Origin of the sequence: Lysinibacillus sp. NPDC059133, from assembly GCF_042755925.1 — a bacterium.
In the GTDB taxonomy this organism is placed as follows: domain Bacteria; phylum Bacillota; class Bacilli; order Bacillales_A; family Planococcaceae; genus Lysinibacillus.
Window position 1 is genome coordinate 67,201 of sequence record NZ_JBHZDH010000011.1, and the last position, 51,940, is coordinate 119,140.

40 protein-coding genes and 1 riboswitch are annotated in these 51,940 nt (G+C 38.1%); of the genes, 5 read left to right on the forward strand and 35 right to left on the reverse strand.

What is annotated here, in order from left to right; genetic code table 11:
* The coding region (locus ACFXN8_RS08490; RefSeq protein WP_386844293.1) for an alpha-amylase family glycosyl hydrolase at nt 1-795 on the reverse strand (795 nt) is incomplete at its 3' end.
* Nucleotides 796-889: 94 nt separating this feature from the next.
* On the opposite strand from ACFXN8_RS08490, the gene ACFXN8_RS08495 reads away from it, so the two are divergent.
* Entirely contained in the window at nt 890-1,168 is a 279-nt protein-coding gene (locus tag ACFXN8_RS08495; protein WP_386844295.1) for a hypothetical protein, read from the forward strand.
* Here the strand turns inward: ACFXN8_RS08495 and ACFXN8_RS08500 are convergent, their stop codons facing one another.
* The 7 genes from ACFXN8_RS08500 to ACFXN8_RS08530 all read right to left on the reverse strand — a co-directional run bounded on the left by ACFXN8_RS08500 (nt 1,169) and on the right by ACFXN8_RS08530 (nt 13,192).
* A complete protein-coding gene (locus ACFXN8_RS08500) occupies nt 1,169-1,534 on the reverse strand; it encodes a YisL family protein (protein ID WP_386844297.1) in 366 nt (121 codons plus the stop codon).
* Nucleotides 1,535-1,840: 306 nt separating this feature from the next.
* Nucleotides 1,841-2,743: a fumarylacetoacetate hydrolase family protein gene (locus tag ACFXN8_RS08505; RefSeq protein ID WP_386844299.1), complete on the reverse strand. Its 903-nt coding sequence runs from the start codon at nt 2,741-2,743 to the stop codon at nt 1,841-1,843.
* Nucleotides 2,744-3,227: 484 nt separating this feature from the next.
* Nucleotides 3,228-4,394, reverse strand: a complete 1,167-nt coding sequence (locus tag ACFXN8_RS08510; protein WP_386844301.1) for a DUF418 domain-containing protein — start codon at nt 4,392-4,394, stop codon at nt 3,228-3,230.
* A 98-nt stretch (nt 4,395-4,492) separates the two neighbouring features.
* A complete protein-coding gene (addA, locus tag ACFXN8_RS08515) occupies nt 4,493-8,209 on the reverse strand; it encodes a helicase-exonuclease AddAB subunit AddA (protein WP_386844303.1) in 3,717 nt (1,238 codons plus the stop codon).
* A gap of 1 nt (nt 8,210) precedes the next feature.
* Entirely contained in the window at nt 8,211-11,720 is a 3,510-nt protein-coding gene (addB, locus tag ACFXN8_RS08520; RefSeq protein ID WP_386844305.1) for a helicase-exonuclease AddAB subunit AddB, read from the reverse strand.
* 285 nt (nt 11,721-12,005) lie between these two features.
* Entirely contained in the window at nt 12,006-12,629 is a 624-nt protein-coding gene (locus ACFXN8_RS08525) for a TVP38/TMEM64 family protein (protein WP_376071340.1), read from the reverse strand.
* A gap of 11 nt (nt 12,630-12,640) precedes the next feature.
* Nucleotides 12,641-13,192, reverse strand: coding sequence for a helix-turn-helix domain-containing protein (locus ACFXN8_RS08530; protein ID WP_386844307.1), 552 nt, complete (start codon nt 13,190-13,192; stop codon nt 12,641-12,643).
* Nucleotides 13,193-13,317: 125 nt separating this feature from the next.
* On the opposite strand from ACFXN8_RS08530, the gene ACFXN8_RS08535 reads away from it, so the two are divergent.
* Both ACFXN8_RS08535 and ACFXN8_RS08540 read left to right on the forward strand, forming a co-directional pair.
* Nucleotides 13,318-14,049 carry an AzlC family ABC transporter permease gene (locus ACFXN8_RS08535; protein ID WP_386844309.1) on the forward strand — a complete coding sequence of 244 codons (732 nt, stop codon included), beginning with the start codon at nt 13,318-13,320 and terminating at the stop codon, nt 14,047-14,049.
* Nucleotides 14,046-14,372 (forward strand): AzlD domain-containing protein, encoded by a 327-nt coding sequence (locus ACFXN8_RS08540; protein ID WP_376071331.1) that lies wholly within the window; start codon nt 14,046-14,048, stop codon nt 14,370-14,372. The genes ACFXN8_RS08535 and ACFXN8_RS08540 overlap by 4 nt, the downstream gene beginning before the upstream one ends.
* Before the next feature lie 70 nt (nt 14,373-14,442).
* On the opposite strand, the gene ACFXN8_RS08545 is transcribed toward ACFXN8_RS08540, so the two are convergent.
* Both ACFXN8_RS08545 and ACFXN8_RS08550 read right to left on the reverse strand, forming a co-directional pair.
* A complete protein-coding gene (locus ACFXN8_RS08545) occupies nt 14,443-14,664 on the reverse strand; it encodes a DUF2198 family protein (protein WP_376071663.1) in 222 nt (73 codons plus the stop codon).
* Nucleotides 14,664-15,845, reverse strand: a complete 1,182-nt coding sequence (locus ACFXN8_RS08550) for a PDZ domain-containing protein (protein ID WP_386844312.1) — start codon at nt 15,843-15,845, stop codon at nt 14,664-14,666. The genes ACFXN8_RS08545 and ACFXN8_RS08550 overlap by 1 nt, the downstream gene beginning before the upstream one ends.
* Before the next feature lie 375 nt (nt 15,846-16,220).
* On the opposite strand from ACFXN8_RS08550, the gene ACFXN8_RS08555 reads away from it, so the two are divergent.
* Nucleotides 16,221-17,684, forward strand: coding sequence for an alpha/beta hydrolase family protein (locus ACFXN8_RS08555; RefSeq protein ID WP_386844314.1), 1,464 nt, complete (start codon nt 16,221-16,223; stop codon nt 17,682-17,684).
* 124 nt (nt 17,685-17,808) lie between these two features.
* Here the strand turns inward: ACFXN8_RS08555 and ACFXN8_RS08560 are convergent, their stop codons facing one another.
* The 20 genes from ACFXN8_RS08560 to ACFXN8_RS08655 form a co-directional block, all read right to left on the reverse strand.
* On the reverse strand, nt 17,809-18,255 hold the full coding sequence (locus ACFXN8_RS08560) for a MarR family winged helix-turn-helix transcriptional regulator (RefSeq protein ID WP_376071323.1): 447 nt from the start codon (nt 18,253-18,255) through the stop codon (nt 17,809-17,811).
* Nucleotides 18,256-18,780: 525 nt separating this feature from the next.
* A complete protein-coding gene (locus tag ACFXN8_RS08565) occupies nt 18,781-20,226 on the reverse strand; it encodes a S41 family peptidase (RefSeq protein ID WP_376071321.1) in 1,446 nt (481 codons plus the stop codon).
* A gap of 117 nt (nt 20,227-20,343) precedes the next feature.
* Complete coding sequence (locus ACFXN8_RS08570; protein ID WP_386844317.1) at nt 20,344-20,544, reverse strand: hypothetical protein; 201 nt, start codon at nt 20,542-20,544, stop codon at nt 20,344-20,346.
* A 62-nt stretch (nt 20,545-20,606) separates the two neighbouring features.
* On the reverse strand, nt 20,607-21,194 hold the full coding sequence (locus tag ACFXN8_RS08575) for a peroxiredoxin family protein (protein WP_386844319.1): 588 nt from the start codon (nt 21,192-21,194) through the stop codon (nt 20,607-20,609).
* Nucleotides 21,191-21,832 carry a hypothetical protein gene (locus ACFXN8_RS08580; RefSeq protein ID WP_386844321.1) on the reverse strand — a complete coding sequence of 214 codons (642 nt, stop codon included), beginning with the start codon at nt 21,830-21,832 and terminating at the stop codon, nt 21,191-21,193. The genes ACFXN8_RS08575 and ACFXN8_RS08580 overlap by 4 nt, the downstream gene beginning before the upstream one ends.
* Before the next feature lie 319 nt (nt 21,833-22,151).
* Nucleotides 22,152-23,516, reverse strand: a complete 1,365-nt coding sequence (locus ACFXN8_RS08585) for a murein hydrolase activator EnvC family protein (protein ID WP_386844323.1) — start codon at nt 23,514-23,516, stop codon at nt 22,152-22,154.
* A gap of 80 nt (nt 23,517-23,596) precedes the next feature.
* Nucleotides 23,597-24,481 (reverse strand): permease-like cell division protein FtsX, encoded by an 885-nt coding sequence (gene ftsX, locus ACFXN8_RS08590; protein WP_376071307.1) that lies wholly within the window; start codon nt 24,479-24,481, stop codon nt 23,597-23,599.
* On the reverse strand, nt 24,471-25,157 hold the full coding sequence (gene ftsE, locus ACFXN8_RS08595; RefSeq protein ID WP_376071304.1) for a cell division ATP-binding protein FtsE: 687 nt from the start codon (nt 25,155-25,157) through the stop codon (nt 24,471-24,473). The genes ftsX and ftsE overlap by 11 nt, the downstream gene beginning before the upstream one ends.
* Before the next feature lie 274 nt (nt 25,158-25,431).
* Nucleotides 25,432-26,625 carry a DUF4097 family beta strand repeat-containing protein gene (locus ACFXN8_RS08600; RefSeq protein WP_376071302.1) on the reverse strand — a complete coding sequence of 398 codons (1,194 nt, stop codon included), beginning with the start codon at nt 26,623-26,625 and terminating at the stop codon, nt 25,432-25,434.
* A gap of 360 nt (nt 26,626-26,985) precedes the next feature.
* On the reverse strand, nt 26,986-29,850 hold the full coding sequence (gene uvrA / locus ACFXN8_RS08605) for an excinuclease ABC subunit UvrA (RefSeq protein WP_386844326.1): 2,865 nt from the start codon (nt 29,848-29,850) through the stop codon (nt 26,986-26,988).
* Between the two features lie 7 nt (nt 29,851-29,857).
* A complete protein-coding gene (gene uvrB / locus ACFXN8_RS08610; RefSeq protein WP_386844328.1) occupies nt 29,858-31,837 on the reverse strand; it encodes an excinuclease ABC subunit UvrB in 1,980 nt (659 codons plus the stop codon).
* 809 nt (nt 31,838-32,646) lie between these two features.
* Nucleotides 32,647-33,342, reverse strand: a complete 696-nt coding sequence (locus ACFXN8_RS08615) for an ECF transporter S component (protein WP_386844330.1) — start codon at nt 33,340-33,342, stop codon at nt 32,647-32,649.
* Nucleotides 33,321-34,973, reverse strand: a complete 1,653-nt coding sequence (locus ACFXN8_RS08620) for an ABC transporter ATP-binding protein (RefSeq protein WP_386844332.1) — start codon at nt 34,971-34,973, stop codon at nt 33,321-33,323. The genes ACFXN8_RS08615 and ACFXN8_RS08620 overlap by 22 nt, the downstream gene beginning before the upstream one ends.
* Nucleotides 34,946-35,827: an energy-coupling factor transporter transmembrane component T gene (locus tag ACFXN8_RS08625; protein WP_386844334.1), complete on the reverse strand. Its 882-nt coding sequence runs from the start codon at nt 35,825-35,827 to the stop codon at nt 34,946-34,948. Before ACFXN8_RS08625 ends, ACFXN8_RS08620 begins: the two co-directional genes overlap by 28 nt.
* Nucleotides 35,827-36,711, reverse strand: coding sequence for a DUF4430 domain-containing protein (locus ACFXN8_RS08630; protein ID WP_386844336.1), 885 nt, complete (start codon nt 36,709-36,711; stop codon nt 35,827-35,829). The genes ACFXN8_RS08625 and ACFXN8_RS08630 overlap by 1 nt, the downstream gene beginning before the upstream one ends.
* Before the next feature lies 1 nt (nt 36,712).
* The gene (locus ACFXN8_RS08635) at nt 36,713-38,233 is read right to left on the reverse strand and encodes an S-layer homology domain-containing protein (protein ID WP_386844338.1); all 1,521 of its coding nucleotides are present in this window, start codon (nt 38,231-38,233) and stop codon (nt 36,713-36,715) included.
* A 68-nt stretch (nt 38,234-38,301) separates the two neighbouring features.
* The gene (locus ACFXN8_RS08640) at nt 38,302-41,211 is read right to left on the reverse strand and encodes an S-layer homology domain-containing protein (RefSeq protein ID WP_386844340.1); all 2,910 of its coding nucleotides are present in this window, start codon (nt 41,209-41,211) and stop codon (nt 38,302-38,304) included.
* 172 nt (nt 41,212-41,383) lie between these two features.
* A riboswitch (cobalamin riboswitch) is annotated at nt 41,384-41,580 on the reverse strand.
* Between the two features lie 336 nt (nt 41,581-41,916).
* Nucleotides 41,917-43,044 carry a DUF4179 domain-containing protein gene (locus ACFXN8_RS08645; RefSeq protein ID WP_386844342.1) on the reverse strand — a complete coding sequence of 376 codons (1,128 nt, stop codon included), beginning with the start codon at nt 43,042-43,044 and terminating at the stop codon, nt 41,917-41,919.
* Nucleotides 43,016-43,609 (reverse strand): RNA polymerase sigma factor, encoded by a 594-nt coding sequence (locus ACFXN8_RS08650; protein ID WP_386844344.1) that lies wholly within the window; start codon nt 43,607-43,609, stop codon nt 43,016-43,018. Before ACFXN8_RS08650 ends, ACFXN8_RS08645 begins: the two co-directional genes overlap by 29 nt.
* A gap of 623 nt (nt 43,610-44,232) precedes the next feature.
* The gene (locus ACFXN8_RS08655; protein WP_376071660.1) at nt 44,233-44,475 is read right to left on the reverse strand and encodes an IDEAL domain-containing protein; all 243 of its coding nucleotides are present in this window, start codon (nt 44,473-44,475) and stop codon (nt 44,233-44,235) included.
* Nucleotides 44,476-44,699: 224 nt separating this feature from the next.
* Here ACFXN8_RS08655 and ACFXN8_RS08660 point away from each other — a divergent pair, with 224 nt between their 5' ends.
* On the forward strand, nt 44,700-45,209 hold the full coding sequence (locus ACFXN8_RS08660) for a competence protein ComK (protein WP_376071286.1): 510 nt from the start codon (nt 44,700-44,702) through the stop codon (nt 45,207-45,209).
* Between the two features lie 241 nt (nt 45,210-45,450).
* On the opposite strand, the gene prfB is transcribed toward ACFXN8_RS08660, so the two are convergent.
* From prfB to ACFXN8_RS08685, 5 genes are all read right to left on the reverse strand, one after another.
* Nucleotides 45,451-46,552, reverse strand: a protein-coding gene (gene prfB, locus ACFXN8_RS08665) for a peptide chain release factor 2 (RefSeq protein WP_386844360.1) whose coding sequence is annotated in 2 segments (ribosomal slippage) — nt 45,451-46,479 and nt 46,481-46,552 — 1,101 coding nt in all. Because the reading frame shifts where the segments join, the coding sequence is not laid out codon by codon here.
* Nucleotides 46,553-46,734: 182 nt separating this feature from the next.
* Nucleotides 46,735-47,277 (reverse strand): competence protein ComK, encoded by a 543-nt coding sequence (locus ACFXN8_RS08670; RefSeq protein ID WP_386844347.1) that lies wholly within the window; start codon nt 47,275-47,277, stop codon nt 46,735-46,737.
* A 501-nt stretch (nt 47,278-47,778) separates the two neighbouring features.
* Nucleotides 47,779-50,289, reverse strand: a complete 2,511-nt coding sequence (secA, locus tag ACFXN8_RS08675; RefSeq protein WP_386844349.1) for a preprotein translocase subunit SecA — start codon at nt 50,287-50,289, stop codon at nt 47,779-47,781.
* 309 nt (nt 50,290-50,598) lie between these two features.
* Nucleotides 50,599-51,150 carry a ribosome hibernation-promoting factor, HPF/YfiA family gene (hpf, locus tag ACFXN8_RS08680; RefSeq protein WP_386844351.1) on the reverse strand — a complete coding sequence of 184 codons (552 nt, stop codon included), beginning with the start codon at nt 51,148-51,150 and terminating at the stop codon, nt 50,599-50,601.
* 173 nt (nt 51,151-51,323) lie between these two features.
* Nucleotides 51,324-51,707: a PilZ domain-containing protein gene (locus ACFXN8_RS08685; RefSeq protein ID WP_386844353.1), complete on the reverse strand. Its 384-nt coding sequence runs from the start codon at nt 51,705-51,707 to the stop codon at nt 51,324-51,326.
* Nucleotides 51,708-51,940 lie beyond the last annotated feature (233 nt).

Genomic DNA, 51,940 nt, shown 5'->3' on the forward strand with positions numbered 1-51,940 from the left:
CAACTTAGTAGAATCCATATCAACATTTTTAAAGATATTACGGTAAATATCAGCTGAAGCTTTAGAAAAGCTTGCATCAAAGTTTGCATTACTTTCTTCATTTGAAATCACATAGAGTGATTTTTTCGTATCTTTTAATGCCTTAATCACTGTATTGATAAATTCTGTATCAGCACCAGCAATATTTGTTAAACGCAACCCACCAACATCATATGTAGAGACAAAGTCTGTTGCTGATTTAATAAGTGCTTCTTGTACCTCTTTGTTTGTTAAGTCCCACTGTACTTGTCCATCATTTGTTGAGGCAATCCAGTCCTTTTTCGCTGGATCTTTTGCCCACTCATGATTCGGACTTACATTGTTTAGTGGAAAATCAACCATGATCGATACATTTTTAGCTTTATAAGCCTCAATCACACTTTGAAACTCCTCAGATGTCCCAAAATGACGCTCTATTGTAGAGTAGCTCGTCGGCATCGATCCATCATATTTCTCAGTGGCAAAAATCGGGCCAATAGAAGCGATTGTAAAGCCCATTTCTCCGATAAATTTTAGTTTATCCTGTAAACCTGCAAAATCGCCTCCTGCAAATTTAGTAGGGTCTTGCGTATTTGTATCAAAATCGTTAGTGCCCGAACCATTAAAGAAACGGTCAACGAGTAAATCATAGATGCTTTCTTCTGCAATCGTTCTTGTCGACGCTTCATCAGCATGTGCAACTGGTGTAGCACTCATTAATGAAGTTGCTAGTAAAAGCGATGCAGCTGTTGCACTTATCCACTTCTTGAATTTCACTTTTATTCCCTCTCTTTCAAACCAATCCATCGTCATTTTACCAAATAAAATAGTCACGCCGCTATGATTTCAAAATATTTTCCGAAAATGCAAAATGAATTACGACAAAAAGGTGTCAACTTCTCCTTCAAATACAATTCATCAGCTTGGACCGGGACCCGAGCAGTTCTTCGGCATACCTGATCACTTCTCCGGCTTACCTGATCAGTTTTTTGCCCTACCCGATCACTTCTCTGGCTTACCTGATCAGTTTTTTGCCCTACCCGATCACTTCTCTGGCTTACCTGAGCAGTTTCTCAAGCTGTCTGAACGGATTTACCTTCCCGCAAAAATAAAAGCCGTGAAGCGAAATCTTCACGACTTTTCTAAATAATTATGCCAAGAAATCTAGTCCTATTGGCAGTTTGAAGCCTAAGAATAATGTAATGAATAAGAATACCGCAAATAAAATCCAAAACAGACCAGTTGGTTTATTTTTCTTCTGACGAACTAATACCATTTCCATCATACCAATGACTAAAATACCGCCTAAGAATTTCAAGCCATAAAGCATTGGATCATTAGTTTGATATTGGAAGAATAGTGCCCCGCCAGTAATAATAATTAAAATGTAGAATAAACGTAATGTCATATGTAAGCCTTTTGACTGCTTGCCCATTAATGCCGCAATTAAAAAGATTACGATTGCAACTACCCAAGTAGCAATATGCGCATGTGTTGAGTCAGTTAAAAATCCCATTATTGTCCCACCTCATATTCTTTTTTCTATCAAACTCTATCCTACCATGTGATGGAAAGGGTTTCAAACATTACAATAGTGTTCATATAATTTACATCAATTATGCCTCGGCATAATTGCGTCGGAGGCTTTAGGCCAACAAATGTTTTTTGCGCGAAAGCGTAGCGACAGCGGCACCGATGTTGGTTACTCAGTCATTACCACAGGACATGGCAATAACTGAGTTCCTCTATTTCGCGGATGCTTAGACACCTGCTGAAAGAAGTTAAAAATCCGCGGAGATAAACTCACGCGGATTTGAAAAAATTATTCAAAATGATTCACTAAAGTACCGATGCCTTGAATGGACACTTTCACTGTATCACCAGCTTTTAAGAATTGTGGCGGATTCATGCCTTTACCAACACCCGCTGGAGTACCCGTTAAAATAACATCGCCCGGCTCTAATGTTACATGCTGAGATAAAATCGATACTAATGATTCTACAGTGAACATCATATCTTTTGTTGAGCCGTTTTGACGCACTTCGTCGTTCACTTTTGTTACGACTGTTAAATCTTGTGGATTCGGAATTTCATCTTTTGTTACAAGGTAAGGTCCAAGTGGACAAGTTCCATCCAAGCTTTTTCCTAAGAAGAATTGCTTATGTTTTTCTTGTAAATCACGAGCTGTTAGATCATTGGCAATCGTGTAGCCAAATACATAATCATATGCTAAGTTTTTCGGAATATTTTTACCACGTTTACCAATGACAATCGCTAATTCGCCTTCATAATCCATTTTAGATGAAAGATCAGCATGGATAGAAATTGTTTGGCCATCAGCAGCAATAGCAGTCGGAGATTTTGTAAATACCATTACGTCTGTTGGAGCTGCCTCTGCACCCATTTCTTTAGCATGTTCATCATAGTTTTTCCCAATACACATAATGTTTTTTGGTGTGCGTGGAATCGGTGATAACCACTCGATCACTGTAAATTCGCGTTTGAAGCTATTAGCACGGTCTGATTTTTCAGCGGCTTCTACTAATTTACGAATCTGTTCAACAAAATCAAAGCCTAAAGCAATGCCATCTACAATTGAACTTGAAAAAGAAGGGAGAACTTGAAGTTCATTTTGAATAGCGAGTACATCCCATACTGCTTCTTCTTTTTTTACTTTTGGTCCAAAGCTTACATGTCCACCTAATTTAAATGATAAAATTTTCATGATTTTCAGAGCTCCTTCTTTTTTCTACATGATACAACAATATTATAGGAATTGCCTTACTTTTGCGACAACTATTTTTATTCCTATTAAGTCGTGGGCTCATCACCATAACGTGGGTTGATTTCCGTTCCGGCTGGGCGCTTTCCTGGGGGCGTCCGATGAGCCGCTTCACTCGCTTTGCTCGCTCCAGGGTCTCGGGCCAACACGATGTTGGTCACGAAGGCGTTATCACAGGACGTGATGGTTTTAGCCTTCGTTCCTCTATCGCTGATCCCCAAGGAGTCGCCCATCCTCCACTACAATCAACTAACATACGTTTTAACAAATGCTATCCCAACTTTTGATAATGAGCCAATCGCAATAAATTATTCTTATTATACAAGACGCATTCATTCACTTTATGTTGCCATCACATTAAAAATGAAGGCTGATTTCCATCGCAGATTGCTCGTTTCTTGCAAGAGAGTCAAGCACCTCCACACAATTAGTCTGCTTTCGTTTTCGCCTTATAAGTTAATTTGCGCCATAAAGCCTCTAACGGACCTTGTTGCCATTTCGCTAACCATATTTCTGCCACAACCATTTGTACAATAATAATGCTGACAGCAATTAGCACGCCTGTTGCTACACTTACTTTGCCATACCAACCAAATCCAAATTGATAAAATAGACATGTTCCAATAATCGATTGAAGGATGTACATCGTTAGCGACATGCGCCCTATTTTCGCAAAAGGACTAAGCAATTTTGGTACAACTGGAAGTAAACAAAGTAAAACAATGAGCCCCACATAGCCTACTGCTAAAATTGGACCACCTATGTATACTTTCAAGTAGTCTAATAAATACGTACGCGTAAACATGATCGGTGAGCTTTTAATAAAAATACCAATTGCTAACCCAGCTATTGCTAGTGCCAGCCATAGCCATTTGAATTCCTTCGCTCGTTCTACTAAACGCCATTTAGACGCTGCGGCACCGATTAACATAAATGGTAGAATTGTAAATAATGCTACAAACCACATGCCGATCCCTGCCTGAACAGATAGATCGGTTAAGCGTTGCATAAATGCATCAATCCAACTCCCTGTTCCATAAGCAGTTATCGCCTGCTCTACCGAAGTAATATTTAAATACTCATCAATGGTTGTATTAAAATTAATAAATCCTACTATAAATAACATAAAAGCTTGCATGACACCACTAATCATAATGCCGATTGACAATAACCAAATTGGATGTAAACGTAGTAATAGCACTAAAAAAATGCCACAAAATGCATACATCATCAAAATGTCGCCCCACCAAATGAGCACAGCATGTATCAAACCAAATACAAATAATACAGAAAGTCTTCGCAGTCCTATCGCATAAAAATTTTGTTCACGACTTTGTGCTTTCTGCCATTGCATAGCGAGTCCATAGCCAAATAACATGGCAAACAGTGGATAAAAGCTACTTTGTACATAAATATCTAAATTTTGATGCCACACTATATCTGACGGTGTTGTAAACCATGATGCCAAATCAATATAGGGCATTGGCAAATAAAAGGCAAACATATTAACGAGTAAAATGCCTAGTAAGCTAATACCACGTAAAATATCTAATGTTGCGATGCGTTCCTGCAACATTGTCGGTTTTAACTCCACAAAATAGCCTCCTCTATGTATATGGGAAAACAGGACTCTCTAACATTCATTCCCTTATCTGAAACTATATCAGATAGCCCTGTTTTCACCGCGTTCACTTATGCTTGTAAAGCCCGTTCAATATCAAATAAATATAGAACCTTATCACTCACTTTAATTTGAAGGATCGATTCAATCGCCTCACTATAAACTCTAAGCTGGACACCATATCGGTTTAAGAGTTCCTTCGTTAGCGCTGGCTCCTCAGCAAAATGTGATTGGATACGATCTGTCTTATAATCAAGCAAGATCCATTCACCATTTTCATCCTCAAATAAGCAATCAATAATACCTTGAACAATTTGAGCGTCACCATCTTCATCTACTCTACTAATCGTAAATGGCAGCTCTCTTCGAATTGTTTTTGCTTTTTTAAAGCGTTGTCCAATGTCTGTTGTAAAGAAATTATATATTTTTTTCCACGGAACAACTTTTCCCTCAGCCTCGGTCAGAAGCTGTCTTGCCACTAAATTAGCGACAAACTCCTGAACTTCCTGTACATCCGTAAAGCCGTTTTGAGGGACATGTTGCATGACTGTATGAACCGCTGTCCCTATTTCTGCACCTGTCATCTGTTTGTCCTGTAAAAAGGTTGGACGGGGTGCAACGGTAGTCGTTTTTTGCTTCGAAGGTGCTGAGAAGTAATATTCAGGCTCTTCCTGTCGCTGTAGATTTTCTAAACGCTTGATTTCACTTACAGATGTTTTAGAGCGTTTTTGTGTTGATTTCTGAAACGCATACTGTGCTTGAAAGCGCATCGTAATTTCCGCCTGCAAAGCTTCGTCCTCTGGCGTTTCTAGTAATTGCTGTACCTCATCCTCTAACGCCTGTATATCATACGCATAATGGCTTGTTTCAATAGCTCGTACCCACCAATGCGATACATCCTCTGATGCCTTATAGGAGGAAGTAGCAATGGCTGAAAAATCTGCATGTCTTGCAACTGCAGGCCCAAGCCAATCAAAGTAACTATTAGCTCTAGCGCGTAAATACTCCTGCAGTGGGGCATCTACCGGCAAACTTTGTGCATCCAGCCAATTGTCGCGGGTTTTATCCCAATTTTTTACCGAGCCTACTAAAATAAGTCGCTCCTTTGCACGGGTCATCGCTACGTATAATACACGCATTTCCTCAGCACGCATTTCAAGCTCCTTCTTCTCCTTCAAAGCTAAAAATGGTAGAGACGTATACGTAATACGATTTTCTGGATCAATCGCCTTCACCGCAAGGCCAAAATCTTGATCGAATAAATAAGGGTTGTGGAAATCCATTTTATTAAACGGTCTCCCCATGCCTGCAACAAAGACAACGGGGTACTCTAACCCTTTGGAAGAGTGAATGGTCACAAGACGGACGACGTCATCCTTTTCTCCAATCGATTTCGCCGTTCCTAAATCATCGCCACGTGTACGCATACGATCAATAAAACGTAAGAAGCGAAATAGTCCTCGAAAGGCTGTTTTCTCATACATTAAAGCACGGTCATGTAAAATACGTAAGTTGGCCTGACGCTGCTTACCATTTGGCATCGCCCCTACCATCTCATAATAATGCGTGTCTAAATAAATTTTCCAAATTAAATCTGACAGTGAACCTCGTCGTGCTAAATCTCGCCAGCTTTCAAATGCTAGCATAAATCGTTGAAGCTTCACAAAAGTGTCAGATTGCACACCATGTCCATCACTTCGAATAAATTGCCTTAATGCATCATAGAATGGCGCTTTTGTATCTGCTAGCCGGATTTTCGCTAGCTCATTTTCTGTTAAGCCAACAAATGGAGCGCGTAGCACCGAGGCTAAAGGAATATCCTGATATGGATTATCGACAACCTTTAATACATTCAGCATAATCATCACTTCAAGCGCATCAAAATACCCTTTGGAGGACTCCGCATAGAGCGGGATTCCTGCAAGCTTAAATTCCTCTACTAAATCTGTTGACCATGTCATTGAACGCATTAAAATGACAATATCACTATATTTTAACGGACGTTCTGTCTTCGTTTTTGTATCGAATACGGTTGTCCCGTCCTCCATCATTTGTCGAATACGCTCAATGATAAAACGTGCCTCATACTGTGATTTTTTTAATTCCTCTAATTCAGAGGCATCGCTTACAGTATCTTCTGCCTCTTCGTCCTGCTCCTCTTCCCCGGGAGGATGCATGATGACTAGCTCTACCGGAACTTCTTTGTCATCATAGGGTGCTGCTGGCTTTAGTGAAGCATTTTCATCGTAAAGAATTTCTCCAACTCGCTCACCCATAATTTGAGCAAATACATAGTTTGTAGCGTTCAACACTTCTTGTCGACTACGGAAATTAGCGTTTAAATCTATACACATTCCCGTTAAATCTGGGGCCTCTAGAAACTCACTGTACTTGCGCATAAAAAGCTTTGGTTCTGCTAATCGGAAACGGTAAATACTTTGCTTTACGTCCCCAACCATAAACAGATTTCCCTCTTGCTCACTACCTGTTTTCACAAGCTGTAATATGGTTTCTTGTAACATATTTGTATCTTGGTATTCGTCCACAAGCACTTCTTTAAAACGTTGCTTTAAATCTAGAGCAACAGGTGAAGGCTGTAATTCACCATCGACTTCTACAGTTAAAATTTGCAAGGCGAAATGTTCTAAATCTGAGAAATCAATAATTCCTCGTTCTAATTTTGCCATGCGGAACTGTTCACTAAAAACATTTGTCAATTCGACTAATGTTCCAATCGTCGGACCCATTAATCGTATCTCTTCCAGCAAGCGTGCAGGAGTCCGAACGAAAAAAGTTTCTTTAAGCTTGTTCACAATTTTTTTTGCTGCCTCACGTTTTTTCTTAGCAAGATCTTGTAGCTCCACATCCACTAAAGCATCCTTTGATACACGCTTTAAAGTGGACCATTTCACCGTGCCAAAATAATCAAAGAGCTCTTGCCACGTTCCTTCACGACTAATGCGAATGCCTTCCTGAATCATGGCAAAATCCATTTCTGCAGTTTCAGCATATGGTGCAGGTCCCTCGGGCTGTAGCGTAATGGCACGCATTTCAGAAATTAACACAAATGCCTCCTCAAGACTATGCTTGACTGTTAACTTCACATATTTCGACAGCTCTAAATCATCAATAGTCACGTCTGCTGCTAAGTCATATGTCTCTGGTAGACTACGAAGCCATTTTAGGGGCTCCGCATGAACACGAGACGTATCATAAAGCTTGCTTATTAAGGTTTCTATCGCCTGATCATCGCGATCCGATGTAAAACTATCAACAAGACGGTAGATTGCTTGAACCTGAGCCTCATCCTCAGAATCGTAAGCATCTTCTAATACCTCTGCTAATATATCATCCCTTAACAACGCAACCTCTGCCTCATTCGCTATACGAAAGCCTGGATCAATATCTAGCATATAGGCGTACTGCTTCACAATAGCTAAGCAGAAAGAATGCAGCGTTGAAATTTGTGCTTTATTGACAAGGCTTAGCTGGCGTCGCAAATGGTTGGAAGTTGGATTTTCTGCAATAGCCTTTTCAAGCGCCTCCGCCATACGGTGACGCATCTCAGCAGCGGATGCATTTGTAAATGTTACGACAAGTAACTCGTCGACATTGATGGGATTCTCTGTCGCCACTACCTTTTCAATCATACGATTAATGAGAACTGCCGTTTTACCAGAGCCTGCCGCAGCCGATACAAGTGTATCCTGGCCGCTTGCATAGATGGCCTTCCACTGGTCATCAGTCCATGTCACTTCCGCTGGCTTTTCAGGTATTTTTTGTACCAACTTACTTCATCTCCTTCCGAATTATCTCAACGATATCATTCGGTTTTGCTTGCTGTAACTGACGGTAGCTTTGCTTGCCATCAGATGGGTCAAATTGACAAACAGCTGTAAATTGACAGTAGTCACAGGCTGTTTTTGATTTCAGTTTATACGGACTAATAGAGGTATCCCCTGCTAAAATTCCGTTACCAGCCTCTTGATGCTTGCGCCGTACAAAATGCTGTAGATTTTTCATATCATTTACAGGTACAACCCGTGACTGAGATTCTGATGGTGTCCCATCTTTCTTCATATAGACAGGAATAATTTTTGAATGCCCACTCGATTCCTCTAATTGCTCGTCCATCGATAAAATGGCCTCTGCATTTTCCGACAAAAGACCTTTCATTTTGTATTGTTTTAAACGGTCTTCCTCAATTTCACTGTCGCTTAAATCCTTATCAAGCTTTAGCATTGGATTGTGGACATGTACATAAAGAACACCAGCTGGCTCCGCTTCACCTGGTAACCAGTAAGAGGAATTTTCCATCGCTACATCTAGATACGTTAGTACCTGAAGAGACAATCCGTAGTAAACCTCATTCAAATCTAAATCACGAGCTGATGATTTATAATCGACGATCCGTAAATAAGAGCGGTCATCAATAGACGCACTATCTACCCTATCAATACGACCTCGCATTAACATTTTCTTACCACCTGTTAAATCAATTTCAAGCGGTGGAAGCTGTTCATTTTGTCCCGGTCCAAATGATGCCTCAATAGCGATTGGCTTAAAGTGAGATACATTTGCATGCTGTGTAAGTGCTGTCATTGTTCGCTCGACAATCCGAATAAGCTTTCGTTGAATGTAGCGATAACGCGCGCTTGACAGTAAGATTTGATGTGAAAATACCGGTACAATTTGTTCAACGGCTTGTCGTGCTAATTGTTTAATTTGCTGCTTTGTTAAACGTATCCATGATAGCTGCAGACGGTGTGTCTCCTCAGTAATCCATTTCAATGCCTCATGGAATAAATCGCCCATTGCAAATGTTTCAAGTCTATACTCAGCCCGTTCTTCTAGACGAAGCCCATACGTTGTAAAATGCGAAAATGGGCAACGGAAGTATTTCTCAACACGAGACACACTAGAAGTTAGCTTTTGACCATATAATTCTTGCGTAATGTAGTTTTCTAAAGGCTCTGCCTCATTTTTATGAGTGATTGGATGTAAAACTCGATCATAAACAAGTGCCCAATAAGGGTCCTGTTTATAAATTTTTTGTAACGCTACCCACTCTGGCGCAAGCTCGCGGCTGTGTTCAGCTTGGCGTTTTTGCACCATTAAATGTGCTAAAGCCGTACGTGGATGACGTATATACGGTAAACCACTTTCATCCAGTAATTCAATTGGATCAATAACCACTCGTTCGACCTTGACACCACTCAAAAGGCCAGCCGTTCTATCATTGCCGATAATTTTCTTTATATAGAGCGAAGACAATAGTGCCTTGCCTTCTTCATCTGCCGTTGAATAGGACATATATAATTTATCGGATGGCGTCGTTAAAGCACGATATAGCAAGAAATTTTCCTGCATCAAACGATTCTTAGATGTTGGCGCAAGCTCATAACCAATTTGACTAAACCATTCACGTTCAGTATCTGACAGCAATCCCTCGTACTCCATACGAGTAGGATAGACCCCATCATTCATCCCTAAGACAAAAGCGACTTTTATATTCGATAAACGTGCTAAATCAACGGTCGCTACCATGACCTCATCTAATGTAGGTGGGATACGCGAAAATTCTAATGTATCAAAGCCCTCATCTAAAATTTTTGCCGCTTCCTCTACAGACATCTCCTGCTCACCAAACATATAAACAAACTGATCGAGCACTGCAATCCATTCTTTCCAAGCTTGATCATGCTCACTTGCAGCTAATGCATCACCTCGATCAAGTTCACGGTCCTTCATTGCTTGAAGCTTTTCATAAACATGTAAACGCTCAATCAGCTCAAATAAAGCTGTCGCAACATCTCTACCTGTTGTCGCTACTTTTAGCTTGTCCTGTAATAATTGGAGCGGCTGACGAACTTCATCTCGAACGGCCTCGATTTCTGCTTGCATAGCACGTTCTTCGTCCGTTTGTACGCGTGAATGGAATTCAAGCCCACGATACTTTTTGAAAAACCATCGAGCTTCCTCAAACCAGCGCTCACCAAAGATACCCTGTGCTAAACAGTAGTTTTCTAAACGATCCGCACGCTCTCGCCAAACATTTAACTCAGCATGTAATGGGAAAAACAGATCTGTTTTCACACTACGAAAAACTGGTTCATATTTCCAACCAGAAGTAATAACCTCTAAAGCCGACCGACTAAGCTCAATTAAAGGGTGATGAAGCATCGTCTTTTTCGAATTTGTAAAAATAGGAATATCATATTGCTGAAAAATAGTTGTAATAAGCGGATCATAGACTTCTGCTTGTCTATAAAGAAGTACTATATCTTGATAACGATACCCCGTCTCTCTTGTCAGCTTTGTTATTTCCCGGGCAATGGCATGTATCTCCGCACGTCGATTAGAAGCTTCAAGTACCATTACATCACCTGAAGCTTCTTTCGTTTGAGGCACCAAATCAGCAAACCTAGCTTCCATATGCTGTAAATCAGCAGATTGAAAACGATGCGTATGATAGAAGTGCAATGGTGCTTCAACGTCAATGCCCTCTTCATAGGCAATGTCGTGTAAACGTTGGTTAGTAGAAGCAGCTTCATGGAATAAAGATTGCTCATCATACACTTCTTCAATATGGTCAAAGGGAAGAACTACCGTCACCTGTTTTGTCACCTTTAATAACTCTTTTACAAGTTCTAGTTCCCTTACAGTAAATGCAGTAAAACCATCTATATAAATGGACGCCTGCTTCATCGTCTCAGAGTATTTCAGATGCTCGGTTAAAATCGGATAATATCCCTCACTATCGACATACGTCGTGCCCAATCGTTCCTCCAAAGCTTGTAAAACGACTTGTAAATCATTAGCCTTCGCTTGCAATGTATTAGGCGCATCAATGACCTTCAAAGATGCTGTTACTTCAGCTAACACTGAACTATTTACACTATAACGACTAAACTCTCGTAATAGCGTTTCAATTTCTTCTGTAAAGCCTCGTTTCCCAGCTGCTTGTCGAAATAACGAAAACTCACTTTTTTGTTCCTCTAAAAGTTTACGGATAAGCATTCGATAACCATAGCCATTTACTTCTTTTCGAGCAATACCACCCGTTTCCTGTAACACTAGCCATGCCAATCGTTTAAATGTCATGACCTGCGCACGAATTAAGCCTTGCAAGCCATGCTTATTCGTTAGCTCATACTCCGTTGAGTACGACATTTGGTCGGGAACAATTACAAAAATTGGATGACCTAACGGATCCGATTTTAGTTGTTCGACAATCTCTTGATGAATAAACGTTGATTTACCTGTTCCAGAACGTCCTGATACGATACGCAATGTCATGTACTTTTCCCCTCCTGTTAATTATCTATTTTAAAAAGTGATAGTTGTTGTGGAACACCTGGGCTTTGCTGGTCTACCTGAGCGGTTTTTGCACTGACCCGATCACTTTGCGGTTCTACCTAATCACTTTGCTACTCTACCTATGCATTTTAAAATATTTTATCTAAGCGCTACTCAATGTTTTTCGAGCATTGCATTGCCTTACCTTTATTAATGAAGATAAAAAACCCCTTCTCTCATTTTACATGATAAAAGGGGTAAGATGTGCATATTCAACTTTCAACGTTAATGATTTTTCGTCAATTTTCGCGCATGCTTTAAATCTTTCTCTACACGCGCGTTTAATCGTTTCTCTATAAACTTGCCGATCCACCAAAGCACGACAATCGCAACAGCCGCAATAATTAGTCTTACAGGGCTTGTTAGAAGCGCTTTTAAATCGTAACCGAGCACGCTCATTCCTAAAATCATAACGAACTTCCCAGCCAATAACACCACAAAATAAAACTTTTTATGAATATGAGATAGCCCCGCTACAATGTTTACAACAACTGAGGGTGTGAAAGGAAAACAAAGTAACACGAACAGAGGACTAATACCATTCATATCTACCCATTTTATTAGCTGCTGTACTTTTTTACTGCCTGTGACAAATCGGAGCTTTGGATGCTTGCCAAAATGTCGGACAAGCAAAAATACTGCATATGAACCAGCTGCAGAACCTATCCAGGATAATAAAAAACCTAACCATAAACCAAATGCGCTCGCATTGGCGACAACGAACACGACCAAAGGTAAAAATGGAAAAAACGCCTCTATAAACGTTAAAAATAATCCAATGACTGGGCCAAGCGTTCGATATTGTGCCGCAATATTCTCGATATTATCTACAGTAAACCATTCACTCAAAATCGACACCTCTACTTATATTGCAAAATTAAATGTAAAATCGTTAACTTTTCCGAAGTATTTTTATACTCATGGGGTTGATGTCCTGAGAATACTAGTGTATCCCCTTCTTCCAGTAATTCATGCATCTCTCCAGCAGAAATAATGGCTTGTCCTTGGATAACAGTTACAGTTTCTTCTACCCCTTCTGTGTGAGCCTCACTCCTGCTAAGGGCTCCGGGCTCCATTTCAATCTTATATAGCTCCCAGCCACGTTCTGGATTATAAGGAATAATGGAATACACACGATATCGACCTTCATCTTCATCTACATGTGGCGCATCCTTACTACTATATTTCATGAAGTGTGCGGTGGGTGCTTGTAATAACGAAGAAAATGAAGTGCGCATTCCCGCAGCAATTTTCCAAATCGTTGATACTGTAGGATTGGCCTCTCCTTTTTCAATTTGTGCAAGTTGCGCTTTACTTACACCTGTAGCCTTGGCAACATCGTCTAAGCTTAAATGACGCTGTTGTCGAATCTTCTTTAATTGAAATGCTAAATTTCGACTCATTTGTTCCATTTTAATTCACCTATTCCTATTGTTTATTTTATAAGACATATGTATACTTTAATAAACATTACGAACTATCAAACTATTCCATCATTAGTATACATGGAAATTTTTTAGAAAGGATGATCTATTTTATGACAAGTACAACTGATTTTCAGAATGAAACGGTAAACACGCCAGACGATAGCTTTTTACAAGGCGTGAAAGATTGCATCCCCACTTTACTCGGTTATATTAGTATTGGACTTGCTTTCGGTGTTGTAGGTTCCGCTTCTGGGTTATCTGTACTCGAAATTGCACTTTTAACTATACTCGTCTATGCAGGCTCTGCACAATTTATCTTTTGTGCACTACTTTTAACAAATAGCCCTGCCTCTGCTATTATTGTAACCATTTTTGTTGTAAATTTACGCCATTTACTAATGAGTTTAACATTAGCTCCTCATTTTACGCGTTATTCTATGCTAAGAAATGTTGGTTTCGGCACATTATTAACGGACGAAACATTTGGTGTAGCAGTTACGAAGCAAATGCAAACCGGTAAGCTACATGGAAAATGGATGGATGGGCTGAATATAACTGCCTACTCCTTTTGGATTCTTTCTTGTGTAACTGGCGCCTACTTGGGACAGTGGGTAGCAAATCCTGAAAAATGGGGTTTAGATTTCGCTTTGATTGCTATGTTTGTGGCACTCCTTGTTCTTCAGCTTAGTAGTGTAGGCAAAAGTAAAATCATGCATTATCTTATATTAATCGGCTATATGGTTGTCATTATGTATGGTCTTTCTTATATTGTGCCTTCGCATGTGGCTGTTCTTCTTTCAACAATGATTGTGGCAACTATAGGGGTGGTGACAGATAAATGACGACAACTGCTACTATGGTATGGCTCATCATTGGCTGTGCACTTGTAACCTGGCTACCACGTATTATCCCTTTTATGTTCGTCCGGAGTGTGAAGCTACCAGAGGTCGTATTAAAATGGTTAAGCTTTATCCCCGTTTGTATTTTGAGTGCTCTTGTCATCGAAAACTTATTGGATACCGAAAACGGAAAAATGGTTACACTTGATTGGCCTGTATTTATTACATTTGTGCCAACACTTATTATTGCACTTGTTACCAAAAGCTTATCTATTACAGTTGTAGCAGGGGTTATCATTATGGCAGCCGTAAGATTTTTCATGTAAAAAGGTCAGTCTTAAAAGTGAGGAAGCTATCACTTTAGACTGACCTTTTCTATTAACCTAAACGGTACTTTTATTTTTTCATTTTACTTGCTAGCCAAAAGCCTACTGTTAACGAAAATGCATCGATTACGAAAATAATAGGCGGCGAAGTATAACCTGCATATACAGATGCCCCAATAAGAGCAATTGCCAATATTAAAGCGACATACCGATTAAACGTAATTCTAGTAAACAATAATACGAGTAAAGCTGGTAAAAATAACGCTAACATCATTTTCCCGAAAACATCCATCATATATCCCTCGGCTCAGCTAGTAATAATCCAATACGATAATGATCATTGTTATAGATAACATGCTGGGTTAAGCGTATTTCATTGTTGCGATCTACTACTTCTAGACGACAATGGGCAGCATTTAATTGCAAAGCCTCGTATAAATCATTTTCAGTAAAAATGGCCTGACCGTTTACTTTACGAATACATTCCCCTGCCAATAAGCCCATTTTTTCAGCTGGTGAATCAGGTAAAACTGCCGCAATAATAGCGCCCTTTGAACTTGGCGCAACCGCATAAATGTCCGTTTTATCCTGCAGCGCGTAGAAGATTGAAATGATGATACGAATCACTACACCAATTGCTAGCGTTATAAAGCCGATGAATGGCTCCAAGGCTGCTGCGAGACCACCTATTAAAATTAATTGTCCAAGCATTAGCACGGATCGGCCAATTTTAGGCAATTGCAAAGCCGGTAATTCTTTTCTAGTAAGCTTTGAAAAGCCTATAACAATTGGGAAAAGTACAAGTGCAAAGGTACTCTCTCCTAATGTAAATTGTGGCCAATATGGGAAATCTACCGGAATAATATCACCAGGTATTACAAAAAAGATTGGTAGTACCCATACATTTTTTGAACGATAGACAATTGCCTGCATGCCTCGCTTCGTCTTTTCAACTTGCGGCGTCGTGACCATTATTGCTGTTCGACGAATTAACATGCCTTCCGCAATCACACATAGACCTGCTAAAATCGTAATCGTTACAATGGAGCCATCTAATAAATTTACACCTTCTAAAGAGATATTCCACCAAGAAAATGTCCAATTGTATTGATACATCCACCATATCGCTAACGTCGCAAAACCCATCGTATAGATAGGTGAAAGGGCATTAATGAAGTACAATAATAGCGCCAATGCAGAAATAGCGATTAAAATCATTATAAAAACTTTTGGCACCGTTAAACCTAAACCAACACTTACTAGTGAAATAAGGAGGGCAGATAACCAACCATATCTCCATTGCCCCATTAGCTCTGTCCAACCCCAAATAATACGTCTATTAAAAAATTTACGCTCCTGCTTTACACGACTATAACCTAATAAAATCGCAAATAAAATGGCGATATACATTAATGGGTTGATTAAAAAGCGGCCAATCGCTGTTACAATTTCTATTAATATATCACTAACCATACGAACACCCGCCGTTTCTATCTAGAATACTATGAATTTATTGTATCAAACGACTACACTCTTGCGTAGTACAAACTAGTAGAAAGCTTGCTATTCTTATTTTTTTATCGTATTTCAACCAGAGTCACAGATTTTAACTAACGTTGCAGGTGTGTTAGTAACAATTTTTATACAATTAGAAGACGCTATTTCCGATACAGATGTATGTTTTGTAAAATGAATTTTGTTTAAATTTTACAACTTTCCGAATTTTTGGAGTTGATCACTATTCATAGATTAGAATGTTTCTGAAAAAATTGACATTTAGATTCTCGCTATATATAGTTAAGTAGAGTTAACTAAACTAAACGATTTTTAGAATTGGAGTTGAGATTAATGAGGCTGTTTGAAGGGATTTTAATTGTATTTCATATTTTGTGGCTTTTTTCTTTTCTGTTTGAATTTTGTAAAAAAATAAAAATTATTACTAATATCACTGCACTTATCCTTTTGATTATTCATTTGGGGCTTGAGGGTTATCGATGGCAAATGGGTTTAACCTATATTTTATTTATTCTTTTAACTGTATTCACAATAAAGCCATTCATACAAAGGAACACAGAAAAAACCATAGTTGTAAGCTCGAAAAATAAAAGGAAGGGCAAAAAGCTTTTTTATATTTTGTTTATTACCATTTATTCGATTAGCAGCTTTGGTTTAGTCACTGTCATGCCTGTATTTCAACTCCCAAAGCCTGCAGGTCCTTTTGAAGTTGGTATGAACTCAAGGCATTTAATAGATGAATCCAGACATGACTCGGAACAAAAAGCTCGGGAATTGATGATACAAATATGGTATCCAGCAGAGGTGAAAGGTGATGCGAAGGATATTCATTATGAATCCTTTCCTTACGAAGAATGGTCGGGAACGATGGAATTCATTTTTTCTGCTCCGCGCTTTATTTTTGAGTATTTGAAGTATGGACAAACTAACAGCATAAAAGATATAGCCGTATCCAATCAAGAAGATAAATTTCCGGTTCTTTTATTTTCTCACGGATATGGCAGTACCAGAATGCAAAGTTTTTCCCAAATGGAGGAGCTAGCAAGTCATGGTTACGTTGTTGTCAGCGTTGACCATACTAATGATGCAGCCTATACTAAGTTTCCAGATGGACGGGAAATCATGAATCAGACAGACGCCTATTCTTATTCTTTTGATATTGAAGATGAGAAAGATGTCAAAAGGCGATCAAAAGATATGAGCTATGTGCTAGATCAATTAACAACAATAAATGATAAGGATCCTCAAGGTTTATTTACTGGAAAGATGAACATGGACAGAATCGGGATATTCGGGCATTCATATGGGGGGTCAACAGCCGCTCAAGCATTGTTGGATGATAGTAGGATTTCTGCAGGAATCAATATAGATGGGCCTTTGCATGAACCAGTAGCTGGCTCAGGATTTGAACAATCTTTTATGTTTATTTTAGATGAAGATTATCTTTATATACCTGATGAAGAAATTCAATATACAAATATCACTTCAGAAGAGTTTCAAAAGTATCATGATAAAATTACAGAGCTTGCTGATTTTCACTATAAAGAGGGAATAAAGGGCGATACTTTTATGCTTACTTTTACAGCAGGAGATCATTATTCTTTTACAGATTTCCCCTTTCTCTCTCCTCTGTTGTCATGGAATATTGATATAAGTCATTTCCATTCAATTATGAATCGGTATATTTTGGCTTTCTTTGATCACTATGTGAAAGGTGAAGAGCTTGATCCATTGCTTAGGAAAGAAAAAAAAGAAGATCAGTTCTACTATTTTAAAGCCAATATTAAAAATGATTGATAGATTAAAATAACATAGTCGTATGAAAAAATACGCAGCATAATATTTTTTCATACACTATTCAGTTTATCCTAAATTCAGGAATTGATTAGGTAACATTTTTCTAAAGTTATTCTTTTTTAACTTAATCACTTAGTTTTTTAGTTCCGACAATCTTATTTAATGTATCCAAAACATTTTTTAACTCTGTTAAGCTTGCTTTTGAGTAATATTTTTCTACAAGAATGTCGTCAATTTTTTTAAGAAGCTGATGAAACTCTTGACCCTTATCCCCAAGATAAATAAAGGTTTCTCTACGATTTGTTAAATTTTCTTGACGATATATCATTTTCATCTCTTCTAGCTTTGAAATTACTTGGCTAACCGCGCTTTTTGAAATATCAAAATGACTTGCAATATCTTTCGCAATTACCGGCTCGCTACGAATGATATAGCACATAATAATTTCTTGTTGAGGAGTTAAGTGAAAGTTCTCTAATTCTTCTACCTCTTTTGTTTCTTGTAAAACTAACAATTTGAACTGCTCAAATTGTTGATTGATTTTGTCTATAATTATTAGATAATCATGCATAGATTTATCATCCCTAATTCATTTATTTTTAGTTAAGTTAATTTTGCTTAACCATAATAAATTTGTCAATTATTAAAGGGATTTGAGGGGTATTGGCTACCACTTAATTAAGCAATACTTAGCCAACAGTAACAAGAATATTGCCGAAGCGGCATTGTCTCCTATTGAAGAAATAATTAAAGTCTCTAAATTTTCCGACTAATCATATTACAACTGATAAACTTAATTGTTAACTAACAGAGGGCTTAGCAACAATTTTTAAAAAATAACCAAGCTTATGTATAACTTAATCTGTCAAATTAAATAAGAGCATGTTTGATCAATCTTTTTTCAAAACATGCTCTTTCGATATGTCCCCATATCAAGGTTAATATCGTAAATTTAATTACAAAGCTACAACGGGCTACTCCTTTACTCTATGACAGGAGTACTAAGTGGCCCTACAATCAGCTAAAAATGGTGATACAAAAGCAAAATAATCCTATTACCGACCCATATTCCCCAAATCAACACATCTTATATTATTTATTCTTCAATATTATGCAATAAAAAGCTTGTCGCCATTTGGAACTGTAAATCATTTTGACGATCCTCTTTATATTTTTTCAACGTTTCGTTTAAGCTGTTAAAGAAGGTAGTGTCTATACTACTATTCTCTTCTGCTTTTTTCAATTTCTTATCGTCTCGATAAAGCTTAACAGCCTCCTCCGTCGATTCATCCAAGTAACCGTCTAAACGAGCAATTTTATAACCTAGCTTTTTTAAAGCATTTTGCGTATAAGCAATTTCCTCACTCATATCTCCCACTTTAAACTTGCCTGATAGTGGATGCATTTGGAAAGCGAATAATTCATTTTGTTCAATCAATAAATTAGCCTCAATCCCTTGCCCATGAATCCATTCGCGCTTTGGTGTCAGCCATTTATTTGTGGACAATTTAAGCTCCCCACCATTTTTCAGAGACCAAGACTCCTGTACCGTCCCCTTTCCAAAGCTCTTGACGCCAACAAGGGAAGCACGTCCCCAGCCTTTTAAAGCACCACTAAGTACTTCACTAGCAGATGCACTGCCCGCATTCTGTAAAACAACAATCGGTATTTTGTACATTGTCTGTAAATACTTTTCATCAAAGCTTTTTGATTCCGTTTTTAATGGTTCCATAGCACCTTCAGCATTTTGCATATAGGCAAACACTTTGCCATTCTCCAATACTGTGCTCAGTAGCGCTGCGACGCTATGTAAATAACCACCTGGATTATCCCGCACATCAATTACTAACCCTTTTATATCTTTTCGAAGCAATTTACTTGTTTCGGCAACCCACTCATTTGCCGTTTTCTCACCAAAAATTGAAATTTCCACATAACCTATCGGCGTATTTTCCACGTTCACAACTTCGCTCGTTACTGTTTTATTGGAAATTGCTGCTCGTTCCATCGTCATTTTAATATGTTTATCCTCACTTGGACGATAGACGACAATCGTTACTTTCGTCCCCTTCTCACCTTGAATTAATTGCATTAATTCACTCATCTTTTTACCTTCCACTCGAGCGCCATCAACTTGTACAATTTCATCAAGAGAGCGCATTCCTGCTTTATCTGCTGGAGACGAACGGACTGGAGAAACAACAATAAATTTCCCGTTATTTTCAGTTAGCTCAATCCCAATACCCACTCTTTCCTCAGCTAACATTTGTCGGTGTTGCTCCGCCTCTTCCTTCGAATAATAGGTACTATAAGGGTCCTTAATAGCATCTGCCATACCACGAAGTGCCCCCTCCACCAATGCACCTTTTTTCGTATTGTATACAGATTTTTCCTCAATTAAATTTATCGCTTCATTAATCGAATCAACCTCTGTAACGACTGGTTCCTTTTTATCCCCTAAATTAAACCAGTCAAAATAAATACCACTCCCTAACAATAGACTACTAGCAAGTACGCCAACACCCGCCATTATTTTGCGCAAACCTTCCCTCCTCCGTCTCTTTACTGTATGAATTTTATTTTTCAAACATACAAGATTAAGCTTCAAAATACTTTGTTGAATCCTATGATTTTTGTTTCGCTAGTATTCTATTATGTATCACGGGTATTTATCTCCCCTGCTCGGGTATTCTATTGCGGACAACTGGTATTTGCCTTTCTTGCTCGGGTATTCTATCCACATTCGCGGGTATTTTTCTTCCTTCCGCGGGTATTTACCTTCCTTCCGCGGGTATTCACTCCACATTCGCGGGTATTCACCTTTCTTCCGCGGGTATTTGATAAACAAGGGAATATTCACATAAAAAAATCTGCTTCGTTTCTTCCGGAAAACGAGCAGATTCTTTGAAATTTATTATTTGCTTAGTCCATTGCATCTACATAGCTTTTTAACATTTCCGTATTCATCGGCCCTGTAATAGCACGTCGAATATATCCATTTGAATCAATAAAATAGGTTGTAGGAATCGTTATTACTTGGTAGGCTAAGCCGGCTGAGTTTTTCTGGTCGAGTAAAATGGGAAATGTTAAATTGAAACTTTCTTTAAATGTCATGACAGAATCTATTTTTGCGTCCTCTGTAACATCTCGTTCAGCCTTTGTTAAATTGACAGCTATTATTTCTACATTATCTTTTTTAGCATTTTGTTCGTAATAATTTTGCATATGTGGCATTTCTGCCTTACATGGTGGACACCATGTTGCCCAAAAGTTTAACACGACTTTTTTTCCACGAAGCTCACTCAATGTCACATTTTTGCCATCCAAACTTGTTAAAGTAAAATCCGGTGGCGTATCTCCATTGTTTAAACCAATCTTTCGTTCATCCATTTCTTTCCCAAGAGAAGCTGTTTCAATTTCACGATCCTTATCAATCTGCTGTTTAACATATGTACCAATCATCGCGACTATTAATAACACGACGATAAGTAGTCCAATATTTTTTTTCATTCCTTACCCCCAAATAATTTAGTTACGCCAGCAAAACGCTGAATCCCTATACCTACTATAAGTAATATGACGCTCACCCCTACAGCCGGTTGCCATAAACCATGCGGCTGAAAGAAGGCCACCATCATAAGACCAATCGTATATAAAAGTAGTGCACGATTGATAGCAGTTATTTTCCATAGTATGAGGACTGTTAGTGCGCTTAGCACGATTAAAGTAATCACTTCGCTATTGGTTGGATTATCATTTAGTAACACCACAAGCCATTGATAGCCCGATTGCGTTAAAATGATTGCCCAGCTACAAGCAGCGATTCCAGTTTCGTCAAAATGAATTTTTTGGCGCTTCCACCAAAGCTGTAATGATGCTGCCATTACCCCTAAAAAGACACCAATTGTTCCACCATTGAAATAAAGGAGCGCAAACGGTTGCGCAATAACAGCTTTAAAATCAGTGACAATTATGCTAAATTTCCAAACGAGAATAAAGGTAAAAATCGCGTCACCATATACCCCCGCCCATTTCTTCGGAAATTGTACCCGTAAAACGAGCCACACAATAAAAAATGCCACAAGCAGAGCGATAGCTGTTGCTGGAAATGTTAGTGCCCGAACAGAGAACCATTCTGTATTATTCACCTAATAAATCCTCCACAAAAAAAGATAGTTTTAGCATAGCATATATTCTTTATATGAATTGTCATTTCACACTGTGTTCAAAAAATCTCCCTGAAACATGCAAAAAATAGACTCTTGATGAGCAATTTTATTGAAATACCCACCGAGGTATTAATACGATAAATATAAAATAGTGCCATACTAAGAAATAGGCTTCCACATAACGCTAGGTCCACCTTAAACCTGGCCTATATTTTTAATAATAAAGACTGAAGAGAAATGAACGGCAAACAAAAAAGCTATACATTAGAAGAACCCTAATGTATAGCTTTCAATATGTTTATACCGGAATATATTTTAATGGATTCACACTTCCGGCTTTTTGTCCTTGCCAAGGGCCGATGTGCACTTCAAAGTGTAAGTGAGGTCCTGTTACACGTCCAGTCATACCCATTGTTGCTATTTGCTGACCTTGGGATACCTCTGTACCAACACTAACATTGAAAGAATTTAAGTGTGCATACACAGTCGTGTAAATTTGACCGTCGATAGAATGTGTAACGATGACAACATTACCATACGTGCTAAGTGGTGCAGCGTAAGAAACAACACCGTCTGCAGCTGCCCAAATTGGAGTACCTGTACTATTCGCAAGATCGACTCCATAGTGGAATTCTGGACCTGCGCCAATATTACGCCAGCCATAAGGTGATGTTAAACGACCATTTGTTGGCTTAATCCATGTACCATTCGATTGTGGAGCATCGACTGTTGAAGACCCACCACCACTATTATTGCTTGAATTACTAGAATTACTTGAATTACTTGAATTACTTGAATTACTTGAATTAGATGCTTTTGCTGCGGCTGCGGCTGCAGCAGCGGCTGCCTTACGTTTCTCTTCTTGTTTACGAGCAATTTCAGCTAATCGATTTTGTTCATTAATGATTTTTTGCTGTAAATCCGCACTAATCTCAAGAGCCTCAGAATATTCTTTCTCAAGCAATACTTTTTCAGACTTCAGCTTTTCTTGTTCTTTTTCTAATTGATCAATTAATTTGTTTTTCTCAGCTTTTTGTCCATTCAATGATGCTTTTAAACGATCAAGCTCAGCTTTTTTATCTTCGAGCTTTTGACGTTTACTTTCTAAGACTTGCTTTTGTTCCTCTAATTTTTGCTTGTCATCTTTTTGATCCTGGATAATTTGTCGATCCGCTTCAAGCAATGCGTTAACAGCAGAGAATCGGTCGATAAAATCTACGAAGCTATTAGAACCAAGTAATACGTCTAAATAGCTAACGGAACCGCCCGCCTGGAGGGCACGAGCACGATCCTCTAACAGTACATCACGCTCTTCAATTTTGCGTAGAAGCTCTGCTATGTCATCTTCTAAAGACTTTATTTCTTTATTTGTAGATTGAATTTCTGCTAATACAGTTTTAATATTACTATTCGTTTTATCAATTTCAGCATTTAATGTTTGAATTTGATCTAATATTTTTTGCTGCTTGTCTTCATTTACTGTAATAGCATTTGATTTATTTTTGATGGATGAATTTATGCCATCTTTTTTTGATTCAATTTGTTTCTTTTCATCTTTTAAATCCGATAAACTATTTGCATAAGCTGATGGAGTTTGGATAAAAAGAAATAGTGCAGATGCTGCAGCAAGTGATTTCATTAAGTTTTTCGCCATACTTTTCACCGGTTGAACTCCTTTTCGACTATTAATTTTGGTTGATGTTCGTTCTGCCTAACGTAACTTAGTGTGAAGCCTAACGAAAGTTAAATTTTTAAAAACTTACGTACTGACATGAAACTTCCCCAAATACCGATTAGCACACCAATCAGTAATAGTAGACCGCTTACTTGGTACACAAGAGGTGAGAAATCAAGTACTTGAATAAGTTCGCCTTTTAATCGAGGCGCAATAATTTTATATACATTGTGGTAAAGGGTTGCGATGACCGCAATCGGAATAATAGAACCTAAAATTCCGAGCCACATTCCTTCTAATAAAAATGGGATACGTACGAATGAATTCGTTGCTCCGACAAGTTTCATAATCTCTATTTCATCACGACGTGCAATGATGGTAATTCGAATCGTATTAGAAATTAAGAAAATCGCTGTAAATAATAATCCTAAAATAAGCACGATCCCTACGTTACGGCTAATATTTAAGAAGTTAAACAGCTTTTCTACTTTGCCTTCACCATACATAACGTCATATGAATAATTAAATTTTTCAATTGTTTTAGCAACAGTAGCTGTTTGCTGAGGATCTGAAGCCTTCACATAAATAACATTACGTAATGGATTACTTTGCTCAAATAGTTTAAAATCGTCCCCAAAATCTTTTACTAATTTGCTTAATTCATTTTCCCTTGTCGAATAGGTCATCTCTTCGACATCTGGTAATTTCTTTATTTTTGCCATGAGCGCTTTTTCATCAGCTTTATCTGCTGTTTCATCAATTAACACTTTTATTTCAACATCGTTTTCTAAATCAGATGCTACTTTATTTAAATTCATCATAATAAGCGCAAAGACGCCTACTAATATTAATGTAACTGTTACTGCACTTACGGAGGCAATAGTCATCCAGCTATTACGGCCAAGAGACTTTACACTTTCTCTGAAGTGACGTTTTAACGTATTAAATGTCATAGCCGTAGTCACCTCCGTGCTCATCACGGACAATCAATCCGCCTTCTATTGCAATTACTCGACGACGAATCTTATTTACGATTTCACGGTTATGTGTTGCCATTACTATAGTTGTACCTCTCGCATTAATTTCTTCAAACAAATTCATAATTTCCCAAGATGTCTCAGGGTCAAGATTCCCAGTAGGTTCATCCGCAATAACGACCTTCGGCACATTTACAATCGATCGTGCAATCGAAACACGCTGTTGTTCGCCACCTGACAGTTCATTAGGGAACATTCTTACCTTTTGCTTCAGCCCCACGAGCTCTAGAACCTCCATCACCCGACGGCGAATTTCCACTGGGTCCTCCTCGATTACTTCTAATGCAAACGCTACGTTTTCATAAACATTCAAACGAGGTAGAAGTTTAAAATCTTGGAAAACCACTCCGATTTGACGTCGTAAAAAAGGTACCTTTTTATTTTTCAATGAAGCTAAATCTATTCCATTAACAGTGATTTCTCCCGAAGTAGCTTTTTCTTCGCGATACATTAGTTTAATGAATGTAGATTTACCTGCTCCACTTGGACCTACAACGTAGACAAATTCACCTTGCTTTATATTAACGGAAATCCCATTTGTCGCAACAACACCATTTGGGTACTTCTTTGTCACATTTTTCATTTCTATCATATTTAAACCACCTAAATCTCTTACCGTGTAAGAGGTATTTCGCTACCTATTATAACACTCTATTTCTACCTTTTTTATTACAGTTTCATTTCATTCCGTGGTAGTTCCTGCTATTTCGTTATCTGATTGCCATAAAAGTATTATAAACTCGACATACAAAAAAACAGCAATCGAGCCCATTAGAGGAAAGTCGATTTCTGCTTTGCTAAAGTTTTTAAGCAGTAAAAAAGCATTCAAGCTATGTTGGTTTACATAGCCTGAATGCTTGAGTTACTTAAACATGCTGCTCGTCAGTCGTTGTATAGCGTACTAAAACTGCACCTGTTTTAGACTCACCTTCGATAAATAGACGATTAGCATTCTCTACTTCTTTATCAAAACGTACTACTTTTGATAAAAATTGATCTTGTGATTCAATTTTCGAGGCATCTTGAATGCCCACATCTATTTTACCAAAATTCGTAACAATTTTACCGCTTAACGAGATTGTACGTGGTACATACAATTCAACAGCTCCTGCGACTGTTTGTGCTTTGATTTTCGATGAATTAGTAGAGCAAGTTGTGACTACAACATGTCCATTAACCGATTTTGCTTCAACTTCATCCAATGCGCCATCTAAATAGACACGGCCATTTAATGTTTCAGCCTCTAAATCTTTACCACGAACATTTGTTAATTCAATTGAACCATTAGAAGAATCTACTTCTGCCTTGCCAAAGTTAAACTTAGAGCCTTTAATCGCACCGTTTAATGTCTTTACTTTTAAATGTTCGAAATCCGTATCCTGTAAAGTAACGCTTCCGTTCATTAAACGTACTGATAATTTTTCTAATTTATCCTTTGGAACAAGTACTTTAACATTTACTTGCACAAGCTTAAGTTGACTTAAAATTCGTAGTGAATCGCCATCTTCCTTGACAACAAATTGCTCTAGGAAATTAGCACGTGTTTCCTCTTCACTATCATTAACAAGAGGTGCCTTTACCTTGCAAATGACTTGGAAGCTATCCCCTTCAGCAGTTTCTATTGAAAAATTGCCATTCGGTAATTCAGCAATTATTTTTTCTACATGTTCAGCTGCTACTTCTTCCGTATGTGTAAATTCGAATTTATCACCGAATGGAGAAGTTACATCAAATTCTTTGACCTTTTTTACTGCCGTATTCATCATATCCATAAAGAGTGAACCTATTTGTGATAAATCTTTACGGAAATCTCGCATTTCTTCTTGGAAATATTTAGAGAAATCTTCATCTTTTTGTGTTTGTTGATCCTTTTGACTTTCATCTTTAAATACTGACTCTTTTTCTGTTGAGGAATGCTGGTCCTCATTTGACACATCATTCATAACATGTTGAGTGGACTTGCTAGGTTGCTCTAATGCTTCTAATAATGTAATCGCCTCTTGCGCTGAAATTGTACCTTTTTCCACAAGTTCTAAAATTCGTTGACGTTCATTTTGCATAATTAAAATAGCCTCCCTCAGTTCGTTATATTATTTATACGAAACGTATTGTGAAAAGTTTCACCAAAAAATGAAAAATTGGGAATATATCTTTTTTTAGGCTCATTACCATAACGTGGGGTTGATTTCCGTTTTAATATAATATCATCTAACTTTTGATTTTTATCACCCAACTTTTGATCTTTATCGACTAACTTTTACGTTTTATCACCCAACTTTTGATTTTTATCGACTAACTTCCACGTTTTATCACCCAACTTTTGATTTTTATCGACATCCACCTGCGTAGTATGCCCCTATCGTAAAAAAGTTCGCAAATCCCCTTAGGAAATATGCGAACTTTTTTAGAGTCTATGGACTTTATTGAGAAGCCTTGGCTAAAACAGCTTCCATACGCGCACGATCTCTTGTTAATATTGGCTTTAAATATTTACCTGTATAAGAGCCACTGACTTCAGCTACTTCTTCTGGTGTACCTGTCGCCACAATCGTACCACCTTTGTCTCCACCTTCAGGTCCTAAATCGATAATGTAGTCTGCTGTTTTGATGACATCTAAATTATGTTCGATGACTAGCACTGAATCGCCATTTTCTACAAGGCGCTGTAAAACAACGAGTAAACGTGCAATATCATGTGCATGTAAGCCCGTTGTCGGCTCATCTAAAATATAGAATGATTTACCCGTTGAACGACGGTGTAATTCAGAGGCTAATTTTACACGCTGTGCCTCACCACCAGATAACGTTGTGGCAGGTTGTCCTAATTTCATATAGCCTAACCCTACATCCACAATTGTTTGTAGCTTACGCTGTATTTTCGGAATATTTTCGAAGAATACGACTGCGTTTTCAATCGTCATATCTAAAATATCCGCAATGCTCTTATCTTTATATTTCACTTCAAGTGTTTCACGGTTATAACGCTTCCCATGACAGATTTCACATGGCACATAAACATCTGGTAGGAAATGCATTTCAATTTTTATAATACCGTCACCACGACAAGCCTCGCAGCGACCTCCCTTAACGTTGAAGCTAAAGCGACCTTTTTTATAGCCACGTACCTTCGCTTCATTTGTTGTTGCAAAAACATCTCGAATATCATCGAAAACGCCTGTATACGTAGCAGGGTTAGAGCGAGGTGTACGACCGATTGGTGATTGGTCAATATCAATAACCTTTTCGAGCTCTTCCATCCCCGTTACCTCTTTATGTTCTCCTGGCTTCACCTTTGAACGATTTAGCTTTTGAGCTAACGATTTATATAAAATTTCATTTATAAGTGTTGATTTACCTGATCCAGAAACCCCTGTTACGGCAACGAATAAGCCAAGTGGTATATCCGCTTTCACATTTCGAAGATTATTTTCCTTGGCACCTTTAATCGATAATTTGCGTCCATTCGGTTTGCGTCGCTCAATTGGTAGTGGAATAAACTTCTTGCCACTTAAATATTGCCCCGTCAATGACTTTTCATTTTCCATTACTTCCTGCGGTGTTCCTGCCGCTACAATTTGACCACCATGTACACCTGCACCAGGACCAACATCAATGAGATAATCCGCCGCTAACATTGTATCTTCATCGTGCTCGACAACAATAAGCGTATTGCCAATATCACGCATATTTTGCAGTGTACTAATAAGACGATCATTATCACGTTGATGTAAGCCGATTGATGGCTCGTCTAAAATATAGAGCACACCTGTTAAACGTGAGCCGATTTGTGTCGCAAGGCGAATTCGTTGCGCTTCTCCGCCTGAAAGTGTTCCTGCCGCTCGACTTAACGTTAAATAATCTAACCCTACATTGACAAGGAAGCCAAGTCGCTCTTCAATTTCGCGTAAAACAAGTCGAGCAATTTTCATATCCTTTTCTGATAAATCCAGCTCTTTGAAAAATGTATCAGCTTCCTGAATGGAATACTGTGTAACTTCACCAATATGCTTATCTGCTAGTTTTACAGCTAATGTTTCAGTCTTTAAGCGATATCCTTTACAAGATGGACATGCTTGCTGCGCCATATATTTTTCCATTTGTTCACGCACGTAATCAGACGTTGTCTCCTTAAAACGGCGCTCCACATTACGTACAACACCTTCGAATTCAATCATTTGATCTCGCACATTGCCAAATTCATTTTCATAATGGAAGTGGATTTTATCTTTACCAGAACCATATAAAACTTTATCCATCTTTTCTTTCGGAAGATCCTTTACGGGTACATCCATTGAGATAGAATAATGATCGCACACAGCCTTTAATAACTGTGGATAATATTGAGAGCTTGTCGGTTCCCACGGTGCTATCGCATGCTCTAATAAACTTCGATCCCAATCGGGTACTACTAAATCAAGATCTACCTCTTGTGTCGAGCCTAAACCATCACAACTTGGACAAGCTCCAAATGGACTATTAAATGAAAACATACGAGGCTCTAACTCCCCGATTGAAAATCCACATAATGGACAAGCATGATGCTCACTAAATAATAATTCCTCATGTTCCATCACATCGACAAGTACTCGCCCATCTGCCAAACGTAATGCTGTCTCTAAGGAATCACTAAGACGTGCCGCGACACCTTCCTTCATCACAACACGATCGATGACAACTTCTATTGAATGCTTTTTGTTTTTATCAAGTTCAATCGAATCATCTAAATCACGTAGCTCCCCGTTGATACGTACTCGAACAAAGCCTTGCTTTTTTAAATCCTCAAGTAGCTTTACGTGCGTTCCCTTACGCCCTGCTACCATTGGGGCAAGCAACTGCATTTTCGTTCTTTCTGGATAAGTTAATAAACGATCGACCATTTGCTCAATCGTTTGGGAAGTAATTTCAATGCCATGATTTGGACAAATAGGTTTACCGATGCGCGCATATAGCAAACGTAAATAATCATAGATTTCTGTTACTGTCCCAACTGTCGAACGTGGATTACGGCTCGTCGTTTTTTGATCGATTGAAATAGCAGGGGATAATCCCTCTATCGCATCGACGTCTGGTTTATCCATTTGACCAAGGAATTGACGGGCATAGGCTGAAAGTGATTCTACATAACGGCGTTGTCCCTCGGCATAAATCGTATCAAACGCTAATGATGATTTCCCTGAGCCTGATAAACCTGTTAGCACGACTAGTTGATCACGTGGAATTGTGACATTAATATTTTTTAAATTATGTGCTCGTGCGCCTTGCACGACTATTTCAGTATTTTTCACAAGCCATTCACCCTTCTGCCTTCAATTCAAATATTGTATCGCGCAGCTCAGCAGCACGTTCGAAATCGAGTGCTTTTGCTGCTTCCTTCATTTCTACTTCTAGCGAAGCAAGTAACTGCTCTTTTTCCGCCTTCGTCAGCTTCTTACCTTTTGTTGCCTTCGCTACATAAGTCTCTTCTTCCTCTGCTACCTGTGTCGCACGAATAACATCAGGAATTTTCTTAACAATCGTTTTCGGTGTAATGCCATGCTCTTCGTTATACGCCATTTGTAGTGTTCGACGACGTTTCGTCTCCTCAATTGCCTTTTTCATCGAATCCGTCATATTATCTGCGTACATAATGACATGACCATTAGCATTACGTGCGGCACGTCCAATCGTTTGAATTAATGAACGCTCTGAACGTAAAAATCCTTCCTTGTCAGCATCTAAAATCGCCACAAGAGAAACCTCTGGAATATCTAGCCCTTCTCGCAATAAGTTAATGCCGATTAGAACATCATAAGTACCTTTACGTAGCTCGCGAATAATTTCAATTCGCTCTAGCGTCTTAATCTCTGAATGCAAGTACTCTACCTTTAAGCCCATTTCTTTCAAATAAGCTGATAAATCCTCTGACATTTTTTTCGTCAATGTCGTCACGAGCACTCGTTCATTACGAGCAATACGACCTTGAATCTCATCGATTAAATCATCAATTTGCCCTTCAATAGGACGTACCTCAATTTGTGGATCAAGCAACCCAGTTGGGCGAATAATTTGCTGCACCATTTCCGGAGTATGCTCAAGCTCATACGGGCCAGGTGTTGCCGATACATAAATAGCTTGATGTATATGTTTCTCATATTCTTCAAAACGTAAAGGGCGGTTATCTAGTGCTGATGGCAGACGGAAGCCATGCTCAACTAGCACACCTTTACGTGCTTGGTCACCGTTATACATCCCTCGAACTTGTGGCAAAGTAACGTGACTTTCATCGACAACAAGTAAAAAATCATCAGGGAAATAGTCAAGTAGCGTATATGGGGTTGCCCCCGCTTCACGCAATGTTAAATGACGCGAGTAGTTTTCGATACCTGAGCAAAAGCCCATTTCACCCATCATTTCTAAATCATAACGAGTACGTTGCTCTAAACGCTGTGCCTCCAATAATCTATCCTCTGCACGTAAAAGAGCTAGACGCTCCTCCAACTCTTTTTCAATATTTTCAATGGCTTTTCGCATTTTTTCTTCTCGCGTAACGAAGTGGGATGCTGGGAAAATAGCTACATGATCACGATCCGCTAATATTTCACCAGTTAACGCATCCACCTCGCGAATTCGATCGATCTCGTCCCCAAAAAATTCCACGCGGATACATTGTTCGTCTCGGGATGCAGGAAATATTTCCACTACATCACCACGTACCCGAAACGTACCACGTGTAAAACTCACATCATTACGCTCATACTGTACATCGACCAATTTTCGAAGCAACTGATTACGTTCAATTTCCATTCCAGTCCGCACCGATAGGACCATTTCACGATATTCTTCTGGAGAACCTAGACCATAAATACAGGACACGGATGCAATAATAATGACATCATCACGCTCGAATAATGAAGATGTTGCAGAGTGACGCAACTTATCAATTTCATCATTAATGCTTGAATCTTTCTCGATATAAGTATCTGTCTGCGGTACATAGGCCTCTGGCTGAAAGTAATCATAGTAGCTGACAAAGTATTCAACTGCATTATTAGGGAAGAACTCTTTAAATTCACTATATAATTGACCCGCTAGTGTTTTATTATGTGCCATAATAAGTGTCGGTTTTTTTACCTGTTTAATGACATTAGAGATCGTAAACGTTTTTCCTGTTCCTGTTGCACCGAGTAATGTTTGATGACGTTTACCTGCACGTACACCCTCCACTAATTCCACAATTGCCTGTGGCTGATCTCCATTAGGCGTATATGGCGCTTGTAAATCAAATGTTTGCACGCATGTCCCCGTCCTTTCCTACCAATTTGATACATATATTTTAGCATAGCATTATTAAAATTTCGAACATTTAACGAACGAATGTTTGTAAATATTTTTTCATTTTCTATATTTGTGATGAATCCTATAGAACGTATGTACCAAAATAGTTAATTGCAACCTACCTATAAATAGATTACCCTTTCCAAATGTTAACTAATCGGGATGGGATGGGATGATATAAGCAGGAATTTCACTGTTTGGTGATGAATTGCTCGTCAGGTTCAGGTCTATTAAAGGGTTATGCAGGCGGAGTCTAGGGAGATTGAATCTAAGGGGGAGAAATGTGCTCAGGTAGACCGAAGAATTGATCGGGTTGCTTGGAGATATGATCAGCTTGAATGAAAAACTGCTCGGGTTACCAGTAGAACTGATCAGCTAGCTTGAATAACAGCTCGGGTTACCGGTAGAACTGATCAGCTTGGATCTCACCACTTATAGGGATGGGAGACTTTTGTAACTGACGTTTCACTTACGTTACATAAAACATCTGTAGCTGACGCCTTGCTTTCGCTACACAAAACATTTGTAGCTGACGCCTTGCTTTCGCTACACAAAACATTTGTAGCTGACGCTTTGCTTTCACTACACAGAAAGATTTGCTAAAAGAAGTTAAAAAATGAGTCCGGTATATTACCGAACTCACATTTACAAGTTGCCTGTTGATATAATTGTTTCTAACAATGAGGATCTGTTTCACTTACTGGGCTCTCATCTTCACTCCTTTGTAGCTAGTGACTATGAAATAATCAATTTTTGACTACAAAGATCTATTGTAAAATCCCATATTTATTTTTTATTCTCTCTAGTTTTTCTCTAAATGGTTTAGCTAACAATAGTAAAAAAATCACATTAGACACAGCATAGATTATCATAAAAGGTACGGCAGAAGTTAGTGCCAGCGCGTAAGCTTTCCAGCTGAAAACACCGTACATTGAAATTGTTCCCCAAATATCCATGCCAAATGAAAAGAATACACCTGCAAAGATTCCAAATAATACAAGCGATATTTTTTTATGCATCATACCAGTTTTACCTAGCAAACCAGCAATAAAACCAATCATTCCCCACATAAACATTTGGAATGGTGTCCAAGGACCTTGTCCAAAAAACATATTCGATACTAATGCAGAAATTGCTCCTGTTAAAAAGCCAGCTTCCGCACCAAGTGAAAACCCTGTAATAGCTGTAATAGCTGCCACAGGCTTAAAACCAGGTGTAACAACAAATAAAGCACGTCCTGCCACTGATATAGCAGACATCACTGCTATGATTAAAATTTCCCGTGGCTGGGGCTTTCTACGCTCAAATGATAGGAAGAACGGCACACATGCTAAAATCATAATGACAATCGAAATAAAATAATATTTTCGGTCAGCAAATATTGTAATGCCCGCATATAAAGTAAGTGGAATTAACACAAGGATGACAATGCGTGAAATAATTAAACGAATGTTTCTTGGCATAAGGTAACTACATCCTCACAAGTAATGGCATTGCTCAATATATCTCTTGATATTCGATGTGCTGCAGTTGTATAAAAATTATTTCCACTATAAAATGCTCGTGGCTCACCTTCAGATACAATACTTCCGTCGAAAAATAGCGCACATCTACTGCTGTGTTGTGCAGAAAATTCAATGTCATGTGTCACCAGAATGATGGTCATACCTTTAGTTTGTAAATCTTTTAATATGTCTGCGAGTTCTTCCTTTGCATGTGCGTCAAGACCCTTTGTTGGCTCATCTAATAGCAAAATTTTAGGTTCTATTAACAAAAGCTTTGCGAGTGCTAGCTTCTGCTGTTCACCCCCACTTAAATCATACGGATGCCGATTTAATAAATGAGTCAATGTAAACAATTGAATCGTTTCTTGAACCTTTCCATCTGTTACTTTATGTAAATGGGCAATATCCTCTAACTCTTGAAGCACCGTTTTTTGTACAAATAATGTTTTTGGATCCTGCGGTAATAAGGTTATATATTGTTGGTACAATTGTTTATTACTATAGCTTTTTAACGCCTTATTGAATAAGAGTATTTTGCCATGGTAAGGTTTTTGTAGCCCCGTTAAAATAGAAAGAACTGTAGATTTTCCAGTACCGTTTCCACCTATTATCGTTAAAAATTCCTGCTCCCTCACCTGCAAATTAAAATGATGAACAATATCCGTACCCTTTTTTTCATATCGAAAAGCAATATCTTTTGCCTCTAATACAATATCTGTTTTAACCGAGGATATTGTAAGAAGTGTATTCAAGGGAGCAAAACTGTATGGTTGGTTACTTAGCCAATGTTGTCCCTCACGAATAGTAAGAGGGATCGGTCCCGTACCGTTCAGTAGGTGGAAAATCTTCGTTGCCGCAGGTAATGCTGTAATCATGGCATGATTTTCTGGTAAACCCTTTAAAATTTCCTTAGGTGAACCGTCCAATAAGATCCTACCTTCATCCATAATAAGTACGCGATCAGCTAGAGGTAACACTTCTTCCAGTCGATGCTCAATTAAAATTATGGTAATACCTAATTCTTTGTTTAGTCGATGCAATGTTTGAATAAACTCTAAAGCAGCAATTGGATCTAATTGCGATGTTGGCTCATCAAGCAGTAGCAGTTTTGGCTGCATCACCATAACGGATGCTAAGTTTAATAACTGCTTTTGACCACCAGAAAGCTCGGTTGTTTTATGATGAAACCATTTTTGGATGCCAAAGAAATTGGCCATTTCAGCTACTCTACGGCGAATGGTTGGTGAATCTATCCCTAAGTTCTCCAGTCCAAAAGCAAGCTCATGCCATACTTTATCTGTTACAATTTGGTTGTCAGGGTTTTGAAACACATATCCGATGTCCGCCGCAGCGACTTCAGCATTTAGCTGCTCCAAATCACAGTCTTTGTAGAAAATAGCACCTGTCATCGTTCCATGAGGATGCAATTCTCGTTTAAAATGGCGCAGCAAGGTACTTTTCCCACAGCCTGATTGTCCTATTAGCACGATAAATTCGCCTTGCTGAATTTCTAAATTAATATTTTTTAATACAAGATTTTCTTCGTTCGGATAAGTAAAGCTTACATTGTCGATTTTAACGATCGCCACTTTAATGCCCCCCTGATTTCGATAGCTACTGGAATAGTGAGTAGAATAAAATAGCTACTATAAAATAGAATGCTTACAGAATCCCATTTAATCTCTCCGAAAGTTGGATAAAAATAAAATGTCGTTGTGCCAATAAAACTTGCCACTAAATTGCTAAGAAAAAGCAATATAATCATTGCCAAAACGACGCCATCTCGACGCTCAAAAATAAAAAGAGAAAAGGCAGTTCGCTTTTTGACACCATAGCCACGAGCTTTCATAGAATCCGCCGTTTCAATGGCATTATCCAATGCCCAAGTAATCAAAATAGATAAAATACGCACTGTACATTTGATACGATGCCATAGGGAGCCAGCTGTATAATCCATCCCAATCACTTTTTGTGCTTGTACAATTTGAGCGAGTTGACGCCTAAAGCGTGGAACTAATCGCAATGAAATCGACAATGTTAGTGATAATGCTGGCGACACTTTTCCAAACAAATAAATAAACTTATCTGATGTCATCAGGTCATTATAGCAGCTAAACCATAGCATAATGGCTATAATCATTGTGGCTATTGCGATACCATACATAATTGCCTCTACAGTAAGTGCATTGCCATTTATATAAAGCAATACGAGCTGACCATTATGGCTAATCATTGGATTAATAATCGCCATTAAGAAAAACAGAGGTACATATAGCTTCCAGTCCTTAAAAAAAAGCTGTCTGCGTAAAGCTATATTTAAACTTATAGCTGAGAAAATTGTAATAGCTAAATAGACTGGATGCACAAAAAACATAGACAAGCCGATAGAAGCGACAAAAAAAGAAAAAAGTACGATAGGGTGAAATGTTTCAAATGCCTTCATTAGTTACCATCCCAATAATGTCCTAAGTCACGCCCTAAATCGACTGTATAGTTCCATTCAATAACATCGCCATCTTTTAATACGTATTGGCTACAGCCATAATTCGGATAAACACCGTTTACTTTATACATCCAGCCACTTAATTCACCAGCACTAAATTCATATAAATGATTAATACCCTCTACATAGACACTGTTATAAATATTTTCGTTGGCTCCTTGATATTCCATTTGAATTTTATGCTCCTTCGTTGCACGCTGTAGCACGTCCCAAACAGTATCCTTCTCTGAAAGCAACTCGTATGTTGTTGTCTTTAAAATGATGCCGTTCTTGGGTACGTATTTCTCGCTTTGTAGAGAGGCGTCTAACTTATCCCAATGCTTTAGTAATGTATCAACACGAATTGCAATTGTAACAGTTCGTTTTTTAGGTGCTGGCTGTCGCTGCTTTTCTGTTGTTGGAGTAACTGTATTTGCTTTTTGTTTATCATCAGCTTGTTTTGTTGTAGACTGATTCGTTTTTGTACTTGGTGATTTTGCGACTTCTTGACTTTTCTCAGCTTCTTGTTTTGGTTGTTGCTTTACTTCTTTCGTTTCTTGCTGTGCTTTTTGCCCTTCTACTTTTTGATGAGATGCTCTCTCCTCTCCCTCGAGCGAAGCCTTCTCATCTGACTCAGGCTCCTCTACTTTCTGCTTTTCCTCAGCGGTCTCATCTTCTACTGAGGGCGTTTGTTCTTTAGCTTCAGGTTGTTCAGAAGAAGGATGGGCATCCGCACTCCGTTCCTGCTCCTCCATTTGCTCGAATTGCTCAACTGTCTGAATATTACATGCTGTTAAAAATAGAGCTAGAAACGATACTAGTAAGAAATATAAACTTTTTTTCATATTATTCCTCAACTACCTTTAAGAAATTAACATACATTTTAGCTGCATGTGCACGTGTAATAAAATCATTTGGATTAAACGAGCCGTTTGCGCCCTGTGCAATTTCAAAATCATATAAGAATGTAATTGCTTGTTGAGATTCCTTTGATAACTTTGCAATATCATTAAAAGATGCGATATTTTTTGGTATATATGACTTACCTGTTTTATGTGTATAAGCTTTTGCAAGCATAACTGCTAATTCCTCACGTGAAATAGGAGAGGAAGGTGAAAACTTATTTGACTTGACCATTAATAAATTTGCCTCGTAAGCCGCAGCAATTTCTTGTTTTGTTTCATCATTATAGGAACTAATGTCCGTGAACGGTGCATTTCCGGAATTTGTTAAATGAAGAGCGCGAACTAAAATTGATACAGCCTGTACACGGGATAAATTGTTATTTGGTCTAAATGTATTATCTTCATAGCCCTTTAATAATCCTTTAACTACTGCGGCTTCGATATCAGATTTTGCCCAATGATTTTGAATATCCTTAAAGCTCACTTTTGTAGGGGGAGATGGTGTTGATGGTTTATTGGGCTTTTTATCAGATGTATCATATAACTTTGTTTTGCCCGCAAGTAGTCGGTTATACGCGGCTAATGTATAAGATGCCTGCTCTGTTGCCATGCCATTAGCTACTGGTTCAGTTAATACATGTTTGAAGCCACCATCTTTTGCATTATAGAAGGTGAAAAAGCTCGTAAATGACTTATTAAAGCGCTGATCTTTGTTGGCATCAATATTTAAACTAGCAAGGGCAGTAATAACTTGTGCTACACTTTCTAAGTTTGTCGTTCCCCAGCTTTGGTAACTACCATTAGCACTTTGTAAGTTTTTCAATGCATCAAGACCTTTATTAATGGACGCTTTAACATCTGCCCTATCTTGATAAGTTGAAAGAGCTTGAATAGCCATTGCTGTCATATCTGGATCGGCTTTTACACCTGATAAATCCCAGCCACCGTCAGGCAATTGCTTTGCTAGTATGTGCTTAATGAGCTTTTCGCGTGTAGTTGTTGCTGTTTTAGGTAGCTCGAAGCCCCATGTATCTAAAGCAATTAATGCAAAAAAAGCACCGTTTGGACCTTGCCATACTACTTTGTCAAAGTCGCTTAATTTATCGACTAAATTGTAGCCGCCTACATTTGTAGGATCTTTTCCGATAGCAGTAAGCGCAATGATCAAACGGGAATATTCTGTATATTTACGATTGTGTAATTCACCTTTTACCGATTGTACATGTTTCACAACATTTTCATAATATTTGTCGTAATAGCCTTTTGGAACATTGTATTCACCACGTGCAAGTGCAATAATAAACCACTCATTGCCAAAAGAAGGGTTTGGTGCTTTATTCACCATAAATTGACCATTCGTACGATAAGCATCTACAGTTGATAACTGCTGTGCTGAGATCGGAGTCACAGCAGAAAGTAACAGAGTAAGTACTATGATAAACATCGATAATTTTTTTCTCATTTGAACAACCTCCATTCTCTAAAAAGGGACTAACCCAAATGCGTTGAGCGTTTGGGTTAGTAAAGAAATTACATGATGCCTGCGATATTTAATGTACGTTTTAAAATTTTCGCAGTTTGCCCACGAGTAATTGAAGAAGTAGGATCAAAGGAACCATCTTGCATACCTGTCATAATATCAAGACTATTTAATAGCTTAATATAAGGGAGATATTCAGAGCTAATATTGTTAGCGTCCTTAAAGTTAATCTCTCCACCAGCTTTCACATCCGCATTTAAATATTCTAAAATGCGTGCCATCAATGCAGCCGCTTGCTGACGTGTAATTGGTTCCTCTGGGTTAAATGTTGAAGTAGTTGAACCTTTTGTAATACCCGCCTCGTACAGAGCTTGAATTTCTGTCGCATACAATTTGCCTTTTGTATCGTCAAATGGATTTTCACCTGTTGCTTGTAAACCAAGTGCGCGACTAACTAATGCTGCAAATTGCGCACGAGTAATTGATATATTCGCTTCGAATGTCTCTGATGTAGTTCCTTGAATAACGTGTCGACTCGCCAAAAATTCTATTTCTTCTTTGTATGCTAAATGTTCAATGTCCTTATATGTTACTGTACTTTCTTTTAAAACGAAGGTACCACTTGTTTTTGTGAATAGGACAATTTCACCGTTCACAATTTTATGTGGAACAGGTTTGTATTCGCCACCAACAAGTTGTAAAACGACTGTATTTGATTTTAATTCGTTAGATGGTAATGTCACTTTTAAATATTCTTTATCTATAGAAATTGACTTTGATTTACCATTAGCATTCTCAATTTCGAATGTGACAGTGAATTGTTTATTTTTAGCATCTTTCGTTACGGATGCCTTTACTTGTTCTTTTTCAGTAAGCTTAATGCCACTAAATATAGAAGTAGGTATTTCTATTTTGAAATTCTTTTCACTTTGAATAACAAAATTTTTAATGTTCTTTTCAAGATGTTTTTGAATATCTTCTGATGTAATAATTGCTTTATTACTACCATTTTCAATAGTAATCTCAGCTATAGAACCATCTTTATTATCTTTGTTTGTTTCTTCAGCACACTTTTCATCTTTGTTAGGACATTTCGTTTCTACTTCTTTACAATCTTTCTCTTTACATTCTTTGTTTCCTCCAGCTGAAGAGCCACCACCTTCAATTCCATCAACGTACCCACCGACATCTTTACCTAAATCGAGCGTATATAGCCATTCAACATTATCACCAGGTGATAATGTGTAAAGTGCTGCAGAGTAAGAAGGGAAAGAACCATTTACACGATACATCCAACCACTTAATGGACCACGATCAAATTCATAAAGACCATTAATGCCATCGATATAAGTACCATATTGTGTTTCACGGTAGCTTAATGCAATACCATTTTGCTTTGTTACACGTTTTAATACGTCGAATACTGTTTCTCCTGGATAAAGCTCAACTTTTGTTTCTTTTAGTGGAACCTCCGAAGAGGAGATTGTGATTGAGAACTTGGTATGTCCATTTGGAAGATTTCCTCCTGGATTATCTTCGCCGTTGCCGGAATTATTGTTATTTCCACCATCTCCAGGGTTAGATGGATTACCACCATCTCCAGGGTTCGAAGGATCCTGAGACTTCGTATCTGACATATCGTATAGTGCTGTTTGACCGTTAAGCAAACGATGATACGCAGCTAATGTATAGCCAACTTGCTCTGTAGCCATCCCATTTGCTTTTGTTTCGCTTAAAACGTGTTTAAACCCGCCGTCGTCTGGACTGTAATAAGTCATAATATTCGCTATAACTTTATCAAAGCGAGGGTCTTTGTTCGCATCGATACCTAAGCTAGTAAGGGCAGTGACAACTTGAGCAGCACTTTCAGAATTTTCCGACCCCCATGATTTATAACCACCATTTGGTAATTGTAAATCAGCTAAAGTAGTTAGTGCTTTGTCGACAGCATCTTTTACCTTTGAATCCGTTTTATAGTATGGTGCTAGCGATTGGATAGCCATTGCTGTCATATCAGGGTCAGCCTTTGTCCCCGATAGAGCCCAACCACCATCATCTAATTGCTTTTCTAAAATTCTTTCAATAAGTTTTTCTCGTGTTGTAGTAGCTGTTTCAGATAGTTCAAAGTCCCAAGTATTAAGAGCAATTAACCCGAAATAAGCACCGTTTACACCTTGCCAAGCAACTTTCTCAAAATCAGATAGGTTTTCAACTAAGTTATAACCACCAACATTTGTTGGGTCCTTACCAATAGCTGTAAGGGCAATAATTAATCGGGAATACTCTGTATACTTCCTTTTATCTAGTACGCCATCGTTAGCAACAACATGGTCAACGACATTTTTATAATAAGTGTCGAAATAGCCAGCTGGAACTTCGTAGCCACCGCGAGCTAATGTGATGATCCACCATTCATTACCGAATTTAGGATCGGGTAATTTTTCTACCATGTATTGAGCAACAGTATTGTAAGCTTGAGAAGTTGTTGGTTCAGCATTCGATTTTGTACCATCTTTTTTCGCACTATCAAATTCCTCTGTTGCCTGATTTAGTGCTAATACTTTCGCATCAATGTCTTCTTGAATTGCATGTTCATCTGCTAATAGTTGTTGTGCAGATACGATTACATTTGTATACACATCTTGTTCAGTTTGAGTTACCCAGTAATCAGCAGGGTCTATATCTTTTCCATCATCACTTACTTTTACGGGTGCTTTGTTTTGCTCTGCCTTCTCAATTGCCGTTTGTAATGATGATTTATCAATTACTACTTCTTCATCTGTAATACTTGTGATTTCTGGGAAGACGCTAGCTTCTTCACCATTAGATGTAATAGGGGAGCTAGATTCTAACTCACTAGTTTCAATTTGCTGCGTATCTGCTAGAGCAGCAGGCGACAATAGCGAAAATGATAAGATAAAGACAATCGCTATATTCAACCATTTCTTATAAAAGTCCATTTCTCTCCTCCTGACCTTGTTATAGGTGAATATATTTGCCATTAACTCGGAAAATAAAAAAGATGCTTCTCCAATAAAAGGGAGAGCATCTAAGGAAAACAGAAAAAGGCCCAAAAACACAATTTGCCTGTCCATCTATTTGCCGTAAGTTCTCCTAGCTTCCGAAGAGAGTTAATACGATGGAATAAAGGCAGGTCTCCTGACTCGTGTATCCTATTCAGAACCTTCCCATCTACTGGAGGCATTTTTCCTCGTTTGACAGTGGTAATTTCTGTAGCCATCTACACTTACAGTTGCGGAAACAGTTTCGGATTTACACCGAATTCCCTATTAAGCTCCTAAAAGAGCACCTTTATTCTGCATTTGCTATTCACTTACTGTTAAGTTTAGCATATTTTTTATTTTTTCAAAATAGTTCCACAAAAAAGAGGATATTTCTATGTTTCTACTCGTAAAAAAAGAGATTAAACAAAATATCTTTATTGAAGCTACTTCGATTGTAATAAATGGTTTTTTATATACTTAATTGATATTTAAATATACTTAATTGATATTTATAAGTAGTATTCCCATTTAAAGACTAGAATTAATAGTATATTAGTCGCAAGGTGTAGGGACGGCTCAAGTTTAAGCTTTAAAGCAAGTAAATAATTTGACATACTAAAAAGTAGAGAAAGCAAGGCAAACCTCACTTTCTCTACTTTTTTATTTTTGTGAGTTAATAGGTAGTGTAACCTCTAGTTCAGGAATGTATTGAATCTTTGGTTCATTATTTTCATCCATTTGAAATGCCCCCATTTCGTTTTCATCAAAGAGGTATATATACGGCTTAAGGGTTATTGTTTTGGGAATAGTTTCAAATGGTTGGAATCTACGATCAGAAATATGAATGTTTCCATTTGTAGCATTCCAACCATCTCCGCCAATTAATTTAAGTTTATGGCCTTGATCATCAAAAATATCTACATCCATCGTTAGTAAAGGTAGTGTGAAAATTGAGTTGTCAGTCAAAACGACTCGTGTAGTTAATCCTGTCGTTATTGGTGTAAATTCGACTTTTTCAACACTAAAATGAATGTTTTTGTATTCTCGACTTACATTAGGTTGTAAAGTCAGATAGTTTTCGATTTTATTCACAGGAATATCAATTTTGAAAGGATCCTGTATGCCAGCTATTGTAGCCGATACTGTTAAATCAAATTGTTCTGGGAAAGGACTTCCTCCCTGATTTCTCAGATCAGAAAACTCAATAATAGCAGAATCATTATCTTTACCTGGCTTCATAACAATTCCAATAGATTTATCCGGAGCAAAGGATTTAACAGAAGCATCATTAATGAACAATTCGATCTTACTGATACGTTCCATTAACGTTTCTTTCTCATCTTCTTTATGAGGGCGCCCAATACCTATTGAAACACGTGTACCGTCGTACACTACTTCTGATACATTTAATGTAAAATCATCTTGAGTAACTATTGTATTAAGTTTAGTTGAGAGTCCCTTTTCATCAGCAGTTTGCAGACCAAGATCACCAGCAAGTTTGAAAATAGATGAAAGTACAGGAACTTGTTTTATCGTCGCAGCCATCGTTGGTGAAATTAAGCTAGTGACAAATACAAGACTAAAAATGATTGCTGCAGAGGCTACTATCATCATCGCTCTTTGACGCATTTTCTTAGGGGTTCTAGAACTTTCTGGCTGCTTTGTATAACGACTGCTTTCATATTTGTTCATTGTACGATTAACTAAATCAATTTCCATAGGGGTTTCTCGAATGAATCTTTCTATCTGATCTAACTCTTTATCCTCCTGTTTTGAACGAGTGTTCATAAATTTCCCCTCCCAACTTATTCTTTTTCATCAATTTTTTACGTAATCGTTCATATTTTTTTCGAACAGTCGTTGGTTTAAGTTCCATAATAGAAGCGATTTCGTCGAAGCTATATTCCTCTATGGATCGAAGTAGCAGAATCCTTCTTTCGTCCACATTTAACTGTTCTAATAACTCATGAATGATATCGTCGTATTGAAATTCTTGTTCATGCGTGTGATTGTGCGCATGATCTTTCTTAAAACTTTTCCAAAATTTATAGCCTTTATTTTTCTTTTTTATTAAATCAATACAGTGATGATGCGCAATTTTATAAAGCCATGCTGAGAAAGAAACAGTATAAGAAAAATTACCGATATTCTCCAATCCCTTTATAAAAATATCTTGTGCAGCATCCTCAGCTTCTTCTTTGTTTCCTAAAAGATAGTAGCAGTAAATATAGATTGGCTTTTGAAAACAACGAATTATTTCTGTATAGGCATGAATATCACCTGTTTGAACTTGTTCCACGATAGATTTTATATCTAATTTGGCATTTTCCTTGGATTTATTCAGTACAGTCAAATGTCTCCCCTCCTTTCTAACCTATATAACTGAAATTAACGGGGATTTGTGACACTATAAAAAAATTTTAGGGAAAGATTTTAAAAGAAGAGACTCAGCTTAGGACGCGCTTTACTTCTATAACGTGTCAAGTGTGTTTATTAACCATTTTTATCCACTCTAATTAATTAGAAGGCTCTGATTTCCGCTACGGGCTACTCGCTTTCCTGCGGGCGAGCGTCGAGCCGCTTCCTCCACTGCGCTCCGTGCAGGGTCTCGTCTGTCTCGCTTTCCCGCGGGAGTCGAGTAGCCCTACGCTACAATCAGTTAAAATGGACATACATTAGCAAAATATCAACAAAAAAAAATCCTTTTATCAGCCAATAATAAACCTCTATTTTCCTAATCAACATGCCTGATAAAGTGTATAAAATCCTTGCATAAAATCATTTTCTATAAAAGAGACTTGGTTATCCAAGTTCCTTTAAAAATCACTTTTAACCAAAAATACCTCGGCTCGAGTCGCAAAACATGCAGGTACTTGCTCTACATTCCTAATAAATTAAAGGTATCCACCCATCAATTTTGCAAATAAAATCACAAAAAAATCCCACCCTCCAATAACAGAGAGCGGGCTCGTCATATTATTCAGTTGTATCTTGGTGTAAAGTTACTAGTTCGTTTGCGTATAGATGAAATGCGTTTTCATCTTTGTCATCGAGTGCTCTATCTATCAGAACCATGAGCTGCTCTTCACGATGCTTACGCTGGATATGATTTAAAAATAAATCTAAATAAATCTCGTTTAATAATTTCTCTGCCTCATCAACTTTCTTTGTCTGACCAACGGCTTTTAGAAAATCTGTATACGAATAATATTTATCCAACGATCTCACCTCGATCCTTTTCTAAATTATAAGAAAATTGAAATTAAAATGCAATGTTTAAGAACTGAAAATCATTTCGATTTACTATTATTCTCGTGCTATTTTAAGCAATTTTTCTAAGCAATTGCTTGAAATAGCACGGACCTCCTTCGTTTATCTATATTTTCTGAATTTAATTTTGTGTTTTACACTTCAAGAATAAATAGAAAAGGAGGCTTACATAGATGTCAGCAAACTACGTCAATGGATATTTACTTTCTTTTAACACCTATTTACTTCAACCAGTTCAGTACGACTCTAAAATTTTCACTCGGGTAATTGATAAGCATAATGAACTGATCGTCACACGGAAGCCAATGCATATATTACGAAAATCTTGTATTTCACTAGGAACAACCTATGAAGCAGCAAAACATTCCGCCAAACGCTTCTTCGGCAATCAGCATAAGCTTCCAATCGTTGTTGCTTATGATTATGGTTATCCGTGTATTTTTCTACCAATCTATTCGCCAAACTCTATCCATAACATCTGGATTGGACTTCACGCCATTTCGAATATTGTGCCGAGTAAAACGGGCTGTATCGTCACACTGAAAAACGATAAACAGATTGAATTACCCATTCAATATGCTTCGATGAGCAAGCAATTTGTCAATGCATCGATGTTATATAAACATTACATGAATGAGCGCAAGCAGATTAGTCAGGACACCCCGAATCACCCACCTTTTTAAAGCAATCAATTTCGCCTTGGCGTAATTGCGTTCGGAGGCTTTAGGCCAACAAATGTTTTTTGCGCGAAAGCGAAGCGGCAGCGGCAAATGTTTTTTGCGCGAAAGCATAGTGCTAACGCAGCGGCAGAGGTGGGAGTCTTCTATACCTGACGCTACGCTTTCGGTACAAAAAACATTTACTGAATGAAGATAAAAAAACCCCTCAAAAGCACAATTTCACTGTGCCTCTGAGGGGATTGCATTACCCGATTTTTGAACGTAAGTATGCATTAATGAATGGATCTAAATCGCCATCCATCACCGCTCCTACATTACCTGTTTCTTCATTTGTACGATGATCCTTCACCATTGAATAAGGATGGAATACGTATGAACGAATTTGTGAACCCCAGCCGATTTCCTTCTGTTCACCACGGATTTCATCTAGCTGTGCTTGCTGCTTTTCAATCTCTAATTGATAGAGCTTCCCTTTTAACATCGTCATAGCTTTTTCACGGTTTTTAATTTGTGAACGTTCTGCCTGACATTGTACGACAGTACCAGTCGGAGTATGCGTAATACGAACAGCTGAATCTGTCGTATTAATATGCTGACCACCTGCTCCTGTTGCACGATACGTATCAATTTTTAAATCTTCTGTGCGAATATCAATTTCAATATTATCATCGAATTCAGGCATAACATCACAAGAAACGAATGATGTATGACGACGACCCGAAGAGTCAAACGGTGAAATACGTACTAATCGATGGACACCTTTTTCTGCTTGTAAATAGCCGTAAGCATTATGACCCTTAATAGACAATGTTACAGATTTAATACCTGCTTCATCACCCGGAAGATAATCAACTGTTTCTACTTTAAAGCCACGTTTTTCCGCCCAGCGTGTGTACATACGTAGTAGCATTGAGCCCCAATCCTGAGATTCCGTACCGCCTGCTCCTGGGTGTAGCTCTAAAATCGCATTGTTTTGATCATACGGGCCACTTAATAGCAATTGCAGCTCAAAATCGCCCATTTTTTGCTGGAATTCTGCTAATTCATTGCCTAGCTCCTCCTGCAATTCTTCATCAGGCTCTTCTTGCAATAGTTCTAGAGTCATATCTAGGTTCTCGTGTGTTTCCACTAAATCTTTATAGTCATTAACAATTGCCTTTAAGCCATTGCCCTCATTAATGATTACCTGTGCACCTTGCTGGTCATCCCAGAAGCCTGGCTCAAGCATCATTTCATCTAATTCCTGCATGCGTGCCTCTTTATTTTCTAAGTCAAAGAGACCCCCTAAAGTCCGCCAATTTTTTGGCTGAAGTGTCTAACGCGTTACGTACATCTGCTAATTCCATCATTGTTAAATCCTCCGAACGTTATTAATGGGGCACTTTTATGACAACCATTCAGGTTTTTAAAAGCATTAAGAAATGATTTTAAAATACTTCTACCTCACTTCTTTGAAACCCCCGTATCTCTTTATTATAACGTTTTTACGAAGGAAAACATACTTTTTTACGACATAGTTTGTTTTGTTTCAATCATTTTGAACTTCTTCGTCAAAGATCACGTTGTTCGTCATTCGCTGGAATACTCTACCTTGATCATATTGAACTAGTAACTTCGTTCGTTTCTCCAGTTTATATTTTAGTAAATACGCTCTTTGAATTCTGTATTCAAATGATCTGAAACTTAGATCCACCTCAATTTCATAGCCGTTCATAAAAATTACTTTTGTATTCTTTTTATCCATAGCTTGATAGTCCTGGATATGATGAACAGCAAACCATTGACATTCAGGTCGTATATAAGACTTACTTGGAAACCATACAATATTACTTCGTTCATGAACAACTATTGGATTTTTATTCAGCTTTCCTAGGATCATTCTCGAGCCATCGAATGCCCCTCTTAAGCTCGAACCAAAATATCGTAGATTATAATCCATTAATTTTGTTGGTGCTAATTTTGAAATATATTCGTTATCCCTTTCAATTACGCGCGTGCACAAGTTTCCCAAGGCATCATACTCCGGCATATACAGCATCGTTTCGCTACTCATAATGTCATCACATTGCATTGTTAACCCTCCTTTATATTTTCTAGTAAAAAGGAGTATACTAATGAATATATTGGTATACTCCAATGTATTTCCTCGAGAAGGTCTTCCCATGACTACAGTTCTCGAGGATTTTTATCTCCGCATATCAATCACCCCCTCCGCTCCCCATTCTCAAACTTTCAGACTATTGCTTCACATTCATAATAAATCAGAAAAAAGTTATAATCATTACCCTTTTTATTGAACTATTTACCTATTGTTGTAGTATCATATACCTTTTCTGAATTTTCTAATATTTTCACGAACTCTATAACAAAGTATAAATGGACAAACCTTTTCTCGTTGTCCGCTCTCAGGCATTGTGAAGTGCAGTGTGCTTTTGGAAAGGCCCCTCCCTTTCACCGACCTGACTAACATCTAAATTTTCAGCAAGGAGATCGGACGTGAAGATATCCTTAAACATAGAAAAAAAGACCATCTTAACTTATCGTTAAAATGATCTTTTTCGTCATCATACACTTATTGAGCTGCACCATGGCAGTTTTTAAATTTCTTACCGCTTCCACATGGACATAAATCATTACGTCCGACATTTTCAGCTTTACGGGCAGGTTGCTTTTTCGGAGCTGAACCGCCATCCTCTTTCGGATTAACAGCTTGACCTTTTGCAACTTCCTCACGCTCTAAATTATTGTGAATTTCTGCTTTCATCGCATATTTTGCTACATCTTCGCGAATAGAAGCAACCATATCTTCAAACATAGCAAAGCCCTCTTGTTGATACTCACGAAGCGGGTCATTTTGACCATATGCACGAAGATGGATACCTTGACGTAACTGATCCATAGCATCAATATGATCAATCCACTTCGTATCAATTGAACGTAATAAGATAACCTTTTCAAATTCACGCATACGCTCTGATGTCAGATGTTCTTCTTTTTCATCATAACGTACTTGGACAGCGTTCGAAATTAGTTGGTTAATCTCTTCTGCAGATTTACCTTGGAAATCTTCCACCTTCAGAACGCCTTCATCTAATAGGTTTGCAGCGACAAAGTCATCAATCGCTTTTAAGTTCCAATCTTTTTGCTCACCTTGCGTATATACTGCGACAATGTTATCGATTGTTTCTTGAATCATCGACTCAACAAGCACACGCATATTATCAGTTTCTAATACGTCGTAACGCTCCTGATAAATAATCTCACGTTGCTGACGTAGCACATCATCATATTGTAATAAACGTTTACGAGCATCGAAGTTATTACCTTCAACACGTTTTTGAGCTGATTCTACTGCTCTTGAAACAACTTTAGATTGTAATGGCTGTGAATCATCCATCCCTAATTTCATCATCATGTTCTTCATATTATCAGAGCCAAAACGACGCATTAATTCATCTTCTAGTGACAGATAGAATTGAGTAACCCCTGGGTTCCCTTGACGACCAGAACGACCACGCAGCTGATTATCGATACGACGAGATTCATGACGCTCCGTACCAATTACCGCTAAACCGCCAATCTCCATTACACCTTCTCCAGGCTTAATGTCTGTACCACGACCAGCCATGTTCGTAGCGATTGTTACTGCACCCTTCGTACCAGCATTCGCAATAATTTCTGCTTCACGCTCATGGTTTTTCGCGTTTAATACGTTATGTGGGATTTTATGTTTATTCAATAAATCCGAAATAATTTCAGATGTTTCAATAGCAACAGTACCGACAAGAACTGGTTGTCCAGCTCTATGGCGCTCTGCAATATCTGCCGCCACCGCTTTATATTTCCCTTCCATCGAAGCAAAAATTAAATCAGGACGGTCATCACGAGCAATCGGCTTATTCGTTGGAATCGCCACAACACTCATATTATAAATATTACGGAATTCCTCTTCCTCTGTTTTCGCTGTACCTGTCATACCCGAAAGCTTTTGATACATACGGAAGTAGTTTTGGAACGTAATTGTCGCCATCGTCATCGATTCATTTTGAATCTCTACGCCCTCTTTGGCCTCGATCGCCTGATGCAGCCCATCTGAGTAACGACGACCTTTCATTAAACGACCTGTAAAGCCGTCAACAATAATGATTTCGCCCTCTTGCACAACATAATCAACATCATTATGCATACTTACATGTGCCTTTAACGATTGGTTAATCGCGTGGTTTAAACGTACATGTGTTAAATCAAATAGGTTATCAATGCCAAATGCTTTCTCTGCCTTTTCAACACCAGCATCTGTCAGTGTAACACCCTTTGTCGACTCTTCATATGTGTAATCCGTTTCCGCACTTAACATACGAACAAACGCATTAGACTGTTTATAAAGCTGCGCTGATTTCCCAGCCTGCCCCGAAATAATTAATGGCGTACGCGCTTCATCAATTAAAATCGAGTCAACCTCATCGATGACCGCAAAATGTAGCGGACGTTGTACACGTTCCTCTTTATAAAGCACCATATTATCACGTAAATAGTCAAAGCCTAGCTCATTGTTTGTACCATACGTAATATCAGCTTCATAGGCTGCACGTTTTTCTTCTTTTGACAGGCTGTTCAAATTTAAACCAACCGTTAAGCCTAAGAAATTATACAGATGTCCCATTTCCTCAGCATCACGACCCGCTAAATATTCATTGACTGTCACAACATGTACGCCTTTACCAGTAATGGCATTCAAGTAAACAGCCATCGTAGCCGTTAACGTTTTACCTTCACCAGTTTTCATTTCCGCAATATTACCTTCATCTAATGCCGCAGCACCCATAATTTGTACACGGAATGGGTACATCTCTAACACACGCTTTGACCCTTCACGACATACCGCAAAAGCTTCCGCACGAATCGACTCTAAAGGCTCTCCGTCGGCAAAGCGTTTTTTAAATTCTTCTGTTTTCGCTTGTAATTGATCATCTGAAAGCTGTTCCATTTGAGAAGCGAATCCCTCAACTTGGTCAGCGATTTTTTCTAATTTTTTTAGTTCACGTTTATTGAAATCAAATAATTTATTTAATAGGTTTACCATGAATTTTTTCACTTCCTATATAGTCTCAACTTTCATTTTACCATTGTATAACAGATTCATGCAAACAGAGTCCCTAGCCTAAAAAGAATTCAAATCAATTTCGCCTTGGCGTAATTGCGTCCGGATTTTGAATTGTGCTAGCACAATTCAAAATCCGTGACATCTGCCAGAGGCTTATCTTCATTCAGTAGGCGTTTGGTGAAAAGATATACTTGCAATCATTCCATCACCTATAGAGATAAGAATTTTCTACTGAATGAAGATAAAAAAAGCTCCCGCTATGGCGAGAGCCCTTGTGCATATTAAAGTTTAGGTTGTTTCAATTAAGCCGTATTTACCGTCTCTGCGTTTGTAGACAATATTTGTGCCGTTTGATTCTGCATCTGTAAAGATATAGAAATCATGCCCTAGCATATTCATTTGTAAAACAGCTTCTTCTTGATCCATCGGTTTTAGATCAAATTGCTTTGTGCGAACAATAGAGTATTCTTCTTCCTCTGTTGTTGCATCCGCTGCTGCTTGAGAAGTAGCAAAATAAAGGCCTGTACCTTCGCGCTCACGGAATTTACGGTTTACTTTTGTTTTATGCTTACGGATTTGACGTTCTAATTTATCAACGATTAAGTCAACCGCAGCATACATATCATTATGACGCTCTTCTGCACGAAGAGTTAAGTTCTTCATTGGAATTGTAACTTCCACTTTAGTTTGCTTGTCATTATAAACCTTTAAATTTACGTTAGCGTTGGCGTTAACATCTTCGTTAAAATAGCGTTCAACTTTCTCGATTTTGTTCTCAACATACTCTCGAATAGCTGGAGTTACCTCAATATTTTCACCGCGAATGTTAAAGTTTAACATGTAAACTCCTCCTTTATAACTGCTATACTTACTATTTCTACACAAGTGTGCGAAATTCCTCTAAAATAATTCTTTTTTTCACAAAAAAAATTTTTCCTGCATGAGCAGTATTAGCGAAAGCAAAAAAGTTAGGTGAGGGAGCAACAAAATCCCTCCACTGATGAATTTTCACTTTATGAATGGATACTATTTAGTTTTGCCTCATCCGCTTCTTTTCTTCGGCGCAACTTCAACTCTTCGATAATCAAATCTTCAACCGCTTCTTGATTATTAAAATTCACACCATACTGCTTACCATTACCAAAAGGACGGCTCCAAATGACTTCTCCATAAGCTCGTACCTCTCTTGTGTCCAGAACAAAACGTAATTCCAAAGGACGAGGGTTGACACCTAAATCCACCTCAGTAAACATTTTTAAACCTCGCGGACTAATATCAAGCAAATCAGCCATTGCCGTTTGCTCCTGATTGACTCTACCATCCTCATATATGGCAAAAGTCATTTTAACAGGCTCATCGAATTTAAATCGAAAGCCTTCTTGGCGCTTAAATATCATCTTCCCACCTCAATACTATTCTAAACATCTATGTAGCTTGATTATGACACGATGCATGTTTTACATCTAGAGGGAATTAGTAACATATTTTACTGATTAAAGACCTATTTCATGACTAAAATCAAGTATGCCTCGGCATACTTGCGTCCGGAATCGGCTTTGTGCTTGCACAAAGAACTCCTTTCCGATTACGTGACATCCGCCGGAGGCTTTAACAACATTAAGCGGGTGTT

Excerpts from the sequence above, each read along its gene's own strand:
- ACFXN8_RS08495 (WP_386844295.1), top strand. The coding sequence starts at position 890 with ATGAATTACGACAAAAAGGTGTCAACTTCTCCTTCAAATACAATTCAT.
- ACFXN8_RS08500 (WP_386844297.1), bottom strand. The coding sequence starts at position 1,534 with ATGGGATTTTTAACTGACTCAACACATGCGCATATTGCTACTTGGGTA.
- ACFXN8_RS08505 (WP_386844299.1), bottom strand. The coding sequence starts at position 2,743 with ATGAAAATTTTATCATTTAAATTAGGTGGACATGTAAGCTTTGGACCA.
- addB (WP_386844305.1), bottom strand. The coding sequence starts at position 11,720 with ATGACATTGCGTATCGTATCAGGACGTTCTGGAACAGGTAAATCAACG.
- ACFXN8_RS08530 (WP_386844307.1), bottom strand. The coding sequence starts at position 13,192 with ATGGAACAAATGAGTCGAAATTTAGCATTTCAATTAAAGAAGATTCGA.
- ACFXN8_RS08535 (WP_386844309.1), top strand. The coding sequence starts at position 13,318 with ATGACAAGTACAACTGATTTTCAGAATGAAACGGTAAACACGCCAGAC.
- ACFXN8_RS08540 (WP_376071331.1), top strand. The coding sequence starts at position 14,046 with ATGACGACAACTGCTACTATGGTATGGCTCATCATTGGCTGTGCACTT.
- ACFXN8_RS08545 (WP_376071663.1), bottom strand. The coding sequence starts at position 14,664 with ATGGATGTTTTCGGGAAAATGATGTTAGCGTTATTTTTACCAGCTTTA.
- ACFXN8_RS08550 (WP_386844312.1), bottom strand. The coding sequence starts at position 15,845 with ATGGTTAGTGATATATTAATAGAAATTGTAACAGCGATTGGCCGCTTT.
- ACFXN8_RS08555 (WP_386844314.1), top strand. The coding sequence starts at position 16,221 with ATGAGGCTGTTTGAAGGGATTTTAATTGTATTTCATATTTTGTGGCTT.
- ACFXN8_RS08560 (WP_376071323.1), bottom strand. The coding sequence starts at position 18,255 with ATGCATGATTATCTAATAATTATAGACAAAATCAATCAACAATTTGAG.
- ACFXN8_RS08575 (WP_386844319.1), bottom strand. The coding sequence starts at position 21,194 with ATGAAAAAAAATATTGGACTACTTATCGTCGTGTTATTAATAGTCGCG.
- ftsX (WP_376071307.1), bottom strand. The coding sequence starts at position 24,481 with ATGACATTTAATACGTTAAAACGTCACTTCAGAGAAAGTGTAAAGTCT.
- ftsE (WP_376071304.1), bottom strand. The coding sequence starts at position 25,157 with ATGATAGAAATGAAAAATGTGACAAAGAAGTACCCAAATGGTGTTGTT.
- ACFXN8_RS08600 (WP_376071302.1), bottom strand. The coding sequence starts at position 26,625 with ATGCAAAATGAACGTCAACGAATTTTAGAACTTGTGGAAAAAGGTACA.
- ACFXN8_RS08615 (WP_386844330.1), bottom strand. The coding sequence starts at position 33,342 with ATGCCAAGAAACATTCGTTTAATTATTTCACGCATTGTCATCCTTGTG.
- ACFXN8_RS08625 (WP_386844334.1), bottom strand. The coding sequence starts at position 35,827 with ATGAAGGCATTTGAAACATTTCACCCTATCGTACTTTTTTCTTTTTTT.
- ACFXN8_RS08630 (WP_386844336.1), bottom strand. The coding sequence starts at position 36,711 with ATGAAAAAAAGTTTATATTTCTTACTAGTATCGTTTCTAGCTCTATTT.
- ACFXN8_RS08635 (WP_386844338.1), bottom strand. The coding sequence starts at position 38,233 with ATGAGAAAAAAATTATCGATGTTTATCATAGTACTTACTCTGTTACTT.
- ACFXN8_RS08640 (WP_386844340.1), bottom strand. The coding sequence starts at position 41,211 with ATGGACTTTTATAAGAAATGGTTGAATATAGCGATTGTCTTTATCTTA.
- ACFXN8_RS08645 (WP_386844342.1), bottom strand. The coding sequence starts at position 43,044 with ATGAACACTCGTTCAAAACAGGAGGATAAAGAGTTAGATCAGATAGAA.
- ACFXN8_RS08660 (WP_376071286.1), top strand. The coding sequence starts at position 44,700 with ATGTCAGCAAACTACGTCAATGGATATTTACTTTCTTTTAACACCTAT.
- ACFXN8_RS08670 (WP_386844347.1), bottom strand. The coding sequence starts at position 47,277 with ATGCAATGTGATGACATTATGAGTAGCGAAACGATGCTGTATATGCCG.
- secA (WP_386844349.1), bottom strand. The coding sequence starts at position 50,289 with ATGGTAAACCTATTAAATAAATTATTTGATTTCAATAAACGTGAACTA.
- hpf (WP_386844351.1), bottom strand. The coding sequence starts at position 51,150 with ATGTTAAACTTTAACATTCGCGGTGAAAATATTGAGGTAACTCCAGCT.
- ACFXN8_RS08685 (WP_386844353.1), bottom strand. The coding sequence starts at position 51,707 with ATGATATTTAAGCGCCAAGAAGGCTTTCGATTTAAATTCGATGAGCCT.